We start from the raw sequence: 57671 nt of genomic DNA on the forward strand, positions 1-57671 counted from the left end.
CACCGGAAACTTGCTCCTTGTGAAGGCCCAACTGCGTACCAAAACTGTTGTGGAGTGCGCACGGTGCACGGCACCGTTGGAAGTCGACGTCAAATTTTCGATGGACGAGCAGTTCGCCGTGGAGGGCGTGCCTTCCGCTTACGCGTCGGACAGCTATGCCTATGTCGTCACCGACGAACCGGAACCGCTCTTCGACCATAACGCCCTCATCCTCGACGCGTTCCTTCGTCAGGGCCTGCTCTTGAGCCTCCCGATGCAGTCCCTCTGCTCCGGTGATTGGGAAGTCCCCTGTCCCGGCGGGGAGGGCGGCGCGGCGGCGAAAGTCGAGGACGGCCATCCTGCATTCCGGGTGCTCGGCGAACTGCGCCACGACGGGGAGACCGGCTCGTGACCATCGCCCTCGACGCGATGGGAGGCGATTTTGCGCCCGAAGCCATCGTCGAAGGGGCCGTCTGGGCGGCCCAGCTGATGCAGGAGGAGATCCTCTTGGTCGGCGTCCCCGACCGCATCCGCTCGTGCTTCCGGGGCACGCCGCCGCCGAACATCCGCATCCACCCCGCATCGGAGGTCGTCGAGATGCACGAAAAGCCCACCGAGGCTTTGCGCAAGAAACGAGATTCGTCGATTTCTGTGGCGGCAAACTTGGTCAAAACGGGTGAAGCCGTCGCCATGGTCTCGGCTGGCAACACGGGCGCGGCCACTGCGGCCGCCTTGCTCAGTTGGCGACAGATTAGTGGTGTCCATCGGCCCGCTATTGCGTCGGTTTTTCCCAGGAGAAATGGACAATTCCTCTTGCTCGATGCGGGGGCCTCGCCCGATGTCGACCCGGAACACTTGGTGGAGTTCGCCCTTATGGGGCTTGCCTATGCTGAGCGGGTCATGGGGAAGAAGGACCCGAAGGCGCACCTCCTGAACATCGGGGAGGAGCCCGGCAAAGGCAACGCATTCGCCAAGCAGGCCTATGACATGATGGCGCGCTACCCTTGGTTCGCGGGCAACCTAGAGCCGAAAGCGATGTTCCATGCGGAATGTGACGTCCTGGTCTGCGACGCCTTCGTCGGCAACATGGTGCTCAAGACTTCGGAGGGGGTCGCGGAGTACATCGTCGACGAGATAAGGGGTTCCGTCCCCACCGGGCCGGGCCGCTTCCTGTTCCTTCCCATGAAGGCGGCGATGGCGCCCCTTCGCCGCAAGCTCGACTACGCCGAATACGGCGGCTCGCCTCTGCTTGGGCTGAACGGGATTTGCGTCATCGGGCACGGCAGGAGCAACCCGAAAGCCATCAAGAACGCCCTGATGATCGCCGCGAGGGCGGCTGAGCACGACCTCGTTGGGAAAATCCGGGAGTCTCTCAGCCAACTCGCGGAAGGGGCCGCCGTATGACGCGAGCCGTCATCACCGGGATCGGACATGGCGTTCCCTCACGCGTTTTAGATAACTTCGAACTGGAAAAGATAGTCGAAACGAACGACGAGTGGATCGTCCAGCGAACTGGGATCAAGGAACGACGGGTCTGCGACGAGAACGAGACCGCCTCGACCTTGAGCATAGAGGCCTCTCGGGAAGCGCTCGAGGACGCGCGCTTGTCCCCGGAAGCGGTGGACACCGTCATCTGCGGCACAGTCACTGGCGACATGCCGTTCCCCGCGACCGCCTGCCTGGTCCAAGCCGGAATCGGGGCTCTGAACGCATCCGCGTTCGACGTGGGCGCGGCCTGCGCCGGGTTCATCACTTCTTTGGCGGTGGCGACCGCCCTCATCGAGTCCGGTGCCGCGAGAAACGTCGTGGTGATCGGGGTCGACGTCCTCACGAAGTACCTTGATTGGACTGACCGCTCCACCTGCGTCCTCTTCGGCGACGCGGCCGGAGCCGTCGTGGTGCAGGCGCAAGAAGGCACCGACCGGGGAGTGATGAAGACGGTCATGGCCGCCGATGGGAGAGGGGCGGCGCACATCGACTTTGAGGTCGGGGGATCGCGCTACCCCATCAACGCGCCCGAGTCCGAAGGCAAGCGGCGCAAGGTGCATATGAACGGCCAAGAGGTCTATCGGTTCGCGGTGAAGGCCATGAACGACGCCTGCTGCCGAACGCTCGACGAGGCGGGCTTAACGCCGGCCGACGTCGACCTTTTCGTCCCTCACCAGGCGAACCTCAGGATTATCCGCGCCGCCCAAGAGCGGCTCGGCCTGCCGGACGACCGGGTCTTCGTCAACGTCGACCGCTATGGGAACACGAGCGGAGGCTCCATTCCGTTGGCCCTCTATGAAGCCAAAAAGACCGGTCGCCTTAAGGTAGGCGACACGGTCATGACGGTCGGTTTCGGCGCCGGCCTCGTCTGGGGAGCGAACCTGATCCGCTGGTAGGCGGGGTCAACTCCCGCTCGTGACGGGGTCGGTCGGGAGGCCGTAAAGGTCGGACCGGATCGCGTGGCCCAAGTCTTCGTCGGGCATGCTCGCGTGCTTCTGCCTCGTGTTGATCACGTGCTGCTGTTCGCGGACGCGCCGGCGGACCAGGAGCGCTTCCTTCGCCACCTGGAGGTGGTGGAGCGCGACCTCGTTCTCCTTGCACGCCATGTCACGGCCCTGGTGGTCGAGCAAGCGCTCGATGAGCACGTCGATCACGTCTTCCAGGCGGCACCCGTTGATCCCGTGTTCGACCACCGAGCCGCGCTGAAAGACGATGTGGATGAAGGGTTGGCAGACGAAACCGTCCGAACCGTCCATACCACGCCATTTGTCCATGTCTACTGCCATTGCTGTTTGTCTGCCCCCTGCTTCATTTCGGCCAAGTCTAACTGGAAACGGTCATCCCGGGACGGGTTGGCCTCAATTTCGAGCTTGATCGATTCGACCTCGTCGAGCAGCAGGAGGGCTCGGGAGGCGGCACCGGCGAAAAGACGGGCACGGTGCGTGTCGCCGACTTGACCGGCGGCAAAGCAGAGCCCCGTGAGCGTATTGGTACACGTCCGCACACGGTCGCGCAGGCGACGAAGGTCGCGCACGGACCGTGAGTCTGTTCGAAGTGTCTGTCGAATTCTTGTGAGTTCCGCGCGGCAGGCGGTCTCGAACGTCATTTTCTGTCTCTATCTCTCCTCTTTTTTCAGAGGATCGTCCGCACGGCGGAGAGACCCTCTCTCGATGCGCCTACGGGGTGAGCTGACGGGCTAGGGCCAAGAGATACCCTCGACGTTTGGCGTCGTACGCCCCAAAAATTGGTTCCCCCGCTTCGGTCAGGACCGAACTCGGCTTCAATAATTATTGACGGTAGGCGCCCCCCTCTTTATTCGTTGTCCTAGGCCGATTCCGGCAGAAAATCCTGTCCGGCTGCAGGGCCCCGGTTGCCGGGGCCCTGGCGGGGCCGCTACTTGTCGCGGCGGCGTGGCGGTGGCGTAGGGTTGTTCGGCTCCACGATCGGCGTCGGTGTGGGCGAAACGTCGATCCGGTGCACGGGTTCGGGAACGTACGGCGCTGGTCTCTCGGGCTCCTTCGAGGCCATCTCCGCCAACTTCGCGGCGACGTCGATGCCGAAGACTTCCTTCACTTGGGCGTTCATGGCGAGGAGCTTTCCTGCGTCCATGCCGCCGTTGGCCGCCCTTGTGTCGATCACCGTCAGTTTCTCGATCTTGGTCTTGCCGATGGTCTCGGTCAGCTGGCGGATGATCGGCTCGATCTTCTGCAAGATGAAGATCTCTCGCGCCTGGTCGCCGGCGTCAGTCCAACTCTCGGCGAGCCTGGTGAGGGCGTCCGCGCGGGCGCGGCCGTCCTCGACGATCGGCGCCACTGCGGCTGCCGCCTGCTGCTCCAAGGCTTCGCACTCGGCCTTGGCCGGGGCGACGACGTCGGCTTCCAACTGGCGGCGGACCTGCTCGATCCTCGCCGCCTGCACCTTGATCTCCGCCTCCGCCTTGGCCAGCATTGCCGCGACGTCCGCGTTCTGCTCCGCAACCACCGCGTCCCGGCGGGTGACCGCGTCGGTCAGCCCCTTGTCTGCGTCCGCCTTGGCGACCGAGATCTGGGCTCGGATTTGGGCCTCGACCTCTTTAAGTTCGTTCTCGGCGCTCCGGATGGCGGAGTCGGCTCGGGCGGTGGCCTCCGCGACACGGGCCGAAGAGAGGAGTTCCGCGCTGCGGATACGGCCGATGGAGTCCAAGTACTTCACGTCGTCGGTGATGTTCTGGACCTTCAGCGTGTCCACGACCAGCCCGAGCGCGGTCATATCCTGCTCGACTTCTTGCACCAGCCTCTCTGCAAAGAGGTTGCGGTCCTCGTTCACCTGTTCGGGGGTCAGCGTCGCTAGCACGCCGCGCAAAGAGCCTTCCAGGGTCGCCTTGGCAATGCCCATGATTTCCTGCCGCCCTTTGCCGAGGAAGCGCTCGATGGCGTTGTTGAGCACTGGTTCGTGGCCCGCGACCTTCACGTTCGCCACGCCTTGGACGTTGAGCGGCACGCCGCCCTTGCCGTAGGCGCCGATCGCGTTGAGCTCGATGATCATGTTCGTCAGGTCGAGCCCGTCCACCTTCTCAAGGAACGGGTTGCGCAAGGTGCTGCCCCCCTTGACCACTCGGTAGCCGATCTTACGGTCGCCCGAGCGCCGGTTCCGGCCGCTGAAGATCAACACCTGGTTCGGGCCGCAGACGAAGAAGATCGAGCCCATGCTGACGAACAGCAGGAGGCCGAAGGCCGCGAAGGCCCCGAGAATGATGCCGACGATGATCGGGATGTTCACTTTCCACCTTCCTTCCCGCGGACCGTCGCGGGGATGTCGATTCCGGTCGTCTTTTCGATCGCCTCAAAGACCGATCCCAGCATCTCCGGGTATGCCGCGATGTAATTCGGCAGGGTGCGCCCGTCGCCGGAGTCGATCACGTTGAGGCTCTGGACCTCGATCCGCTTGACCCCGTCGACCGCCGCCTGGATCAGTTTCTCAAGGTCTTCAATCACGGCGATCTGCTTCGCGCTCGGGCCCGCCTTCGACCACGCCTCATGGAGAAGGTCGAGCGCTTCGCTCACCGCCCGGCCGCGCTCGCGAATGAGCGCCGCGCGCCCGCGCGCCTTGAACTCTTCGGCTTGGCGCGCCGCTTCCGACGGCAAGACCTGGTCAGCCTGCAGGCGCAAAGTTTCGAGCTGGGAACGGACTTCCTGGAGCTTTTGCTCCGCCTTGGCACGCGCTTCGCGCGCAGCCGCCGTCGTGCGCTCCTCTTCGGAATCCACCCGGGATTTGAGGTCGGCCTGGATCGTCCGCAGCTCGTTCTTCAAACGCGCCGCTTTCGCCTGGCATTCTGCCGCGACAACCTTGGCCCGGCCGATGGCCTCAGCCTCCGCTTGTTCGGCGTTCCGCTTGGAGTCCGACTCGGCGATGGTCGCCTCTCGCACGACGTTCGCGATAGCCTTGCGGCCCGTCGCGTCGAGGTAGGCGACTTCGTCGCCGACGTGCAAGATCTTCAGGGTGTCAAGGTGGAGTCCGAGCTTCGCGAGGTCCTCCTCCGTCTCCCGCGCCAGGGCTTCCGCGAAGACCAGGCGGTCTTCGTTCACCTGCTCCGGGGTCAAGGTCGCGACGACGCCGCGCAAATGCCCCTCCAATGTCTCTTTCGCGACCCGACGGATCTCGCCCGGGTCGCGTCCGACGAACCTCTCCACCGCGTTCGAGAAGACCCGCTCGTCGCTGCTGATCTTTACGTTCGCGATCGCATCGATGTTCATCGGGATGCCGCCGCGCGAGTAGGCGTTGCGGACCGAGATGGGAACCTCCATCAAGGTCAGGCTCAGCCGGTCGATCTTGGTGAGGGCGGGGATCGCCCAGCAATAGCCGCCGATGATGGGGCGGTAACCGCGCCGGCGGCCGTCCATGCGGCTGCCGCTCATGAAGCCCGAAACGATGAGGGCTTCGTTGGGGCCGCAGATGCGCCGGAATGTCCGCGTGACGATGAGCACGGCCAGGGCCAAGCCCAGGACGACGAGGCCCGAGACGACCGCCCAGCCCACTGGGGCGGCGGTCCTTATCAGTTCCGGAAGGTCCATCTCTTTATTCTCCCAGGTATTCCGACTTGCGGGCGACCCGGGCTTGACCCCGTTCGATACCGACGATCAAGACTTCCTCGCCTTGTTCGACGTCCGACCCCGAGTCGCTGACGGCAATCATATCGATCAAGTCACCACGAATACTTGTCCTGACCTTGCCCGGTTGCGCGCCTCGGACGGCGACTGTCACGCGCCCGACCGAACCTAGAAAGTCGCCTTCGGCGATGCTGCTGTTGTTGTCAGGAGCGCCGAGCAGCCGGATCAGGTACGCCGCCGCCCAACCGATGCAGAGCCCGGTCACGCCCGCGATGGCCATGGTGGCCGGCTCCGTGCTCGCCTTGAGCAAGTTCAGAGCCACTCCGAGCACACCGAAGGACCCGATAAAATAGGTCCAAAACCGGAGCGAAAAGAAGGGTAGCCAGAAACTGCCCGCGCTGACCGCGTCGTGCGAGGCTCCGTGGCCGTGGAGAGGCGCGTCTGTTTCGGCCGTGTGGTCGAAGGCGCCTTCGACGTCGTGGCCCCCCGCGTCCGCTCCTGAGTCGAGGTGGCCATGGCCCAGGGCGCCGCCCAGGGCCGAGACCAGCACGAAGCCGCCCCCCAAGATCGCGCAGAAGATGTAAAGCGCCAACATGATCTTGCCAGTCTAGCAAGTACGGAGTTCGGCGGGGCTACGTTGGCGGCGGGTTCGCCACCGCCAAAGTCACAAGGTCGAGGTCGGGCTTAGACCATCGAGACCGACATCTCTTGCTCGATCCTTCCGTCGCGGATCTCGCTCAGGTAGGTTCGGTCGACGTCGGGTTGGTCAAGCATTCGGCGGAGGTAATCGACCAATTCTTCGGCCTCCGCGCGGGTTAACTCCAAATCGACGTCCCGCAAGCGGCGGCGCGTCTCAAAACAGGTGATCTTCATTCCTTCTCCGTGCGCTGGCTCTAGAGGTACGTCGGCGAACCGCGCAAGGGTTTCTAGGCCCGGGCGGGGCCTAGTCCACTAGGGGGGCTAAAGATCGGGACGAAGAGCCTGTCCCTTCGGGAAGGCTGTTATCGCCAAGGGCCGCTGAGAGGCATAGGCCGGGGGAAAGGCGTCCAGGTCGACCCCCGCCTCGGCTTGTTCGCGCCAAAGGTGGCGAGCGAGCCTCCCGCTGCCCATCAGGATTCCACCCCAGCGCTTGAGCGCCACCCACCGATTCGGGAACTGAAGCATCGTGCCGAGAAGGCTCCGTGCTGCTGCCGTCTCCCCGAACAAGGCGTACAGGGCAAAGAGGTTGATCGCGTTCTTGCCCTCTCCCGCTTCCCAGGGCAAGATCGCGCGCTCCCCGCGCCAGTTTTCCGAATCCTGCAGGATCGCCTCGCGGACGCGAACCTCTTCGAGCGCCTGGCGAGGGCTCATTCGATAGGTGTTCCTCGAGTGCTGTCGCCAGGAGGTGGCCCGTTCGGCCACGCAACAAAAGGGGCCGCGCATCGCCGCTTCCAGCAAGGCGACCCAGTCGCCGCTGTAGCGCAGGTCCGTGTGGAACCGCAACCCCTCGCGCCGGAACACGACGCTGCTGGCCAGGATCCGGTTTTCCGCGAGCAGGCAGGGAAGGGCGTCCTGCACGGCCTTCTGCGGCCAATCGGCGTGCACGTCCTCCTCCTGGATCGCGCCGTGCTCGTCCACCATCCAACCGAGCGTGTAGCACGCAGAGGCACCAGGGTTTGCGTCCAGGGCCGCCACCTGGAGGGCAAGTTTATCGGGGAGCCAGAGGTCGTCCGAGTTCAGGATCGCGACGAGGTCGCCACGGGCCAAGCCCAGGGCGCGCTGCTCGGTGCCGTAGGTTCCGAGATTTGACTCGTTGGAGGTGGCGCGGATGCGCCGGTCGCTAAAGGCGTACTCGCATGCGATAAGGTCGCTGCCGTCGGTGCTGCCGTCGTCGACGATGACAACCTCCCAGTCCGTGAAGGTCTGGGCGCGGACGCTGTCCAGGCACGCGCGAAAGTATTCGGCGTGGTTGTAGCTGGGGATGAGGATGGAGACGCGCGGCCCGTCAGTCATCTGTCGAGCCGCGCCTCACCTTCTTAGGCCGGGACTGCGCCCTGCACTTGGGCCCACATCTCGTTCAGGGCCTTGGCGCTGTTGAGCAACGCTTCGCGCTCGCCGTCGCTCACCTTCGGTTCGTAGATCGAGACCGCGCCGAGCCGCCCGACCACCGTCGGCATGGAGTAGCAGACGTCCTTCACGCCGAGGGCCCCCTTCTGCATCGCGGAGATCGGGAGCACCCGCCCGCTGTCCAGCGCGATCGCTTCGACCACTTCCTTGATGGAGACGCCGACGGCGCGACCAGCGCCGCCCTTTTGGCGGATGACTTCGGCGCCGCTCGTCTTCGTCGCCGCAAAGATGTCGAACCCGCGTTGGTCGGTCCAGCCGGGGATCGAACCCATCGGCACGCCGCCGATCGTCGCGCTCGACCAGATCGGGACCATCGTGTCGCCGTGCTCGCCGAGGACGAGCGCCTTGACGTCAAGGGCGTTCACGCCGAGGTTGTCCGCCAGCAGCGACCGGAACCGGGCTGTGTCGAGCACGGTGCCAAGCCCGATCACCTGGTGCTCGGGCAGGATGCCCGCGCCGACCGCAGTCTGGGTAAGGATGTCGACCGGGTTGCTCACGACCAAGATCGTCGCATGGCTCGGGAGCTTTGCGCCTTTGAGGCTATCGAGGATCTGGCTGAAGAGCCCGAGGTTGCGGTTAATGAGGTCGAGCCGGCTCTCGTCTGGCTGACGCCGCAGACCGGCCGTGATGACCACGCAGTCGCTGCCCGCGACCATGTCGTAGTCCCCGGAGCGGAAGAACTGGCCGCCCACCAGGGACGCGCCGTGTCGCAGGTCGAGGGCCTCGCCCGCCGCCATGTCCGCGTTCGCGTCGACCAGAACGATCTCCCTAACGACCCCGCCAAGTTGCAAGGCGAACGCCGCGTCCGAACCGACCCGGCCTCCGCCACCGATGATGCTGACCTTCATTTGCCTGTGTCAACCGTACCCGGGGTGAGGCGGGCCATGCCGCCCGTCCTACTTGGGAAAGGGCGGTTCAATTAGCGACGCTGATGCGGCAAACGGGGCGACTCGACCGGTAAGCGGTCAGTTGAAGTCCCAGATGTACCGGTCGGGGTCGTAAACGATGCCTTCCCAGCCGTTCCGGACGTCGCACCCCTCGAAGGTCCGTGCGATCGGGAGGACGCGAACACTGCCATCGACCATTCCGATCGTCAGCTTGCCGTCGTGCCAGGGGTAGAGGTTGCCGTACCGGGTGAGGCGCTTGCTCGGCCTGTCCCAGGCGAAGTTGGGCACGTAAATCTGGTCCGGGCGATACCCGTCTAGCCCGAACGAGTCCCGGTTGTTCTTGTCGTAGCGGCAGGGCGGGACGACAAGGAAGTTTCCGCCGCCTTCCGGCACGCCCGTGCGATTGATCGAGAAGGCGCTGTCCCCTAGGAGGATCGTCATCGAGGGGTCGGAGAGCTCGGTGGACTGCCGCGGCTTTGCCGCCCAGACACCCGATTGCTCCTTCACCAAAGGAGAGAGGTAGATGAAATTGAAGCCTGTGTTGACCCTTTGCGAGGCCAGGTAATAGCGCTCGCCCACGTCGGAGAGGACGACGTCCGGGTCGTACTCCGTCCGCGCCAGGGCTTGCCGCGTGTAATCCGCCGGACAGATGAAGGTGTTGAAATCATGGACGTAGGGCAGGACGACCTGGACCCAGGTGCGATCCGTCACCCCTTCGGTCGGCAACGCGCCGGTGTACCGCGTCGTGGAAAAGCGGTCGTCATAGTCGACCATGTAGAGCGTCATCGCCGCGCTGGTCTGCTTGAACGAACTGATGCAGTCCGTCCTTTTGGCGTGGGCGAGCGCCGAGCTGAAGACAGGGAACAACAGGGCCGCCAGCGCAGTAATGATCGCCAGGACCAGGAGGAGTTCGGTTAAAGTGAACGCTTCGCTGCGTCGGTGCTTCACGGGACCCTCTCCCTATCAATACGATTATAGCATGGACTTACGACCCACGCCATGCTAATGCCGATAATTCTCCATGTTCGACAAATCCCTGTCGTAAATACCAGGGGCTGAGAGACGGTTCGCACTGCAAAAAGAGGGGGAGGTCGGCTTCGGCGGCGAGCCCCTTCATCGCCGTGACCAAGCTCTTGCCGAGCCCGCGCCGCCGCAGAGACTCTTCCACGCACAAGTTGTAGACCCCCAGGCACCCCGGCGTTCGGACAACCATCGCGCAGGCCTCAACCTGGCCGTTCTCGTCCAGCGAGTAAAGCTCGTGGGGCGAGTTCACGGTCGCGAGGGCCATGGCAGATCGGCGGCGTCCGCTTGAGTTCGAAAAGAACTGCCGCGTCGCGAACTCTGCAAGGACCTGGCGACGCTCGGGCGACCAAGCGGGCCGGACTTTGGGCACGGGGCCCGGGGCTTCTCCCTGCCAAACCAACTGGCGAAGCTCTTGCCGCAACTCGAAGCCGGATTTCAGCAATCTTTGAGCCATGTCCTTCGGGCGGTCGCCATCCGAGCAAAAAACCCAGAAGGCGTCCTGGCCCCGTGCGACCCTCGCCAGCCAATCGACCTCCTGGAGGAAGGGCGGCTTAAGGTCGAACCCGGCGGCAAAATCGCCGAACGCGAAGCCGGTTCCGCCGACCACGCAGTAGAACCCGTCCTCGCGCACCAGCCGCGTGCCCGGCAAGCCCATCGCAAGGCCCACGTAAGACTTGGCGGTGTTGTCGCGCATCGCTGCGCTCAGCTCGTCGCCTAGAATACGACGCTCCACATTGCCCCCGCTGTCACCCGTTTCGGCAAGATCGAAACCCCCAGCGCAAGGTTCTGGCCCAGCCGGTAGCCCACAAACCCTTGCACGCCCTGCGTCGTGAGGACGGCCGCGCCGAAGGCGTCGCCCCGGGCGTTCGACCGCCAGACGTCCAACCCCGCGCCGAGCTGCAAGCCGTGCTCGGTGTCGTACGTCACGCCTAGCCGCAGGGTCGGCGCGTAGAACCTCCCCGGCGCAGTGAAGTCCCTGCCTTGGAGCGTGCTCGCAAAGAAGTTCCGGACCAGCCTCACCAATTTTCCGCGCACGAGGGCGCCGCCATAGTGGCCGGTCTGAAGTTCCACTACCTGCGGCTTGCCGAGGGCACGGGCCAGCTTCTCGCCGTCCGAAGCGGGCACGACGCTGTCATACCGGGCTAGGACGACCAGGGCAGGGCGGGGATCGTCTTGGCGCAGGTATTCGAGCGGCTCGATGGCGCGGATTGCCTGGCGCAGCCTCTCCTCCGTGAAACCTTTTCGCCTGAACTCTTCCCGTTGCCGCACGACCACGGAACTCGACCACAGGATCGCGGCGAGGTCGGCCCCGCCCAGCATAAAGCTCGCGCTCTTGATCCTTGGTTCGACCGCGTAGCCAAGGCTCGCAACGATCGCCCCGAGGCTCGTTCCGGAGAGGCCGATCCGGTCGGCGTCGAACTCCGGCCTGGATCCGAGGAAGTCGACCGTGCGGCGCAGGTCCAGCACGCTCTGGGTCATGGTCTGCACCAGCGCGTCCGCGTCGGGACGGATCGCGAGCTCCCCACTGCGCGTGCCCGCAGGGGCGCGCTTCAGGTGGTAGGGAAGGGTCATGATGGCGGCCCCGATGCCCGTCAAGCAAAGCTCGCGGGCCTGGCTCGCTTCGAGCGTGAGGTCAGTTGCTCCCCAATAGTGCAGGATCACGACGACCGGCACCTTCCCCGTGCGGTCGGTCGGGAGGAAGAGCCGGAGGTGCACGGTGTCGTTGACGGGGACGCCCGTGGACAGCGCGCTCGGGAAGACCGCGTCGTATTCCCGAACAAACTCGTCTCCGCCCCGGTCGATCCAGGGCTCGAACTGAACCGGGCCCGGGGGCGTGAGGACGGCCTCGCGCTGGGCCTCGAATTGAGACTGCGCCAGAATCGAGACGGCCGCCAGTGCGGCGGCAACCGTCGCCATGCTCCTCGCCGCCCAACTCACAACCGTTCTCTTACTCCAAACCGACACCCTTCGTGCCGATTTCGAGAGTGCCCTGGGTGTGGTCGGCCTCACCTGCGAGACCGCGCGGTTCAACAACGACATCGCCGCATTCTATCGCCAGGGCGAGTTTGAAACCCCACTCTATACGGCCGCGCACAACGATCCTTGGGGACTTCCGTTCCTGGCGGACCGCACGAAGCGCCAATTCAACGTGGCCGCGGCGCGGCCGCTGCTGATGATCGAGAACGCCAGTCGGGTCATCGGCCAAGGTTCGCGCCGTTCGCTTTTGAACGACCCCGTCGCGACCGAGGCAGACGCCTCGAAAGAGGCCGACGCCCTGGAGCAGTCGCTCGCGAAGCTCCAGCAAATGGGCGTCGTGAAGGGCCCTGTCCCCAGCACGGCGGGAGTGCCCGGCCAGGTGCGGCAGGCGGCAGCCCTCGTGCTCTCGGTCGCCGCGCGCTGCCATGCGAATAGGCAGCCTATGCTGGGGGGGCTCGACTCGGCGACCCTGTTCAAGGCGGCGATGGCCGGGCTCAGCGAACCCACCGGCGTTGCAGAGGAGACGGCCGCGCTCAGGGCCGCGCGGTCGGTCGACATGCGCTATCTGTACGCCGCCGCCCAAGACCTCGCCAGCGCGGTCGAAGTGGCCGCGACCGGCGTGAATGCGGTCAACCCGACGACCAAGTACGATTTTCGCCTTGAGACGACCTGGGGACGCATCGTGCTCACGGGCGGATCGGACAGTTCGCACCAGGGCGGGGCGAACCTTTTGACGATCGATACGGGCGGGAACGACACCTATCTGAACTGCCCCGCCAACGCCAGCCCGGAGAACTGGCTGAGCGTCGTGATCGACAACGCGGGGGACGACAAGTATCTGTCGGACCCGGCCTTGGCGGAAACGCCGTTGGCCCAATGGCCGGCCCGCAAGCAACGGCGCGACGCGCCCGGGCCCGGTTGCGCGGCGGCCGGAATCGTGTTCCTTTTCGACGCGCGCGGGAACGACCGCTACGTCACCCACCGGCCGGGAATCGGCGCGGCCTCCTTCGGGGTCGCCTTCGTCCGCGACCAGGAAGGGGAAGACGTCTACTCGGCTTATAAGGACGGCATCGGCTTCGCCCGGTTCGGCATCGGCGTCGTCGACGACCTGGCCGGGAACGACCGATACGAAGGGTTCACCGAGGTGCAGGGAGTCGGCTTGACGCAGGGCTTCGGCGGGCTCTTCGACCGGGCCGGGAACGACGAGTACATCGCGAACGACACCGTGCTCGATTTCCCCTCGCCCCAGTCCGCGGAGCACAACGTCAGCATGGCCCAAGGAGCCGGTTATGGCTATCGGGGCGACTACGTCACCGGCCACAGCCTGAGCGGCGGAGTCGGGTGGCTGCAGGACCAGGCGGGCGACGACAGGTACTCGTGCGGCGTCTTCGGCCAGGGCGTGGGCTACTGGGAAGGGGTCGGCTTGCTCTTCGACGACGGCGGCAACGACGAATACAAGGGGCAGTGGTACGTGCAGGGCGCCTCCGCCCACTTCGGAATCGGCTACTTGGAGGATGCCGCCGGCAACGACCGCTATGTCGCACCGCTCAACATGGCGCAGGGGGCGGGCCACGACTTCGGCATCGGCTTCCTCTTTGACCACGAAGGCGACGACGTCCACGAGGCCCCGAACCTGAGCCTGGGCGCGGGCAACGCGAACGGGATCGGCATCTTCCTCGATATGGCCGGCGTCGATGTGTACAACTCTCGGGGCGTGACGCTAGGCGCATCGAGCGACTCGATCAAAGCCTCGCTCAGGGAGCGCGCGATCAGCATCGGCCTCTTCATCGACGCGGGCGGACAACGGGACACCTATCCCGAGGCGGTGCCGTGGGCGCGGGACTCGTCGCGTTCCGGCAACTGGAACGCCAAGGGCGGGCTCCCCCGGGAAAGCCAACTCGGGGTCTTCGTCGACAAATGACGGTCAGCGGCCAAAGTTGAACGAAAGCTCCAAGTCGAGCCCCCGGGAGGAATAGGCGCCGCTTTGCACGAGCGGGTCCCGGTTCTTCACGTCGATGTACCGGAACCCCACGTTCAGCGCAAGGCTCCGCCAAATCTGGTACTGGTAGACCAGGTTGGCGTCGAAGACCTGCTGGGACTGGAAGCCGGTCGAGATGCCGTTCCGGAAGTTGAAGACGAGGTTCTGGCGCGGGGCGAGCCGGTACACCGCGTCAAAGTCATACGACCAGCTGTCCTGGCGGAACTTGCTGTTCCCGCCCGTCAAAAGGGCCGTCGCCCCGCCCCTCAAGCTGAGGCGGCCATAGGGCGTGTAGCCAGCGTAGACGGTAAGGGTGGTGGCGGAGGCGGTCAGGGGGGATTCGATGAACCGAGTGTCGGTGAGGTCGACCCGGGCGTTCAGGTCCAGGCGTTCCGGCACCCGGAAAGTCGCGTCGAAGAACGCCCCCCGCGTCTCGCTGTTGGAGCTCACCGCGCCTTGGCTCCGATAGAGGTAAAGGCCCGCAGAGGTGTTGAATCGGTCGGTCGGCATATAGGTGCCGCGAAGGCTCAGGGCGCGCGCGTTGGTCGCTCCGATCAAGGCCGTGCTGCCGACTCCAGAACTGAACCCGTTGCCGTCATAGCCGGCGCCCTGGCCCGAGTCGAAGCCCAGCGTCGCGAGCGGACCGGCATCGCTGTCCGTCGCCTCCATGCGCAGCGAGAACTTCTCGCCCCGCCGGTAGCTCGCCCCTAATTGGACCTCGCGGCCGAGCCCGGACTGGTCCTCGGTCGAGACGCGACTGAGCCCCAGGCTCCCGTCCAACTGCCAGTCCGCACTGGAGCGGTAGCTCGTCCGGGCATTGATCGTTTGCAGGTCCACCGCCCTGCGTTTGACCTCGCCGTTGACGGTGGTCGAGCCTTTACCGAACTGGTTCTGAAGGTCGAAGCGGGTGGACCAACGCTTCGAGCTGAGCGTGGTGCCGAAGGAGGTGACGTCTAGCGAGGACTCCGGTCGAGAGCCGCCGCTCGCCGACCGCCGGTGCTCTAAAGTCCAGGGCGCCCCGCCCTGGCTCGGGGTGAACGTGACCGAGCCGGCTAGGCTGGTCGCCCGCACGGACTTCGGCGCGTTCTGCGAGAGCAGGAGGTCGCCGACGCTCGCATTGCGGTGGGCCAGGTCGTACCGCCACTTCGAAGAGGGTGTGTACGTCAGGCTGGTGTCCCAGGCGCGCTCGTTCCGGTTGAAGCCTGCGGACTCCACGCCCACGTAACCGCGCGGCACGTCCCGCACCGAGCTGACGACCTGCACCTTGCCGAAGTTGTAGTTGACGTCCACGCCCCGGGCGAGGCCGCTCAGGGGTGAGCCACCCGAGGTCGAGCGTCCGAGCGCCTGGGTGTAAGTCACCGCCCCATCGCCGCCGAGCGGCACCCGATAGTCGACGCCGACGACCTCCCGGTCGCCCACGACCGTGTCCACCCGCTTGGGCGTATAGAGCACGTCGATGTTGTCGGTGGACGGGATAAACCGGTTGAAGAAGAATATCGACGGGTTCCCCGCGTCGAACCGGTAATCCACGCCGATCCTCTGCAAGATCCCGTTCACGCGGATGACGACGCGGTTCACGTCGTCCGGCTGGAACTGCAGGACGTATGGGGTCGAGGGCGGGCCAAAGCCCTGGAACTTCTCCAGGCGCGTGGAGTCGCGGTTCGAGCCTCCCGTGACCTGCCGCATCGTGGTGAGCCCGACCCGCCCCATCTTTCCGAAGTCCTGCGAGACCGCGACCCCTTCGATGCGCCCCCGGCTTCCCGTGATGCCGAACGCCTCGTAAGTCGCGACGATCGTGCTGGTGGGGGGAATGATGCGGCCCTCGAGGGTCGTGCGGTTCACAAACGTCACCGCGCCCAGGTCGTAGTCGATCGTGTAGTCCTGGCCGAAGACCTGCTTAACACCATCGACCTCCACCTGCTCCGACCCCCGCACGATCTGGCTGCTCTGAAGGTAATAGGGGCCGGCCGAGTTCGCGCCCTGGAGGCTGATGGTCCGCGCCTGGCCGCGGGCTTCCGTGCGAAGCGCGCGGATCTCGGTGCCTTTTGTCCGGTACCCGACCTGCACGCCCGAGAGGGCGCGCTCGAAGCGGGCGAAGCGGTTGGTCGAGCCGAGCCGCCCGCGGATGTCGCCCGCGTTCAAGACCCAGGGCCCGCGTTGCACGTCCACGCTGAAGCGGTCCGCCTGTGGGTCTTGGAACCGGCTGTCCTGGAAATTCACCTCGAAGGAAGCGATGTCGCCGACCTTGTTGCCTTGGACGTGCACCTGGCCCAGGTCGGTGAACTTGCTCAGGCCCTGCCCGCCATATTCGGCCAGGTCGAACGCGCGCAGATCGCCCGTGAGGGTGCGCGTGTGATAGCCCAAGCGTCGCCAACCGGTGAGTTCGATTCGGCCCAGCACGTACTGGTCGAACCACTTTCCGAGGCCCGAGTCGATCTTCTTCTCGTCCTGGCACGCGGCGACCCCGGCGAGCAGAAGGAGGCTAAGGACGCAGAACGGCTTCAAGGGCCTCAATGTTCTTCTGGGCTTCTTTGGCCAAGTCTTCTCGACGACGCTTAAGACCCTCGGCAACGCGGTCGCGGTCTTGGATGAACGATTGGAACCCATCAAATAGGCGCTGGGCGGTGAGGCCCTGTAACTGAGGAGGGGCCGGCATGCCGATCGCGTTCGCAAAGGCGGAGACCTTTGGGTCGTAACTCAGGAGAAATACGGGGACGCCGACCGTGGTCGCAAGGATGCCGGCGTGGAGCCTCATGGCGACCACCGCGTGCATGCGCTGCAGCCGTTCCTGCACCGCTCGGGGGCTGCCTAGGTTCCGCATGTCCGGCACCTTTCCGCCCAAGGTCTTGGCGATCTCCAGGATCAGAGGCCCGTCCAAGGCCGAGTCCATCTCGATAAAGGTCGGGATATAGCCGTTACGGCTCAGAATCTGGGCGAATTCCCCAAAGAGTTTGATGACGGCCTTGTTCCGGTCCTTTCCCCACGGCCGCGCAGAGATGCCGACGCTCTTGGTACCGGCCACGCCGAACCCCGCGCTCGACCCTTCGCTCAGGCTCGGTTCCGGCAGAAGGAAAGCCATGTCCGCCGCGATCCGGACCTTCTCCACTCCCATCGAGCGCAAGGCGGCGCCGCTTGCCGGGTCTCGGACGACGACGAGGTCGGCCGCCTTGAACGCGGAAGTCGCCATCCTCTTGCCGAAGAAGCCGGTGAGGGGGCCGACTCCTTGCCCCAGCATAACCACCTTCTTGCCCGCTTTCTTCGCGTCGAGGGCGAGCTTGGAATAGTAAGCCACGCTTCGCGTGCTCGTGGCGTCCTGAAAGATGCTGCCGCCTGGGAAGACCAGCGCGTCGCACTCACGGATGGCCTGGCCGACGCTGTTGAGGTCCTTCCGGTACACCCCCTGCATCCCGTACTGGCGCATCAGCCCCTCGGCGTTGCCGCAGAGCGTCTTCGTCTCGTAGCCCTTGCCTTCGATGCCGCAATGGAACCCGAGGAGGATCGCGTCGTCCCCCAGGTTCCCACACCCGAAATAGCCGGCCAAAAGTAGCTTCAAGACAGTCCCACTGGCCCGCTCTCCTGACGCTTCACCGCTTGCCGGAGGACGGCCGAGAGGAGCAGTCCGAGAATACCGCCGATGACCCAGCCGGTCGCTATGCGAACGACCGCCAAGTCGAGCGGCGAATGGAAGTGGCAGAGCGTGTTGAGCACGCTCGTCTGCCCCACCATGCCGACGACGAGGAGCGCCCCCGCCCAGGGCTCCAACTTCGGCCGCGTCCTCGCCAGGCTCGCAAACGTCAGGCCGAGCAAGAACGCCGGATGGCCGATCAGGAACTCCTTGGTGCGGGGCCTGGCGGGCAGGAAGCGGTCGAGCAGCGCGCGGAACTGGAGCTCGGCTCCGCTAACTCCCGCCGGGTTTTCGTTGCCCGTGCGCGCCAGCATGAACGCCATCGCGGCCAGGCCGACAACTCCAAGCACGGCCGTTCCCCAGAGGATCGGGCGTTGCGCCCAATCGCGCGGGGAAGCCTGGTCCAGCGCGATCCGGACAGCCACCACCACGACCGGCAGGAAGACCGCGACCTTGATGCCGGTGAACTGCTCGACCTGCAGCATCGTGAGAAGGCCGACGTTGCAGCCGGCGACCGCGAGGCCTCCGACCAGGCTCGCATAGGTGGCGATGGCGAAGCCCGCCAACGGGGGCGCCCTTAGGGCGCGGACCAGCGCGTAACCGGCGAGCGGGAAGCCGACCGCGAGCGCCAGCGAAGCCACTTCGCGCAGGCTCGGGGAGACGGATCCCAGTGCCAGCGCAAGCACGACCCCGGCACTGAATAGGCCGAGGTTCTTGAGCGGCCACAAGATTTGTGCCGTCCACGCGAGCAGCGGGGCGGCGAGGGCGACGATCCCGACCGCGTACCAGGGGTTCCAGACGGGCTCTTCAAAGGGGCGCGGCACCCGCACTGCGCCACCTTCGTGCACGACCGCGTTCTTCAGCGAGTTCAGGAACCGGTCCGCATCCTTCAACGGCTCCTGGCTGCCGCCGACAGGCGGGCGGACGAGGAGCCAACGGATGTTGCGTTCGCGGAACGCCTTGGCGTACCGTTCGACCACCGCGCCCGGGGAAGAGCGGTCGGCCTCGGCCTGTTGCATCGAGTGGAGCCGCACGACGCTCCCGGGAATCTCCGCCTGGATCCGGGAGTCCCCGACGGTTTTTACAAACTCTGCAGCCAGATACTGTAACTTATCGTCCTGGACGACGACCCCGGTGTCCTCCAGCGAAGAGCGAAATCCGAGCACGACGTCCCCAGCCGGGAGGAACGCGATCGCGCCTGCTTGGGCCGAATCGTCAAGGATCGCGCGGATGTACGAGGGCCCTGCACCGAGAGTGTTCACGTGCCGCGCTACGACCGCGAGCCCGGCCTCCTTCGCCTTTCGCGCCAGGCTCGGGTCGATCCCGACCGAGGTGGTCGCCAGACTGGCCTTGTCGCCCGTGAAGTAGACCCCTCCCAGCGCAGACTTTCCGCTCGGCATGTCCGATCCCAGCCCTCCCTGCCACGCGATCCCCTTGACCACCCGGGCCAGCGCCAGGTCCGAACCCTGGATCAAAACGTCGCCGGAGGGCAGGGGGGAGAGGGTGAGCTCTCCTGCCGCGACGAGCCCGGCCACCGTGTCCTCGGTGATCGCGATGCCGGTGAGCCCGTGCGCGGCCAAGTCTCGCAGGGCGTCGTTCAAGGGCGTGTTCGAGACGGCCGCGAACTGTCGCACGGTCTCAGCGTCCATGAGCACGCCGACGGCGCGGTTCCCCGCCTCCACCCGGTAGCGCGGGATGAGCGCGGCGACGGCCAAGAGGGCGGTCGCGACAAGCGAGGCCACGGCCCACCAAGGGACCTTAATCGTCGTCAAAGTGCGGGTCCTCCTCAAACGTGCGCCCGCCGAGGATCTTTCGACTGCCGCCGAGCACGAGCACGGTGAGCATCCCGGCCATAAAGCCGCCCGCGTGCGCCCAGGTCGCCACGCCGTCCTGTGGGAACAGCACTTGGATCAAGAACCACCCGCCCAAGAGGAACCAGACCGCGACCGGGAACGCCCACCAGAAGAACGGCGGGATCACGACCTTCATGCGGCTGCCTGGGAAGAGGAGGAAGTAGGCGCCCAAGACGCCGCCGATTGCCCCTGAGGCGCCGAGCACCGGTATCGACGAGCTGGGGTCGACCAGGATTTGGGAAAGGAACGCGACCACGCCCCAGAAGAGGTAGTAAAGCGCGTAGCGGTGACCGCCCAAGGCCGCTTCCACGTTCGGCCCGAACGCGCTCAGGAAGATCACGTTCCCCAAAAGGTGCGCGAGGCTCCCATGGAGGAACATCGCGGTGAAAATCTTGCCGACCTCGACCGGGTCGCCTCCCCCGCTGATGGCGAGCCACACGTTCTCGGGGACCATCGCAAGGTCCGCGAAAGCCATGCTCGGCCCCATCAGCCGCCCCCCACGGTCCCAAAGATAGATGAGGGCGTTGAGCGCGACGATCGTCCACGTGACCACCGGGGTCTCTCGCGAATAAACACTGTCGCGGATCGGGATCATCGCCGAGCGGGGGAGTCTACCGGCATCCCGCCTTCGGCCAGGGCCAAGCCGCCAAAACGGTCCATCCGGGGCCTGGCGGCAGGCCGATAGGTTCTAAGAGTTACTGCAGGGTTTCTGGCACGTATTACACTCCTAGACATGGCGCGAACAACTTGGGCCTTGCTGGCGGCGCTCCTCGTCCTGGTCGGTTGCGGCGGGAGTTCGGTCGTGACGACTTCGACCATCGAGGGGACCGTCCTCGATATTGACAACCAGCCAGTGCGCGATGCCACCGTGACCTCTCGCTTCGGATCCACCCGGACCAGCGCGACCGGGGCGTACAGCCTGCCCCTGCAGGGCGAAGGCGAGGTCGAGATCGTGGCGGAAGCGACCCAGGACGGCGTGCGCTACCGGGGCCGGACCAAGGTGTTCAACACGGCCGATACCGCGACCCCCAGCGCCAACATCGTGGTCGGCAGGGTCAGCGAGCTCGCCACCCTTCGGGGGAACGTCCGCGACCGGAACGGGAACCGGGTCGAGAACGCCTCTGTCTACGCCTACAGTGGGGCCGGGTCGAGCCAACGGACCTTTACCGACCGCGACGGGCGTTACGAGCTCCGCGACCTTGTCGCCGGGCTCGACTACGAGGTTTCCGGCGGCGGCAAGGGTTTTCGTTCGGACCGCACCACCGTGCGCCTCCGGGCCGGCCAGGCTCGAGAGCTCGACCTCGTCGTCGATGAGCCTGGGCTCCCCTTCCTGGAGCCCCCGACCAACCTTTCCGTGACGACATGGGTCTCGCCCGTGGACGCCTCGCGTGCGCCCGGCGACAGCCCGTATGAAGCCATCAAGCGGGCTTTCGACCCCAAGCGACAGGCCCAGCGCGGCCAGGCGAAGGCCAAGTCCCGCGCTCCCGTCAACGGCTCGCACATCGAAGCGGACCTGCTGTGGGACGAGCGTCGGCTCGCAGACCTCACGGGGTACGGCATCTACCGGGGCGATTCGCAGAACGGCCCGGTGCGCGGGATCGACTTCCTGCCCGACCCCCTCGCGGCTTATTACGTGGACCTCGACCTGCGGCCGAACTCTGTCTACTCTTACGCGGTCACCGCGATCAGCGCCCTCTTCCCGGACTTTCCGAACAGCACCGAGAGCCGCCTAAGCGAGCGCGTGGTGGCGAGGACGCTCGGGCCGCTTGTCGCGAACGCCGCCCAGACCAATCCGGTCCAATTCACGTGGAGGGGCGGTTCCGGCGCGGAGGAGTACGTCGTCTTCCTCTTCGACCGCTTCCCCTCGGTCGGGGTCGACGCCTTCTGGACCAGCGCCCGCACGACGAACCTGCGGGCCAGTTACAATGGCCCGGCTCTTACACGGGGGAGGCAGTACTATTTCGTGGTCATCGGCCTGGCGGACGGCGATTCCAGCCGAACTTTAAGCCGCCTCGAGCCCCTCATACCATAAGGAAAGCGGGTGTCTAATCCATTGCTACCGATCAGAAATCATCGAGGGTCGCTCTTCGCGGCCCTTTTCTTCTTAGGGCCCTGCTTTGCCACGGCTTTCGAGCTCCGGGTCGAGGTCGGTTCTCGCAAGGCGCCCGGACAGTGGGAACAGGTCGCCGATGCAGCCGTGCGCGACTTTGCGCGCCAGACCGCGGCCCTCAGCGCGGGGAACCGCGCCGCACTGCGCCGGGCGGGCCAGATGCGCACGCCCTTCTTCCTGCCGACCCGGGTCGTGCTCACCGAGCAGGGGCGCGCCCTGCCGCCTTCGGGCGGCCGGTCCCGCGAGCCGGGCGACATCGTGCCGACCTTCGACACCAGCGGCCCGCGCGCGTTCCCGACCGATTACCGCCAATACCTGCAGGACGTCTTCACGGCCGCGCGCCCGGCGATGAACGCCACGTTCGGCAAGCCCCTGAAGGGCGGCGTCGTGAAGATCAAGAACTACGACGCGGACATCCAGGACCGCTATGCGGTGGCAGGCGGGTACTACGTGCCGAACGCGCCGGGCGGCCCCGAGGTCCGGCTCCCGGTCTATAACAACGCGGTCGCCGCGGCCGTGAACTACATCCACAGCCTGCTGCTAGCTTATTGGGCGGACAAGCAGATCCCCTACGACGCCTATAACGAAGGGCTAGTGCGTGGGGCGACCATCCAAGTCGCACGGACTCCCGGCAGCCTACCGGACAACCCCACCGTCGACCAGATCGACAGCGTCCTCCACTCGCTCTACGACGTCGGCCAGTTCTACGACCTCTATAACCAGAACGGCCTGGGGGCGCGGCGGTTCATCGCGCCGAACCTCTTGCCGACGCGGCTCCCGCCTGGCGGGAACACGGGCGGCGTCTTCCTGCTCCGCTACCAGATGGCGGGCACGGCTTGGGCCAAGGTCCTCGCCGAGTATCCAGGGTTCATCGCCGAGTTCACTCGGCGCTATTTCGCCGATCCGGACGCCTTTAACGACCCCGCCCGTCTCGAGGCGCTCGGCCAGGCGGTGCTGAACTTCCTCACGGGTACGACCAACGGCACGATCGAAGGCGCGCGGTTCGAGCGCTGGGCCCTGCGCCAATTCATCTTGGACGTCGAAGACCGAGCCGGCCTGAAACTGGTCACCCAGCCCGTGCCGCTGGTCGCCGATCCCGGCACCGACGACTTCGGCGTGTTCGACATCGTCCTCAACGCTTTCCGCGTCTCCACGAACGGGGACGAGACGCTGCTTTCGGGCCGGTCTTATCCGATTTACTGGCGGCCGGACTTCTCGCGCTTCTTCGTGACCGCGCAGGACGACGTCATGGAGGTGAGCGGCGCCTACGGTTCGGTCGTTCCGAACTTCCCACGGTCGAGCTTCTCGGGCCAGCCTTACCGCACGACCGTCGACCTGCCTTTCCTCGGCATGGTCGCCCGGTGCCAGCTGCCCGCCGGCGCCTATTCCACCGCCACCCGGAACGAGCCGAACACGTTCTATGGGACCCTGACCGGGCTCCCCAACCCGGGCAGCGGCAGCGAGTACGTCCTGGCCGTGCAATGGACCGGCGGGCAGCGCACCAGCATCGTCGCCCAAAACTTCGCCTTCGGTGTGAACATCGCCGACGCGGGCTACTTGCGCGCGGGCAAAGTCACGGTGCGCGTGCTCAAGAGGACGGGCGGGAACGCCGTCGAGGTCTTCTCGCGCCAAGTCAACAAGACGGTGGGCGAGCTCTGCCTGGAGCTCTCCCCACCCGAGTCCGAGGTCGCCTACGTCTTCACCCGTCAGGGGCGGCTCGCCATGGTGGGCTGGCCGTTGGAGCCCTACCGCCCCGGCCCCAGCGAGCTCTTGCGCTCGGCGCCGGGCCAGACCCTCGCCGCTCGCTGGAACCCCGAAGTCGCGCGCTACAGCCTCTATCCCGACCTCGGCGAGTTCCGCCAAGGGCTCGGCTACTGGACGCGGGCGGCGTCGAACCAGAACTGGACGGTGCTGGGCCGATCCGTGCCCGGCATGCCCGTCTCCGTCATGCTCCAGCCCGGCTGGAACCAGGTGAGCGCGCCCTTCGACGAAACAGTCACGAAGGCGAACGTCATCGTCACGACCGCGACCGACGCGCTCTCCACGTTCGCCGAGGCCGTGAACACGGGCATTATCGGCCCCAACCTCTTCGTCTGGGAGCCGGACACGGCCAACCCGGACGACGGCGCGATGGTCGAGACCCAGAGCTTTGCCCCCGGTCGGGCTGTGTTCGTGCGGTCGGACTTGCCCCAGGGCGCGGTGTTGGTGTTCTTCCCCAAGAGCGGCTCGGCCATGCCGCGGGGACGCGAGACCACTCGGAGCCGCAAGCCTAACTGGGAAGCCGAAGTCCGGCTCGAGCAGGGGTCGCGCACGTTCGGCTCGGTGCGGATCGGGCAGGAGTTCACGGCCACGGACCGCCCCGACGTCTCCCTGGACTCCGAGCTTCCCCCGTCCCGGATGCGGGCCCGGATCGGTATCGTGAACATGGGGCTGCAGTACCGCGATATCCGTCGCAATGGGGCGCGCACTTCGTACACCCTGCGCCTGGAAGACCTGCGGCCCGGTGTGGACTACCGGCTGCGGCTCCGTCCCATCGCGGGGGGCAGGCGGCTGCTCGTCGCAGACGGTAACGTGCGGCGGTTGCTCATGCCGGACCAGGTTTACACGTTCCGGGCGACCGAATCCCGCCGCCACATCAATTTGGTGGTAGAGGGCTCGTGAGAACCTACTTCCTTCTCGGAATGCTGTTGCTGGCCCTGGCCCTGGTCGGGTGCGGCGGCGGAGGCGGGAACGGCGGAGGCGGTGGGGGCCAGACCGTCACCCTTTTCGGGCGCGTGGTCTGGATCGAGACCGGGGCTCCGCCCAATCCGACCGCGACGGTCCGGGCGGGCACGGCCTCGACCGCGACCGACCCGATCGACGGCTACTTCGAAGTCAGCGCCCCGAGGGGCGTCTCCAGCGTCAGCGTGACGTATACGCCGCCAGGCGGCAGCGCAATCGTCCGGACGTTCAACTTCCCGCCCGCGACGGCGACCACGGACCTCGGCGACCTGTACGTCGGCCCGACGACCGTCACCGTCCGCGGAGTCGTCGTGAACGCCTCGACCAACGCGGCCGTCGCGGGGGCCACCGTCACGATCGGTGGCCAGCGAGGCACGAGCGATTCCAGCGGAGCGTTCTCGGTGCCCGGCGTCGCCTATTCGGCGAACGGCCTTGCCGTCTTCCTCGGCCTCGAGGGTCGGGTGACGGCCAACGGCTTCTTTGCGCGCTCCTTCAGCCCGCCCAGCGGCCCGAGCGGCAACATCGTGCAAGTCGGCTCCGTCGCCCTCACGCCGCAAGGATCGGGCACGCCCCCACCCCCGCCCCACAATGTCCAGGGCCGCGTGTTGCCGGCCAACGAAGGCGGGCAGGCGGTGGTGCGCGCTCTCGTGGGCAGTTCGGTCGTTCGCACCGCCCGCGCCGACGCGAACGGCAACTTCTCGCTGTGGCTCCCTGTCGGCAGTTACACGATTCGCGCCACAAAAGGGACGAAGACGGGTGAGACCACGCTACAGGTTGCTTCGACGAACGTCGTAAAGACTGTCGATGTCACGCTCCAGTAGGTCGCTCGCCTTGAACGGGATCGCCGTCGTGGCCGGGGTCGGCTTTGCGGTCGGCGGTTGGTGGGCCGTGCAGCGCATCATCGCGGTCGACCCGCTCGCCGAGTACAAACGCGAGCTCGACCTGGAGAGCCTGCCCGGTGTCGAGATGCGCGACTTCGTTTGGAAGGTCTATGACGACAAGGGCAGGATCCTCGCCCGGGCGCACGTGGACCGCGCCGAGGTCGGGCGCGACCGGAGCAAAGTGGAGCTCTTCGCGGTGACCGACGGCCGCTACTGGGCGACCGCGGACGAGCAGTTCGCCTTTGAGGCGACGACCGCCACCTATTTTAACGACGCCGGGAAGCTGACCGGCGAGCAAAAATCTAAGGTTCGCAATGCAAGCCTAGACTTATCGGCCAAGACCTTCACGTTCGAGCCCGAGAAGGGCACCCTGACCGTGCCGGGCGAAATCGTAGGAAAGCTCCACGGCGGGGAAGTCAAGGCCCGTGACCTGGAGTACCTCACCAAGGACCGATCCATGACGGTCTACGCGCTCACATGGTCCGGCATGCTCGCCCAAGACGGAGACCGCCGCCGCTGGACCTTCACCCCTCTCGACTCGAAGAAATCGAAGACCACGATCCGTGGGGCTGTCTCAGTCTTCGAAGGGCGCTACCGCGCGACCGACGGGGAAGTCATCGTCCTGGCGGACCGGACCGAGTACGACCGCGACAAGGACGTCCTTACCGCAAAGGGCAACATCGAGTACTTCGGGACGGACGCGAACATGCGTTGCAACGACGTCGTGGTCTTTCGAAAGGAGCGAAGGGCCGTGATGACAGGGGCCGTCGACATGCTCATCAAACCGAAGTCCACGCCCAAGCCGGTCGAAGAGACCATCCCGCCGCTCGAGCCCATCGTTCCCGCGGCGATAGCCCAGCAGAACCCCCCCGCGCCCCCCACAAGCGACGAGCGCAGGGAGATCGAAAAGCAGATCCGCACCGGCAAGAATGTGCGCGAGTACCCCATTGCCGTGACCGCCGACCGGGTCGAGTACTGGTACGAAAAGGGCAAGCGCCGCGCCGTCGTCACGGGTTCGCCCCAGGCTCGGCAGGAACTCGGCGCCAACGCCTGGCGCTTCGCTTGGGCGACCGTCGTGCGCTACGATGCCGAATCCGAGCGGCTCCGGCTGGAAGGCGGCAAGGGCCGCTCCGAAGTCCGCATGCTGAATTCGCTGGGCGACGACGTCTATGCCGAGTGGATCGAAGTCTCGACCAAGGAAGGCGTGGACGAGATGGACGCTTCCGGACTCCACGGCGAGATCGCCGTAGATGAAAGCGAACTGCCCGAGGGTCGCCAAACCTCGCCGCCTGCGGGAGGTGGGACAGGCGGGTCTGGCGGTGGTGGCGGCATCCGCGGCCCGATCGGACGCTAAATTCTGCGGGAGGCGGGACAGCTTGCCGCGGGCGGTGGGACGCCCCCTCCCCAAGCTTGGGGAGGGGGTAGGGGGAGGGGGCGCGACCGCCCAGCCGCCGCATCACGGCATGCCCTTCCCGGGGGCCCGGCTCGGCACAACCATCCTGTGGGCCGGGCTTTGATTCCAAAAAACGATCTGCAGGCCCCTCACACTGAGGGTGGCCGCCTTGCCCCGGGAATTGTAGGGCCGCAGCTAATGTGCAAAGATTGCGCGCGGACAGAGCCCCAATTTTCGGCGACCCTAGCTAGTCGTCCGTCTACATGAAATAATGACCGTAATGACCGCCCCCTTCGACCCCGCCACGCTGAACCCGGAGCAGCGGGAGGCGGTGATGTGGCCCGGCGGGCCGCTCATGGTCTTCGCGGGGGCGGGCTCGGGGAAGACGCGCGTCATCACGTGCCGCATCGCCCGGCTGATCGCCGAAGGCGTCGCCCCTTGGCGGATCCTCTCCGTGACCTTCACGAACAAAGCCGCTCGGGAGATGAAGGAGCGCATCGTCGAGATGGCGGGCGAGGAGTCCAGCGGCATTTGGATGGGCACGTTCCACTCCATCTGCGCCCGGATGCTCCGCATGGACGGGGAGGCGGTGGGGCTCAACCGGAACTTCGTGGTCTATGACGACAGCGACCAGATGAGCCTCGTCCGCGAAATCCTCAAAGTGCGCGGGATCGAGGACAAGTCGATCCAGCCAAGGGCCGTCCTGGCCGAGATCAGCAAGGCGAAGGAACGGCTTAACGGGCCGGAGGAGTACTCACGCCACGCCACCGGCTTCTTCGACCGGATCGTGGCGGACGTCTATTCGGATTATCAGAAAGCGCTCGCCCGGGCGAACGCGGTGGACTTCGACGACATCCTCGTGAAGTCCGTGAGGCTGCTGGAGCAGGCGCAGTCTGTGCGCGAGAAGTACCAAGAGCGCTTTCTCCACGTCCTCGTGGACGAGTATCAGGACGTCAACTTCGCCCAATACCGCTTTGCCGACCTCATTGCGGAGAAGCACCGCAACATCACCATCGTCGGGGACGACGACCAGTCGATCTATGCCTGGCGCGGGGCGGACGTCTCGCTGATGATGCGCTTCAGCGCAGACCACCCGGACGCCAAGGTCGTGATGCTGAGCCAGAACTACCGGTCGACGAAGAGGATCCTGGACGCGGCCCACGACGTCATCCGCCACAATCGCGGTCGCGCGGAGAAGAGGCTCTGGACCGAGAACGAGTCGGGCGCCCCCATCACGCTGAGCGAGACCGGCACCGAGCAGGACGAGGCCGTGCAAATCGCCGACCACATCATCCGCGAGGTGCGGATGGGCAAGCGAAGCTATGGCGACTTCGCCGTGCTCTACCGCACCAACGCCCAGTCGCGAGTCCTAGAAGAGGCCTTCCTGACGATGCGCGTCCCCCACGTGCTCGTCGGCGGCCAGCGGTTCTATGAACGCAAGGAGATCAAGGACCTGACCGCCTATCTCCGGGTGGTGCTGAACCCGCTCGACGACGTTTCGATCCGCCGGATCCTCAACGTCCCCGCGCGCGCGATCGGTGGCACCACACTTGCCCGGCTCGACCAATGGGTCGCCGAGACGGGCCGCCCGCTCTGGGACGCGCTGCGGGACATTTCGCTGCAACAGGAACTGAGCAAGAAGGCGCTCTCTGGGGTGCGGCTCTTCGTCGGCCTCATCGAGGACGGGGCGGAGCTCGCCCAGAGGGGCACGGTGACCCCGGTGCTCAAGCACCTTATGGACAAGTCCGGCTACCTGGACGACTTGCGCCGCGACGGTTCTGACGAGGGCGTGAGTCGCCTGGAGAACCTGCAAGAACTCGTGAACGTGACGAGCGAATATGACGCGACGACCGAGGAGCCCTCGCTCGGCGGCTTCCTCGAGCAGGTGGCCCTGGTGGCCGACGTCGACGCGCTGAACGAAGGCGGGGAGGCGGTGACCCTCATGACCCTCCACTCCTCCAAGGGGCTGGAGTTCCCCGTCGTCTTTTTGATCGGGCTCGAGGAGGGAGTCTTCCCGCATTCCCGATCGCTCGGCAACGAGACCGAGCTCCAAGAGGAGCGCCGCCTGGCCTACGTCGGGATGACCCGGGCGCGCCAGGAGCTGCACCTGACCCACGCCACCCGGCGCGCGCTCTTCGGCCAGCCGTCCTTCAACCGCCGGTCGCGCTTCCTCGACGACCTTCCGCCCGAGTCGCTGGAGACGCTTTTCGGTTCGCGGCCGGTGATGGCGCCTGCGCGGGTCGTGCGCCCGGACCGCACCGGGCAATACGCGGTGGTCGAATCGAAACCGCGGGAGACACCGGTCTGGCAGCCGCCGTTTACAGTGGGGCAACGGGTCCAGCACCGCAAGTTCGGAATCGGCGTGGTGGTCGCCTGCGGGCCGCTGAAGAACGACGCCGAAGTGACGGTGGCGTTCCCCGGCGCGGTCGGCGTGAAGAAGATGGTCCAGAGCCTTGCGAAGCTGGAGGCGGTTTGAGGCGGCTGTCGCTTGCCTTGCCTCTCCTTGCCTTGGCCGCTGGTTGTGCTCCGGGTGACGAACGGTTCTTTCCGCTGGAGTCGGGAAACCGGTGGAGCTACACCGTCTTCCGTGATTTCGACACGATCGTGACGGACGTTCGGGTGCAACGGCCCGTTCGGGTCGGAACGGCCCAGGGGTGGCTCCTATCGGGGGAAACGGGCGAGTCCCGCCTGGCCTGGAAGGGCTCCAGGCTCGTCGCCGGTGAGCTTGGCGGCACGGTCTTCGTGCCCCCGGTCCCGATCTTCGCCGAGTCTGAAAGGACGACTTGGGATGGGCAGGTCGAGGTCACCGGCGTCACGAAACCTGGGACGGCCGAGCTCATCATGGGCAAGGGCGACGTGCGGTTCTCCGGCCGCTCCGTGCCTGCGCGCACGGGGACTCTCCGGCTGAAGTCGGACGGGCACGAGATGGAGCTGACCAGTTGGTTTGTCGAAGGCATCGGGATCGCCCGCCAAGAACAGCGTCGTGACGGGCGGCTCGTGCGTCGGCTCGAGTACCTGGGCGGGCCCTAGAAAGCCATGCCTTCGTAGTCGCGCATGAGGCCCACGATCCGGCCTATGATGCGCGCGTCCTCGCGTTGGACCTCGATCGGGTCATAAGCGGGGTTGCTGGGCATGAGCCGCACCCCTTTGCCGTTCACGTGCAGCCGCTTGACCGTCGCCTCCTCACCCAGGAGGACCGCGACGAGGTCGCCGTGGTTCGCGGTCTGCTGGGGCCGGACAACGACCAGGTCCCGGGGGTTGATGCCTTCTCCGCTCATCGAGTCGCCCTTGACGCGCAGTAGGAAGGCGCCCTGGATGTTCCGCACCATTTCGCTCGGCACCGGGATCAAGCCCTCGACGTGCTCCTGCGCCAGGATCGGCGCGCCGGCGGCGATGCTTCCGAGCAGGGGCAGCATCGAAACCTTCGCACCGGTCTGGTACTGCGGGTGCGTGATCTTGATGGAGCGCGGCGTGTTCGACCGCTCGATGAAGCCCTTGCGCTCAAGCGCGTCGAGGTGCACGGTGACCCCGCGCAACGAACCGATGCCGAACTTCTGGCCGATTTCGCGGATCGATGGCGGATAGCCCTCGTCCTGGACATAGTCGAGGACGAATTGCAGGATCGCCTCCTGTCGCTTCGTCAGTCCTTTGGCCAAAGCGTCCTCCCAACACGTGTCCGTCTACCCATGAGTGCCCTAAGTTTAGCCTACTCATGTCTACTTGTCAAGCCCTTCGGGTCCTCAGATTCAAAAAGCCCGACGTGCCACACTAGTCGTTCTGCCCAGTTCAGGAGCCTAGCCGAGTGTCCATATCCAAGATCCGCTCCGCATTCGAGAAAAAAGGTTGCCAAGTCATCCTTGCCATTGTCGGAATCGCCTTGGCCGGCGCTTTGATCGTGCCTTCCAGTTGCCAGGGCTTCCTTGGCCAGGGCAACGGGCCCGGACATCCGGCGGACTCTCCGACCGTCGCCGAGGTCTCCGGCGAGAAAGTGACCGCGGCTGAAGTCTCGGCCACTTATGCGGTGCTCCAGCAAAGGGGGTCCACAAACCCGACGGCCGATTTCTACACGATGGCGGGCGCCCTAGATTTCTCGGTGAACCGCGCCATCGACCGGATCCTGGCGAAGCGCGTCAACGTCCAGCTCGATGCGACCACGCAAGACGCCGCTTTTGAGGAGGTCTGGAACCGGCAGCTGGAACAGCAGAAGTTCGCGCTCATCCAGGCGGGCAAGCTCAAGTTCGAAGACACGGACGAGAAGTTCAAGGAAGTCATCAAGAAGGAGTCGGGTCGCGACATTTCCGAACTGAAGAAGACTTGGTTGGACGCGCAAAAGAAGGAGCTGGACGATCCCGAGCGAGGGCCGCTTATCAAGGGCGACCTCTTGGGGATCGTAGTGGGCCAAGCCTACGAAAGGACAGCGACCGCGACCGAGGCGGAACTCAAGAAGTCCTTCGACCAGTTCGAACTGACGCGGATCGTCTTTTCGGGGCCGGGAGTCAAGCAAGAGGACGCGCTTGCCCAAGCGGACAAGGCTCTGGACGAGCTGAAGAAAGGCGCCAACTTTGGCGAGGTCAAGAAGAAGTACAACAAGGCGACCACTGCTCCCGCGACGCTGACTTACCCGCGGACATATGTCGAGTCCGTGGACGAGCTTAAGCCGATCACAGAGCTTAAGCCGGGGCAGTACACGGAAGTCATTGAGGAATCGCAGACCGTATCGATCTATGCGCTTGTCCAAGTCAAGGCGAACCTTCCTGCCGACTTTGAAAAGAACAAGATCCAACTACTCGACAGCTTTAAGCGGCGACATGCGATCGAAAAGCGCACCGCCGACGTCGAGGCCCTTGAGAAAGATATTGTGTGGAAGTCCGACGGTTATCGCCTCGTCTACGACCTCTACAAGGGCTTCCGAACCCCGCAGGGCCCGAGCGACGAAAAACTCAAAGAGTTTGTGAAGCAGACCGAAGGGCTGACCTCAGAAGACCCGTTCGGCCAGAAGCTCGTGACGCTCGCACGTTACGTGGCTTTGAGTTCCTATTATCCGAAGCTCAGCCCCAAGGAGCAAGAAGAGGCGCGTCCCGATAAGATCGCCACATTGACCTCGTTGCTGGAAGACACGGAGAGTCCCCAGATCCGGCTGGAGCTAAGTGAGCTCTACATCACCGAAGAGGACTACGACTCTGCCGCTGAGCAGCTTGTCCTGGCAGCCCAGGTCAACACCTCGACGGACCCCGAGGGCCAAGCCCTGCACGAGAGCCTGAAGAAGCAGCTCGCCGCCGCGCGCGGGATCGAGAAGTACCCTAAGGACATGCTCGACAAGGTCCAGGCTGAGATCACTCGGTGGGAAAAGGACAAGGCGGAAGAGCAGAACGCCGCTAAAGAGGCGGCTGCAGAGCAGAAGAAGCTCGACGAAGAGCTTAAGAAGCTTGAAGAGGGCGACGACAAGACGCCCCAGGAACCGACCCCGAAACCGGGAGGCTAAACCGTGGCCGGGCGGCTGGTCTTGGTCGCGAGCCCGATCGGGAACCTGGGTGACGTGTCAGCCCGCGCGCGAGAGGAGCTCGCCGGCGCCGAGGTCTGGCTTGTCGAGGACACCCGGGTGGCTGGCCGTCTCCAGTCGGCGCTTGGGATCTCCTGTCCGATGCGGCTTCTGAACGACCACACCTCTGAGAGGCGGCTGGAGGAGTACGCCGGACTCTTGGAAGGCGGCGCTCGCGCAGCCGTCGTGACGGACGCAGGTTGCCCCGTGATCAGCGACCCTGGTGCGGAGCTCGTCGACATGTGCCACGCCCGCGGGGTCGAAGTGGACGCCATCCCCGGTCCGAGCGCGGTGACGACCGCCTTGGCCCTCTCCGGCTTCTTCGCCCAACGGTTCGCGTTCCTCGGCTTCTTGCCGCGGAAGCCGGGCCCGCTCAAGGAGTCGCTGGCGCCCTTTGCAGAGTCCACCCTGACCCTTGTGCTCTTCGAATCCCCAAACCGGATCGACAAAGTGCTCTCGGTAATGCCGGAAGTCCTGGGACTTCGGCGCTACGCGCTTTGCCGCGAATTGACGAAACTTCACCAACAGATTTGGCGCGGCAAACTACCAGAATTGCCTCAAGAGGGCGAGGTTCTTCGGAAGGGGGAGTTCACCGTCGTTGTCGAGGGCCGAAGAAGGGGGCTCTAGAAATGCCCTTTTTTGCCTAGGTGTATACTGAGAAAAGGAGGAGTCTTCCTCGCATGGATGCGTTATGAGAAAAGTCGTTGTTTTGGTCACGACCCTGCTGTTCGTGCTCTTGTCCGTCGCGACGCAGGCCCAGACCCAATCTGGCACCTACCGCTTGCGGATCGAGGACGTCCTGCGCATCCAGGTCTTCGACGAGAACCAGATCCTCGCCGAAGTCTCGGTGACGCCGGACGGCAACATCACGGCCCCGTTCGTGGGCCCGCTGCGGGCTGAAGGGAAGACCACGGTCGAGCTCGAGCAAGACCTTCACGACCTTTACGAAGCCAAGTTGAGGTTGCGCAACCCGATCGTCTCGGTCGTGCTGTTGCGGGTCCGACCCGTCTTGGTCGCGATCAGCGGTGCCGTCGAGCGGCCGAACATGTACCAGGTTCGACCGGGCGACCGCGTCCTGCAAGTCTTGACCCAGGCCGGGGCGATCCCCAACACGGCCGACCTTCGACGCGCGCGGTATCGCAAAAAGAACTGGACCGAGTGGGTGCCGCTCGACCTCCGCTCGCTCCTCTTCGAGGGCAGTTCCGCCCAGAACTATGTGGTCGACGACGGTGACGAGATCTACGTCCCCCTCCAGGAGAACTCCTTCATCGGGATGTTCGGCGAGGTGCGGACCCCCGGGCCCGTCGCCTACATCGAGGGGATGACCGTGATGCGCGCCATCATCCTGGCCAATGGCGAGATCCCGAACCGCAGCAAGCTCAGCGGCACCATGATCCTGCGCCGCAAGCCGGGTACCACGAACGAGTTCATCCGCATCAACTGCAACCTCGTCGCCTTCGTCCGAAAGGGCGACGTGAACCAGGACGTCGTTCTCCAGCCGGGAGACATCGTCTATGTCCCGAACAACGGCAACCCGAACTTCGAGCTCCTAAGCGCTCTTTCGAACGCCGTCTTCATCCTCGAGCGCTTCGGCCTCGACCTCTTCGGAACGCGCCCGTAAGGCGCCCTTAGGCGGGAAGTGGCTTACCGGCCACTTCCCACTCCGAGTGGATCTCTGTCGCCCTGCGCAGGGTGGCCGCGACCGAGCAGTACTTCTCCTCGCTGAGTTCGATGGCACGCTGGACGGCGCCGGGATCGATGTCCTCGCCTTCGATGATGTGGCGGACGGTCATCTTTGTGAAGGGGCGGGGGTACTCGCCTTCTGCGGTCCTTTCGCCGTGGATCTCCAAGCGGTAGCCGGTGACGGACTGGCGCTTCTTCATTAGGATCGAGATCACGTCCATACCCGTGCAGGCCGCGACCGAGGCCAGGACGGTCTCCATCGGGGTCGGGCCGTGGCTGGCTACGCCCTCATCGGGATAGGTGTCGAAAAGAATGTGGTTGCCCGTAGGAACGTGGGCCTCGAACCGAAGATCGCCCTTCCAATCCAGCTTGATGTCCATCACCTTTCTAAAGGTGGTCTTTCTTTAAAAAGATTCACACGTCCTGGGAACTCCGTAGAAATCCCTATGGCTGGCTAATCGATTAGTGGCACGAGGCTTCTGGACTGGAGGCCCACATGCGTGCGCACACTCATACTTTCGCCTTGGCGTCATTGGCCTGCTTGGCCGGGACGGCCTATGCCGGACCGACCGGCCTGGTGACGATCCCGATCGCCGACATCCTGCGCCACCGCGAATTGGCGCTCGCTTATCAGGTCTCCGGGAACGAGAAGAACGTCGACCCGAAGACCTCCCATTCGAACGGCGCGGAGCTCGGCCTCTTCGACCGGCTCGAAATCGGCTACGACAACGACTTCGAGGGCACGTCGGTTGCGAACGCGAAGGTCTTGCTCTACGAGACCCCCAAGACGGGCGACTTGGCCGTGAGTTATGGTTGGATGAACTGGAGCGGCGAGAGCTACGACCAGTACCTGGCCGTCCGCAAAGATTTCGCCCAGTTTCGGCTTCACGCGGGGTGGTTCCAAGACGACCGGAACCGACTGATGCTCGGCATCGATACCCCGCTCAACAGCAACGTGACGCTGATGGCGGACTTCACAAGGGGCCCGGGCAGTGGCACCTGGGTGGGGGTCGCCGGAGGTGTCCCCGGCGTCGACGGCCTCAACTGGATGGTCGGCTTCGGCTTGCCGATCGAGAAGAGCGACGGTCTTCGGCACACAGCCATGGTCGGCTACAACGTCCGCTTCTAGTCGCGGACGTCGTCCAAGCCCACGTAGAGGACGCCGTTCTTGGGCATGCCCTTCAGCTGGATGCGGTCGCCGGGCTTGGGCAGCTTCGGCGCCTTCGCAAAGCGGGTGTGGTAGGCGCCCCGCACGACGATCTTGACGGGGCCGTTCGGCCCTTCGCCCCGCATCTCCGTCGTCACTCTAAAGCCGAGCCGGGCGGCGTTGACCCTGTGCTCAGTCACCTGCTCGATCCGGTATTCAGTCTGGGCGCAGGCGGGGTGCATCGCGATCAACAAGGAGATTGGCAGCACATCCCGGAATTACGGCAAGAGCCGTGCCATTGTGTCCGACTCCTTAAAGTGCCGATAAAAAAAACGGGCCCGCATCCAGGGAACCGTAAGGCTGAACATGTCACTCCGAAAGCGCATTCTTTTCTTGGCCGGTCTGGCCGTCTTTGCCACTCTGGCGGTCGCCGGCTTCGGTGCCAAGGGCCTTGCCGATATGCTCCAAGCGATCCGCGGGCTTGAAACCCAGTCCAAAGCTCTACGGGCGAACCTGGAAGGCGACATGATGCACGACGCCCTCAACACGGACGTCATGCAAGCGCTCTACCACGCCAGCCAAGGCGGGCTCGGGGAGAAGGCGGCGAGCGTTAAGAGCGTGACGGAGCACGCGGACTGGTTCTTGAAGAGCATCGAGGACGCCGACAAGCTCGATTTGCCCGCCGCGTCCGAGGCGGCCCTCGCCGAGGCGCAACCTGCGCTGCAAGCCTATATCAAAGAGGCAAAGCTGCTGGTTCCGCTCGCCTACGACGACTATAAGGCGGCCCAGGCCAGGCTGCCCGGCTTCCAGGCCAAGTTCGACGCCCTGGAGGAGAAGCTCGAATCCGTCAGCGATAAGATCAGTGCGGACTATGAGGAAGCAGCCGCGGCCGGGCCCCGAGTCGCCAGCTCGGCCCAAGCCGTGATGGCCATCGTCTGGATCGTCTGCTCCATCTTCAGTTTTGCCGTCACAATCGCGCTGGGTCGCAAACTCTCCAGCGATGTGGAGCGGATCTTGGCCGCCGCCCAAGATCTGCAGGCCTATGGCATCCGCAGCATCCGCGAGGCCATCCAGGGCCTCGCCCAAGGACGGCTCACCGTTCCCGTGCAGACCAGCCCTACCCGAGCCGCGATCGTCTCCCAGGGCGAGATGGGCATGCTCGGCCAGACCTTTGACCGTACTGCGGACGAGGTTGAGGAGACGGCTCGGGCGCTCCGGGCCAGCCAGGAGTCGCTCCGCAGCATCATCGAGCAGATCGCGACGGTCTCCGGCCGGCTCCAAGCCAGCAGCCAGACCCTCGCCGCCGCCGCGTCCGAGACCAGTGCGAGCGTCGAGAGCACTGCGAACGACTGCAACCGCCTGGCCCAGCAAACCGACGGCGCCCGCGTCGACATGGGCGCATTCCGGGGCGATATCGAAGCTGTCGGCGAGCTCGCCCGCAGCCAGACCGAGGCTCTCGCCTCGGTCACGAGCTCGATCTCCAAGACCTTGGCCGCCCTGGGCGAGATTGAGTCGTCCGCCTCGGAGACGGCCACGGCAGCCAATACCGGGGCCCGCGCAGTGGACGAGACGATCGACGCGATGGGCCGCATCTCGGGCCAGAACCAGAGGGCGGTGGAACTCGTCCGGATGCTGGATTCCATGGGCCAAGAGATCGGCGAGATCGTCAGCACGATCGGAGGTTTGGCCGAGCAGACAAACCTGCTCGCTCTGAACGCGGCCATCGAGGCGGCCCGTGCCGGGGAGCACGGGCGGGGCTTTGCCGTCGTCGCGGACGAAGTCCGCAAGCTTGCCGAACAGTCGGCAATCGCCACCAAGGACATCGGCGAGCTCATCGGGAAAGTCCGCGGCACCGTCGGACAGGCCGTCGCCGCGATCGACGCCACGAGTGAAGAGGTGAAGCAAGGAGCGGAGCGCTCCCGGTCCACGGGCAGTGCCCTCGGCTCGATCTTGGGAGCGTCACAGTCTGTGCTCGAGCAGGCCAAAGTCGCCACGACGAGCGCTGCCGCGAACCAGTCCGAGGCTGACTCCGTTCGGACCCTCGCCGAACGTGGCGCGAAATCCGCCCAGGCCATGGCGAACAAGGCGGACGGCATCGACGAGACGATCGGCAATGTCGCCCGGGTCATGGAGCAGACGGCCGCCTCGACCGAGCAGATCACCGCTTCCACCCAAGAGGTCGCCGCATCCTCCCAAGACCTCAACGACCTTGCTGAGAACCTGAGAAGCACGGTCGAGCAGTTCGACCTGGGAAGCGGGCCGGCCAACCTGCGTATCGCGGCCTAGAGCGGGGACCGGGTACACCAGTGAGCCCGGCGGGGGAGCGCATGGGTGCCGGTGTGCCCCGCGGTCTTCAAAACCGTTGTGGCGTCTTTGGGCGCCGGGTGGGTTCGACTCCCACACGCTCCCGCCATCCCTGTCGTTCACTCTCTTTAGGAGTGGACCATGCCCTACGACAGCATCAAAGACCTTCCTGACGGCGTCCAAGACAACCTGCCACGCCATGCGCAGGAGATTTACAAAGAAGCGTTCAACAGCGCTTGGGACGAATATGCCGACCCTGACAAACGCCGCGGGGACGATTCTCACGAGGCAGTGGCGCACAAGGTCGCCTGGTCGGCCGTGGAAAAGAAGTACGAGAAGCGCGACGGCAAATGGGTCGCGAAGGAGTAAGCGCTATTCCAGGTTGTAGGCCAAGGGGTGGCGCGGCTCGTAAAGCTGGATGTCGTCTGCGCCTGGAACCGCCATCATCGCGACAAGGCCGTACCCGTGGTCTTCCACTGGTCCCCTGAACTCCGCGCCCTTGGCGCTGAGTTCGTCGACCGTCATGCTGATGTCGTCGCACATCAGGACGATCGAGTGGTGCCTCGGGGAGGTGTAGACCTCTCCCTTCCACTCGCTCCTGGTCGGGTGCACCCCCATTTCGCTTGGGCCGCTCTTGAAGATGAGCCAGCCAGGCTCGGACCCCTTGTCCTCGACGTAGGGCCAGCCGAGCACGTCGCGCAGGAAGGCGCGCGTCGCGACGGGGTCGTCCGAGTAAATCATTGTGTGCAGACCGGTCACCACCAACGGCGACTATACCGACCCCTTGCTGCCGCAAGGCCCCCTTGTTGCGAGTATCGTAATTCCTTACTGTGGCCGACCACACCGACCAGGAGCGAGAGCCCGGCGACCCGCTAACCGAATACCGTCAAAAACGCAGCTTCGACGTGACGTCGGAGCCCGCGGGCACGGTGGCCCAGGGCCAGGGCAACCTCTACGTCGTGCAAGAGCACCATGCCCGGCGGCTGCACTGGGATTTGCGGCTTGAGTACAAGGGGGTGCTGCTGAGTTGGGCGGTGCCGAAAGGGCCGCCGGAGCGCCACGGCCTCCGCCGTCTCGCGGTGAAGGTGGAGGACCACCCGCTGGAGTACGCGACCTTCGTCGGAGAAATCCCGAAGGGCAACTATGGCGCGGGCCACGTCCACCGCTGGGACATGGGCACTTGGCGGCCGATCGGCGAGGACGAAGTCGAGACCCAGCTCCGCGCCGGCAAGCTCGAGTTCGTCATCGAAGGCGAACGGATGAAGGGCGACTTCGTCCTGGTGCTCACCGACAAGGAAAAGGACGAGTGGCTTTGGATGAAGATGAAAACGAAGTCTCATAAGGAGACGCCGAAGCCCAAGCCCGTCGAGCCCCCACCGCCGAGCCCCGTCCTGACCGGCCCGAAGCAGCGCATACCGGACGAGCTCGAACCGATGCTTTGCACCCGCGTCGACCAGGTGCCTAGCGCCGAGGGCTGGGTCCACGAGATCAAGTGGGACGGCTACCGCGTGCTCGCCTTTGTGAAGGAATGGGGCGTCGAATTCAAGACGCGCAACGGCCTCCCCATCTATTTTTCCAAGCTCGCGAACTTGATGGCCCGGGTGCTCCCGCCGGATTCGATCATCGACGGCGAGGTCGTGGTCTTCGACGAGAAGGGCGTGAGCCGCTTTCCCTTGCTCCAGCGGGCCCTCGCAGAAAAGAAGACGGACCCGGCCTGCTTCATCGCCTTCGACCTGCCGTTCGCCCAGGGCGTGGACATCCGCCAAAAGCCGCTTGTCGAACGCAAGGCCTTGCTCCAAGAGTGGCTTGCCGTCAACCAAGACCCGAAGCTTCGCTATTCCGCCCACCACGCCGGAGATGGGAGGCCCCTCTTCAGCCGGGCCTGCGAGATCGGCCTTGAAGGCATTATCAGCAAAAAGGGCGAGAGCGCCTATCGCTCGGTGCGGAGCCCCGAATGGGTGAAGGTCCGTTGCGAGAAGAAGATCGAGGTTTGGGTCGGCGGCTTCATGCTGATGGCGAACTCGACCGATATGGTGGGCAGCATCCTGGTCGGGACGCGTGGCGCCGACGGCCGCTTGCAGTACCTGGGGAAGGTGGGCTCCGGCTTCTCAGAGGCGCTGCGGCGCAAGCTGTTCAAGGAATTCCGGCGGCGCGAGCGGCCCCCTTTCGACCCCGAGCCCGGGTCGATGGAGTCCAAGGACGCGGTTTGGGTCGAGACCACCCACCTCGCCCAGGTCCAGTTTTTGGACTGGTCCGGCGAGGGGCTCCTGCGCCAGGCGAAGTTGGTCGGGATCGAACGATCCCAGACCCACCGGCTACAGCTGCCGTCAAACCCAATAGTGAAGATCTCAAACCCCGATCGGATTATTGATCCCTCCAGCGGCCACACGAAGGGCGAGGTCGCGGCCTATTACCAGGCGGTCGCAAAGCAGATGCTTCGCTTCGTGGGGAACCGCCCGATCTCGATGGTCCGCGCGCCGGAAGGGATCACCGAGGCCACGTTCTTCCAGAAGCACCGGATGGCCGGCCTACCGGACTCGGTCCATAGCGTGACCGTCAAGGAGTCCGATGAGAAGGAGGAGCCCTATGTCTATGTGGACTCCGCAGAAGGGCTCTTAGCGCTGGTGCAGATGGGCGTCTTGGAGTTCCACTCGTGGGGTTCGCAGGCCGACGACCTGGAGCGTCCGGACGTGCTCGTCTTCGACCTCGACCCGGGTGACGACGTCGAGTGGCGGCGCGTGGTCGAGGCCGCCCACCACGTTCGCGGTGCGTTGCAAGCCCTCGGGTTTGAACCGCTCACGAAAGTCACAGGCGGAAAGGGCATCCACCTTGTCGTCCCTGTCGATCCGAGCCTGGAGTGGCCCGAGGCGAAAGCGTTCTGCGAAAACTTCGCCAAGAACCTTTCCGCTCGCGATCCAAAGCGGTACCTGGCAAAACTTTCGAAAGCGGCCAGGCAGGGCCGGATCCTCATCGACTATCTGCGGAACGGCCGGGGTGCGACGGCGGTGGCCCCTTACAGCCTTCGCGCCCGGCCGAACCTGCCCGTGGCCCTCCCGGTGGATTGGGACGAGTTGGGCGTGCTTGGGCCTGGCGCGATCACGCCTAGCGAGGCGGTGCGAAGGGTGGAAGAGGCCGACGACCCATGGGCCGACTACGAAAAGTGCCGCCGGCCCTGGCCAGCAAACCTGCCTTAGTCACCGGACGCTTCCTTGCTCTTGACGCTTTCCGTGAGGAGCGAGGCGAGATCGATGACGTTTGCCGCTTCGGGCAGCGCGGTGGCTTCGTCCGCCGAGACTTTCGGGGTCAAGCCTCCGGACTTAACTTTTTCATCGACCCAGTTCATTAAGGCCTCGCGATATTGATCCTTATACTGGCCCGGGCTCCAGTCAACGACCATCGCCTCGACCAGTTGTTCCGCAAGCAGCATTTCGCGTTCGGAAATGTTGTAAGCCTCAGGTTCTTGGTCGGGGAGGTTGTAGTTCTTAAGGCTGCGCATTTCTGACGCGTAGCGCATAAGCATGACGACCAGGCCAGGGCCGCGCGGAAGGAGCGCGGCGAGGTATTCCCGAGTTCGGATGGCCACCTTTGCGATGCCGATCCGCCCCGTCCTTTCCATGACCTCGCGCAAGAGGACGTAACCTTTCTCCGTCTTCTTCTTTGGGACCAGGATATACGGCTTTTCGTAGAACATCTCATCCACTTGGTCACGGTTCACGAAGGCCTGGACTTCAATCTGCTTAAGCGACTCGACCTGCAAACCTTTTAGTTCCTCGTTGCTGATAACGATCAAGTTTTCGTCGCTATACTCATAGGCGCGGACGATTTGGTCCCAGGGCACTTCTTCCCCCGTGACTTGGTTGACGCGCTGGTACTTGACGCCTGCATTGTTGCGGCTGTCCAAGAGCTTAAAGTGGATCTCGTCTCGCTGCTCTAAGCTGTAAAGCGAGACCGGGACATTGACCAGGCCGAACGAGATGCTGCCCGTCCAAATCGGACGGCCCGTCGACTCTGAACCGTAGCCTTCTTCGTTCTCGTCGTTGGAAGTTTTCCTGGCCATAAGCTCCTAGCTTGAAAGATTCTCAGTTCACCCTGCGGTCCTCCGACCCACGTCCCTTCACTTGGATGCGGCGGCACCGGGCTGGGTTTCGGGATCCAGGGCTTCGATAAGTCGAGGTGCGTCCAGGGTCCGGGTCGGGTAGGGGATCACGATACCGTTCTCTCTGAAGGCCTGGTGGATGGACTTAAGAAGGTCCGATTTCGCCCGGTACTGCCGCTCTGCCGAAGGGACGGAGATGAAGACTTTGACATTTATACAACTGTCGTCAAACTCCTGCCACAGGGCGAACGGATCGTTCAGCTTTTCGCCCTGTGCGTGGCGCTCCTGGACCTCGCGAGCGATGCCGACGCAGAGGTCCTCCACCTCCTGCAGGCTTGATCCATAGCCCACTCCGACGACAAGATTCACGACGATCGGAGGTAAAGGTCGGTTAAGGTTCAAGAGCTTTTCCTTTGACATTTGCGCGTTGGGGACGACGAGGAGGGAGTTGTCCAGCCGACGGATGAGGGTCGAGCGCCAGCCGATGCTCCTCACGTAACCTTCTGTGCCGTCCGTGAAGCGGACGAGGTCGCCTACCCTGACGGCACCGTCCAGCGAGAAGAGGATCCCGGCAAAGACGTTCGCCAAGCTCTCCTGAAGCGCGAGGCCGATGATGACGCCTCCGATCGCGCCGCCTGCGAGGAGAGGCGCCGTATCGATCCCCAAAATACGCAGACCAAAGAGGGCGCCGAAGACGGCCACTCCGCCGACCCCTAGCTTTTTCAAGAGGTTTCGGCGGTGCAGATGGCTGGTGTCGCCAGTGCCTGCCTCGCTGCGCAACATGGCTTCGATGAAGCGGATAGCGGCGACCACCGCCACGACAAGCCAGGTGACGGAGAGGAGGCGGGTGATCCAGACGACGTAGACCGGGTTTTCTTGTAAGAAGGAGAGGCGGCTTGCGCCCAGCGAGAGCGCCTTGATGACGACCGCCCAGAAGAGCAAGGAGGCGAGCGGCTTGCGGGAGGCCCGCGCCCAATTTCGCTCCTTCACGCCCGGCCGCGTCAGGAGCCATGACACAAGCCTCCAAAGGATTAGGCCGAGCACGAGGCCCGCTCCTAGCACAACCCCAGCCTCGATATACTCGTACGCGCCAGGCTTTTCAGGCGCAGTAAGCTCGATTTCTTCCATGAGGGCCGGCCCAACTTAGGTAAACGACCTTCCGGGAGCACGACTGGTCCGGACGACTCTGCGGGCTAGAATCTGGGCGATGCGCGCTCGAGTCGCGGTGTTGGTCGGGGGCAAGGGCCGGGGCAGCAATATGGCGAATCTGGTGCGGGCCGGGCGCGAAGGCCTGATGCCTGCAGAAGTCGTCCTCGTGCTCTCTCCTGCCGAGGGGACGCCGGCGGTCGACGCGGCGTTCGAACTCGGGGTTCCCGTCCGGATCCTTCCTAAAGAAGATGTCTCCACTTTTATTCTAGAAAACCTGTACAAATTCGAGGTCGAGTGGCTTTGTTTAGCCGGATACCTCCAGTTATTGCCGCCCGAGGTCGTGCACGCGCTTTCTGGGCGCCTTCTCAACATTCACCCTGCTCTTCTGCCTAAGTTTGGAGGCAAAGGCATGTACGGAGTGCACGTCCACAAGGCCGTGTTAGCGGCTGGTGAGACTGAGTCCGGTTGCACAGTCCATCTCGTGACGGAAGTCTACGACGAGGGCGAAGTGGTGCTGCAAAAGCGCTGCCCCGTCTTGGCGGCCGACACGCCTGAGACGCTGGCGGCACGGGTACTTGCGCTAGAGCACGAGGCTTATCCCGAGGCGCTCGCCCTTTTGGTCGAGCGGGCCGCGCGTGTGCCATGAGCGTGGGGACCGACCAACTGCGCCATCCCTGGACGGCGCGGCTCGCCCGCCCGTTCCTGCAGGTCGTGGCCTTTCTCCTGTTCCTCTGCTTTGGGGCTCCGATCTGGGTGCGCGGTTGGTGGCGCGTGCCCCGGCGGGGCGGGCTCCTGGTCGTCACCAACCACCTTTCGAACACCGACCCCGTGATCGTGCAGTACGCCTGCCCGCGGCTGCTGAACTTCATGGCCCGGCGGCAGCTTTTTGACATGGGGATCGGCGGTTTTATGCGATGGTGGCGCGCCTTTCCCGTGACCCAGGGCTCGGCCGACAAGGGCGCGATCAAGACGGCTCTGGAGCTTCTACGGGCGGGGCACGCGGTCGGGCTCTTCCCCGAGGGGCGACTGAGCCCGGATGGCCGCCTGCTGGACGTTCTGCCGGGGGTGGCGCTCATCGTCCGGAAGGCCCGGGTGCCGGTGGTCTGCGTCGGGCTGAGGGGAACGAACGGCGTGATGCCGAATCCCAAGGAGACGCCGCAATGGTCGGGGCGGCCGATCGTGGCCCGCTGGGGGCGCGTCCAGCGGTTTGCCGATGATGCCGGAGCCGACGAAATCGTCGCTTGGATCGATTCCGAGCTCCGGCGTCTCTCGGGCCAGGGCTAGGGCTAGTGGCCGCCGCCGTGTCCCGCACCCTCGGGTGCGGTAGCGCCTTGGGCAGGCAGGTGTTCGGCCGGCTGGGGGACGACTTCGGCCCGGTCACGCGGCAACCCGCTCTCGGGCACAGCCTCCCAGCCCGGAACCGGCTCCCAGGGGCGGGAGGTGTAGTCCCCGAACATGAAGAAGAGGAGGAAGAACCAAATGAACCCGCCGAAGGCGTAGATTCTCACGAGGTTGGTCGTGTACTTCACCCCCATGAACACCATGACCACGTAGGACGCCTTCGTCACCGCAATGGCGAGGGCGATGAAGTTCATGAGGAACCAATAGTGCTGGAACGGGGCGAACGCAGGCACGTCCAATGGCAGCCTCGCGGCCAGGATCGTGAGGGCCATAAGGACCGTCAGCATCCCGAAGGTCTTCATCAAGACCGGGATCGGCGTGATGTGGTGCTCGTGGGGAGTGTGCAGTGCCATGGCTTTATTTCGGGATGAGATAGAAGAGCGGGTAGAGGAAGATCCACACCAGGTCGACGAAGTGCCAGTAGAGCCCGACCATCTCGATTGGCACGTAGTCGGAGAGAACTCCTTGCTTGAACAGCCGCCCCGCCTTGTGCTCGCGCCGGAGCAGCCCCATGAGGACGGCGAAGATGACGATCCCGATGAGGACGTGGAGGCCGTGTAGGCCCGTCATTGCAAAGTACAGCGAGAAGAAGACTCTCGCGTGCTCTGGGTCGCCGCCGTGCGGGATCGGGTTCCAGTGGAAGGTGTCGTTCGGGAAAAGGTGGTGCTCGAACTTCACGCTCCACTCGAAGACGAGCTTTATCACGAGGAACGCGGCTGCGCAAAGCTGGGTGATCCAGAGCATGGACATCACCGGTTTGTACTTTTTCAGCTGGGCGTAGTGGACGGCGAGCGCCACGCAGAGCGAACTGATGAGCAGGATGAAGGTGTTCAAGCCTCCGATCATGTAGTTCAGCTCTTCGTGATAGATGAAGAAGTCGCTCTGATACTTCCACCGATAGATGGTGTAGATCAAGAAGAGCGCCCCGAAGAACATGACTTCGGTGACGAGGAACGCCCACATCCCCAGCACATAGGTTTCCTGTTGCTGGTCGATATGCTCGAACTGCTCGTAAACAGCCGGATCGTCTGGGTTAGCGGTGTGGGGATGGGCAGCCATCAGTGGTGAACCTTGTCCTTATCGTGGTCAAGCTCGATCAGCGGCAGCCCCTTCTCGGCCCGGACCCTGTTGGTGTCCTCGATCGGGTCGTAGTTGTAGGGGACTTCCGTGACCATAGGCGTCCTTTCGAAATTGAGGGTGATGGGCGGTGTGGCGGCCTCCTCCCATTCCAAACCCTTGGCGCCCCACGGGTTGTGCGGCATGAGGGGTTGTTCCCCTTTACGCTTGTTGACGAGCGAGGCGGTGAGGTAGATGGCCGGCATGAGGAACCCGATTCCCAAGACGGTCGAGCCGAGGCTCGAAGCGACGTGATAGAACTGCCACTCCGGCGCGAAGTAGTAGAGGTGGTAGCGCCGCGGCATCCCGAGGTACCCCACAATGAACTGCGGGAAGAACGTGAAGTTGAACCCGATGAAGATCACCATCGCGGAGAGGCGTCCCCAGAATTCGGAGTACATCACGCCGAACATTTTCGGCCACCAGAAGTGGATGCCGCCGAGGAAGGCGAGGATCGACCCGCCGACCATGACGTAGTGGAAGTGCGCCACGACGAAGTACGTCGCAGTGAGGTGGACGTCGGTGTCCAAGCTGGAGAGGTAGAGGCCGGTGAGGCCGCCGATCACGAAGAGGCCGAGGAAGGCCAAGGCGTAGATCATCGGCGTGCGGAACAGCACGGACCCCTTCCACATGGTCAAAGTCCAGTTGAACACCTTGACCGCGGACGGCACCGCGACCAAGAACGAAAGCAAGGAGAAGACGATGCCTTGCAGCACCGACTGGCTCGAGACGTACATGTGGTGGCCCCAGACCAGGAAGCCGATCGCGGCGATGGCCATGGAAGACATCGCGACGAACTGGTAGCCGAAGATCTGGCGGCGGCTGAAGCACGTCACCAGCTCGCTGATGACGCCCATCGCGGGCAGCACCATGATGTAGACGGCGGGGTGCGAATAGAACCAGAAGAGGTGCTGGAACAGCACAGGGTCGCCGCCGAGTTCCGGGCTGAAGATGCCGATGCCGAACGTTCGCTCCAAGACGACCAGGAGCAACGTGATCGCGACGACGGGGGTGCCCAGGATGATCGTGACGCTGGTCGCATAGTGCGCCCAAATGAAGAGCGGCAGCTTGAACCAGGTCATCCCCGGCGCGCGCATCTTGTGGATCGTCGCGATGAAGTTGACGGCCGTCATGATCGAGCTAAAGCCCGAGAGGAAGAGACCGACCAGCATCAAGGAGACGGGCGTGTTCGAATAGAGCGAGCTCAGCGGGACGTAGAAGGTCCAGCCCGTATCGACGCCCCCCATCACCAGGGAGGAGAGCACGAGCACGGCGGAGATGATGTAGACGTACCAGCTCGCCAGGTTCAAACGCGGGAAGGCGAGGTCCCTCGCGCCGATCTGGAGGGGCACGAGGAAGTTCCCGAGCACGGCCGGGACGGCCGGGATCAGGAAGAAGAAGATCATCAAGACGCCGTGGGCGGTGAAGGTCTTGTTGTAAGCCTCGTTCGTGAGGATCTGTCCCCATGGCGAGGTCAGCTCGAACCGGATGAACGCGGCCGCGATGCTGCCCATGAAGAACATGATCGTGACCGAGATCAAGTAAAGCACGGCGATGCGCTTGTGGTCCGTGGTCAGCAACCAGGACTTCAGCGTATGGTCCGTGTTCAGGTAGTTCCTGGGCTCGGCAGGCGGTTCCTGCGTAAAGACCCTTTCTGCGACGGCGCTCATTCTCTGGTGGCTCCTTGTTCTTGTTGCATCGCGGGGGCGGAGGCCCTTCTGTTAGCGACATCGGTCGAGTTCTGCGGAGAGCTCGTCGGCCGGGACGTCTCGAACCCAGGTTCGATCGCAGCGGCCTTCTCGCCGCCCGGCTCCGCGGTCAGCGTCTTCATATACTCGACCAGCGCCAGCACCCGCTCTTCGGTGATCTGGCCCTTATATGCCGGCATACTGGCCTCGTAGCCCCTCGTCAAGAGCAGCCACGGGGTCAGGATCGATTCCCGCAGATAGTCGTTGTCGGCCACCTTGCTAGACCCGTCGCTGAACGTGCGCCTTGTGCCGAAGATGCCGTAGAGCGAGGGGCCGCGCAGGGTGTCCTTTTGACCGTGGCAGTTCCCGCAGCCGAGGTCTTTCCACGTCTGGGCGCCTGCCGCCGCCATCGTGAGCGGCTTGTCCTGGTAACGGTTGGCGTTGTTCTCCATCCACTTGGCGAAGTCGCCCTTGGACATGACGTGGACCAATCCGACCATTTCAGAGTGCTGGGTGCCGCAGTACATGTTGCAGAGCATCTTGTACTTGCCGATCCGCGTGGCGGTGAAGTTCAGGTCGGTGTATCGGCCCGGCACCACGTGGTATTGGGCGCGGAACTCGGGGAGGTACATCGCGTGGATGACGTCCTGGGAGATCATCGTGAGCTTGATCGGGGTGTCGACGGGGACGTGGAGCTCGTTGTTTTCCCGGACGCCGTTCATGTGCTGCAAGTGCCACATCCACTGCTTGCCGACGACGAAGATCTCCATCGCCTTCTCCGGCGTCTTGCGGTAGTTCACGAACCCGAGCGAAGCCCAGACGAAGATGGCGAGGCCGAGCACGAGGGGCACGCCGATCAAGAGGCTCTCAATCTTGAGGCTGTGGTAGACGGGGTTTCGGCGGTCCGCCGGGCTCCCCTGGCGGTAGGTGGTGGCCAGCCGCAGGATCAAGAGGAAAACCAAGATCGTGAAGATCACCGACAGGCCCGTGATAGTGAAGAAGAGCAAGTCGTGCCAGAACGCCCGCTCGGACGCCTGCACCGGCATCACGGGAAGAGTCTTAAAGAGGTTCATGAGTCGGTTCTTTCCTCCGGCCGGCGCTTCGCCTGGCGGTTCCAAACGGCCATCGCGACGACCATCCCGAGGATCGTCACCACGCCGAGGGTCTTTAGCGTGTTCAAGATGTTCAAGCTTCGCTGACCGGTCAACGGGTCTACCTGGATGCAGGAGAGGAAGAATGGCTGTTCCTCACGCGTCCCGACCTGGCCCTTGCCCGCGTCCTTGATCGAATTCAGAAGAAGGCGCTGGGGGTATTGCACGTCCAGGAAATAGCGGCTGATCTTGCCCTGCGGAGTGAGCACGACGAGCGCGGCCGGGTGGGTGATGTTGCCGTTGGAGGCGTCATACGTGAACCGGAAGCCGATCGCGTCCGTGACCTTGCGGATCTGGGTCATGTCTCCCGTCAGGAAGTGCCACCCGCGTTCCGTCATGAGCCGCTCCTCGCGTTTCGTCCGGTTGCCTTGATAGAGCGCGACCAGGGTGTCTTTCTTTTGCGAGGCAAGCTCCGGCGTCTCGCTGGGGTCGATACCGACCGTGACGACCAAGAAGTCTTTGCCCACGAAGTCCTTGTTGAACCCCTTCAGGCTCTCGACCAGGTTCATGAGCTCGGCCTCGCAGATGCCGGGGCACTTGTAGAACACGGGCAGCAGCAGGACGGGCTTGTCGACAAAGTAGTCGCCCAGCTTTACCTTCATGCCGAGTTCGTCGCGGAACTCGGCGTCGAGCGGGACGAAACTTTCCAGCTTCTGGTCGACCCGGACGTCCGCGGTCTTGCTCTGGGCGGCCACGCGCGACTGGCCGGGGACCGGCGGATCTTTATAGCCGTAGAACTGGGGCGAGGCGAGGCCGGCCAGTCCCACCAAGGCCATCACAGCCAGGGCGCGGCGGCTCACCGTTGCTCCTCCGCCAGGACGGTCGGGGGGATCTCACCCTCGGGGACACGCGCGTTAGCACGGGACGGCAGGCCCTCGGCCAGAACTTGCGCCATGGCTCGGTCGATGGGGATGTGGACGTGGCCGGTCTTCCGGTCGGTCCAGCCATAGGTGCTTTCCTTCTTGCGCTCTTCTTGGATCACGTCCACCATGTCCTTGTGGGCGGTGACGTTCGTCTGGATCAGGGGAATGCCTTCCGCAGGCTTGCGGGTGCGTTCCAACTGCGTCGAGGCGGGCCGCCGGGTCATCTCGGGCGCCACCCAGACGAAGAAGAAGTAGGCGACGATGATCGTCACGACCACCGTCCCGAAGAACGGGACCAAGCCCAGGGCGACCGGCCGGGCCGGGACGTCCTGGATCTCGTAGCCCAGTTCCTCCAAGAGGTCTTTATCGCGGCTTTCGTTATGCTCAGACATTCTCAGTCGCCTCCACAATTCGGGCTTCGCGGGACGTCAGCAAGGGCGCGCGTTGCAACGAGAGCCCATAGGCCAGGAACCACAGTCCACCGAGGGCAAAGAGGGCCCCTAGGTCGAGGGCGTGCACGCCCAGTTGCGGTCGGAAGGTCGGCACCGTGATCCAGAACCAATCGACGAGCCTCATCGCAAAGATGTAGGCGGCGATCGTGCCGAGCGTCTTCGGGCTCTTCTTCACGCCCGGCATGAGGAGCAGCACAAAGGGCACGAAGAACTGGAAGAAGAGAAGGATGTTGCTGACGATCAGCCAGCCGCCGTCCGTCCGCGCGATGAAGTACTCGGTCGTGACCGGGAGGTTCCCCGACCAGATGATGAGGTACTGGCTGAACGAGAAGTACGCCCAGAGCAGTGTCATCGTGAGCAAGAGGTTGCCCCAGTCGCGGCTCAGCCATTCCGCCATCACGTCCCGATAGGGCTTGCCCTCGGAGTTGAAGCAGGCGACCGCCACGGCGAGGGACATCGCCATCAGCGCGCCGCCGATGATGTTCCAGAACCCGTACATGGTCGAGTACCAGTGCAGCTCCCGGCTCATGCCCCAGTCGGTCCAGGCGAGCGTGACGAGCAGGAAGTACACCACGAGCCCGACCGCGCTAAAGCGGCTCCGGGCCTGCCAGTTCGACCGGCCGGTCCGTTCTTCTTCCCGCAAGGTCGCCTGGTTGCGCATCGAGAAGAAGAAGAAGACCAGGAAGTAGACGATCCCGCGGGCCACCCAGAAGCTGAAGTTCATCGCCCCGGCGCGGTGGGTGAGGATCGGGTCGCCCGCCACGACCGAGGGGTTTGCCCAGGGGTAGATCGCGGCCGACTGCGCCGCGACCCCGAGCCAGCCGATGAATGTGACGCCAAGCGCGAAGGGCCCGCTCCCTGCCTCGAAGAGGCGGACGAGGGGGAAGCCCCAGTGGCCGCGGGTCGCGTGGTGCAGGAGCGAGAGGCCGAGACAGCCCAAGGTCAGGGCCGTCCAGCAGTGCCAGGCGAAATAGTAGGAGTTCGCGATCTCCACCCCGGACCGGCCGCCCATGGTGCTGCCGAGCAGGGCGAGCACGATGCCGATCACCAGCAGGACCGCTCCGGCGCTCACGAATGTCCGGTCGAACCGTGATGCCTTCATTGCGTGCCTCCCATCGGCGCCGCGCTGCCCTGTCCGCCGGGGACTGCCGACCCTTCGCCGACGTTCCCGGGGGTGGGCCCGCTCGGGACGGGCGGCCTCGGCGCCAAGGGCGAAGGCTGCGCGACCTGCGGCTCGGGCGCCGCGTCCTGCGAAGATTCGTAAGGCATTTGCATAAGCTTGTTGCGCTCTTCCGCGGGGACGGAGGCGACCGCGGCGTACTGGCTCCGTTGCAGCACGCGGATATAGCTGGCGATCGCCCACCGGTCATAGGGGCGGATGCGCTCTTTGAAGGGGTACATCGTGCCGAAGCCGTTGGTGATCACGTCGAAGAAGTGGCCGACCGGCATGTTGCGAAGCCTTTGCGAGTGGTAGTTGCCCACCGGCCGGGCGAGCGTGAACCCGCGTTTGGCGATCATGCCCTCGCCGTCGCCGATCGCGCCGTGGCAGTGCCGGCAGAAGATGTCGAACCGCTCCTTGCCGCGCTTGACCAGCTCTTCGGTGACCGGCATCGGGAACTCGCGCACGAGCCGCCCCTCTCGGTCGTAGCCCGTATAGAACTCACGGTCGGTCTTCGGCCGTTCAAAGGCGACGGTTCCGGCCACGGGCGGCCGGGAGGAGACGCTGTCCGTGAAGAACGCGCTCTTCGACTGCGCCTTGTTCTTCGGCTGTTGCCACATGTCCTGGTGGCAGCCGACCGCAAGGGCGAGCGTGGCGAGCGTCAAAGGCAGGTACCGCTTCATCAATATCCCTCCGAGGTCCAGACCTCTTCGACGGTCTCGGCCCCTTGATCCCTCAGGAAGGCCATCGCTCTGTCCAGGTCGTAGTTCGGATCCGAGGCTTCCAGGCAGAGCACAAAACGGTCTTGGGAGGCCCGCACCATCGCTTCCGCGTTGAAGACCGGGCGGTGCGGCTTGGGCATGTCGTTCATCGCGAACATCCCGAAAGTCGCGGCCGCCGCGGCGAAGAGGATCGTGCACTCATAGAGCACGGGGAAGAACATGGGGATGCTGACCAGCGGCTTGCCGCCGACGTTGTGCGGGTAGGAGACGGCCGAGGTGAGCGCCTCGAGCGCGAACCCGACGATGGCGCCCGTGGCGCCAGCCCCCAGGACCAAGCCGGTCAGCATCCAGTCCTTCGGGCGCCCGACCACGTCGGCAAGCCCCTCCACCGGGATCGGCGAATAGCCGTCCATGTGGCGGTAGCCCGCGTCCTTTGCTCGCTGGGCGGCTTCGAGCAGCGCTTCCGGCGTGGTGAACGATCCGACGACGCCGTACGGCCTTGCGTGGTTGTCCCTGCCGTGGCTCACCGTTTGTCCTCCCCGGCCGTCGTGTGGACGCCGTTGCTGTGCTCCGCCGCGTGTCCGGCGTGGCCGTTCCGGTGGTGCTCCTCGTGCTCCTTGTGGTGGAGCAGTTCTTTGATCTCGAAGATGTTGATCATCGGTAAGAAGCGGATGAAGAGGAACATCAGGAAGATGAAGAGCCCGATCGTGCCCGCGAACATGCCGTAGTCCACGATGGTCGGCGAGTAGTAGCCGAACGCGCTCGGGAGGTAGTCGCGGGTGAGCGAGACCGGGATGATGACGAACCGCTCGAACCACATGCCGATGCTGATGCTGAGCGAGATCCAGAACAGCGCCTTGAGGTTCTGGCGGACCTTGGCGGACCACAGCGGCAGCGGGGCCAGCACGTTGAAGAGGATCAGCGCGTAGAAGCTCCACGAGTAGGGCGCGTTCGCCAAGTTCCCGCGGTTATAGAGCAGCGCCAGTTCCGCCGGCTCCCCCGCGTACCACGCGTAGAAGACCTCCGCACAGTATCCGTAGGCGACGATCATGCCCGTCGCGAGCATGACCTTGGCCATCCAGTCGAAGTGCTTCATGGTGATGAAGCTCTCCAGCCCGTACCATTTGCGGATCGGAATCGCCAGCAGGATGACCATCGCGAAGCCCGCGAAGACGGCGCCCGCGACGAAGTAAGGCGGGAAGACGGTGACGTTCCAGCCCGGCACGATCGACATCGCAAAGTCGAAGGACACGATCGTGTGGACCGAAAGGACGAGCGGGGTCGAGAGCCCGGCCAGGATGATCGAGGCGTGCTGGTACCGGTGCCACGCCTTGGCAGAACCGCTCCAGCCCATCGCGAGCATGCCGTAGACGATCTGCGCCCCGCGGCTCCGGGCCCGGTCGCGGAGGGTCGCGAAGTCCGGCACCAGGCCGACGAACCAGAAGAGGAGCGAGACCGTGAAGTAGGTGCTGACCGCGAAGACGTCCCAGACCAGCGGCGAGCGGAACTGGGGCCACATCGCGAGCACGTTCGGGTAGGGGAAGAGCCAGTAGGCGACCCAGGGACGGCCAGTGTGCAGCAGCGGATAGATGCCCGCGCACATGACCGCGAAGATCGTCATCGCCTCGGCGAAGCGGTTGATCGAGTTGCGCCATTGCTGGCGCAGGAGGAGCAGGATCGCGGAGATCAGCGTGCCCGCGTGGCCGATGCCGATCCACCAGACGAAGTTGATGATGTCCATGCCCCAGCCGGCCGGCTGGTTGTTGCCCCAGACGCCGATCCCCGTGAGGACGAGGATCGTGATCGTCAGAAGCAGCACGTTCACGAACACGAAGCCTGTGCCGAGCATGATCGCCCAGGGGCTCTTCGCGACGGGCGGCAGCGCGTCGTCCAAGATCTTCGGCAGCTTGACCTGGGCCTGTTCGTGGCGCTTCTGGTCGAGCACGATCTCGACGAGCGAGTCGTCGACGGTCTTGTTCGACCACTCGCCAGGCAAGAGTTGGCTTGTTCTGGTGTCTTCTGCTGCCATGGGTTAGGCTTCCAGCTCCGGATGGGGGTTGTTGACGCGGCCCAGGTGGGTGACGCGCGGACGGGTGTTCAAGTAGCCGAGCAACGAATAGTTGCGCGGGTTCTGCCGGTGCTTGCTCACCAGGGCGTCGCGGTCGCCCTTGTTGCCGAAGACGATCGCCCCGGTCGGGCACGCCTGCTGGCAGGCGGTGCGGACCTCGCCGTCCTGGATCTTGCGCCCGTGCTTCTTGGCGTCGATGCGCGCCTCGTTGATCCGGTGCACGCACATCGTGCACTTCTCCATCACGCCGCGTCCCCGCACGGTGACGTTCGGGTTCTGGGCGAGCTGCAGCACCGGCACCTTCTCAGGCTTCTCTTGGTAGAAGAGGAAGTTGAAGCGGCGCACCTTGTACGGGCAGTTGTTGCTGCAGTACCGGGTGCCGACGCACCGGTTATAAACCATTTGGTTGATGCCTTCGTGGCTGTGCGTCGTCGCGGCCACGGGGCACACCGGCTCGCACGGGGCCAGTTCGCACTGGACGCACGTCACGGGTTGCAGCGCGATTGCCGGATCGTCCGGGTTAAACTCGCCGTGCCTGTTCGGCATGTAGTACCGGTCGATGCGGATCCAGTGCATCTCGCGGCCCTTTTGGACCTGCTCCTTGCCGACGACCGGGATGTTGTTCTCGGCCTGGCACGCGGTGACGCAGGCGTTGCATCCCGTGCAAAGGTTCAGGTCGATCGTCATCGCCCACTGGTAGTTGGTGGACTCGTCGTAGAACTCCTGCGGCGGGATGAAGATGCTCTCGTGCTTCTCCGTGCCCCCGTGCTCCTTGCCGTGCGCCTCCTCTTTGCCGTGCCCGTCCTCGCCGTGGGATTCCCCATGGCCTCCCGCGTGGGAGCCGAAGGTCGGCGAACTCATGACGTCCGGCTTCTGCAAGAGCATGGCCAAGCTGGTCTTCCGGATCACGTCGCGGTTGCTGTCGACGTCCGTGACCTCGAGCATGTTGTGGAACTGCGCGTTCGCCAAGGCGTAGGTGCCGTCCGCGTGCTCGACTTGTGCGCCGATCACGAGGTTCGGCGCTGCCGTGGTACGGAGCACCATGGCATCGAAGCCGCCGCCGTGCCGCTCGTCTGCCGCGGTCCCGATCTGACCGGCCTTTGTACGGCCGTAACCCATGCGCACGACGACGGTCTCGTCGGCCATGCCCATGTTCACGTAGACCGCGCCCTCAAGCGTCTGGCCGTTCGCGCTGATGCGCGCCCGCCTTCGCGGGCCGTAGTAGGGAAGCGTGCCAAGGTAGCGGTCCACCTGGGTGACCCCCAGCCGCTGGGCCAGTGCCGGCCCCATTTCGATCGCGTTGTCCCAGGTGAGGTCCGTCAGCGGCTTGGGCAGTTCTTGCAGCCAGCCGACGTTTGAATAGCGGCCGTCGTAGACGGTCGGGTCCGGCAGGACGAGCAAGTCGATCCCCCCGCCCGCGCCAGGCTCGCCGAGGCCCGCCAGGAGGTTCGGCACGAGCGAGACCGCCACGGGCGCGCCCCCTCGCTGTTCCATGGCGCCGATCGCCAGGAGTTCGGCCCAAGCGTCCTCGCGTGTGTCCGCCGCCGCTCCGCTCCGCTCGGTCCAAGTCTGGCGCACCATCGCCAGGCCGTCTTGGACGCGCCCGAGCAGGGCTGCGAGCAGCTCCACGGGAGACCGCGAGTCGTAAAGCGGCATGATGAGCGGTTGGCCCACCGAATAGGTGTGGTCGAAGGCGACGCCGTCGCCCCACGCCTCGAGGAAGTGGCTGCAGGGAAGCTGCCACCGGCACGCCGCCGAAGTCTCGTTGTCGTAGAGCGAGAGGTGCGCGGTCAGCTTGGCCTTGCCCAGCAGCTCCTTAAAGTTCAGGTCTGCCGGGGCGTCGTAGACAGGGTTGCCTTCCAGGACGAGGAGGAACTTGATCTGGCCCGAGCTCAGCTTCGTCGCAAGGTCGCGGATGTCCGCCATGTTGCTGGTCGGCTTCGCCATGACGGGCGTCTTCGGTTCCAGGGTCGTCCCGATATTGCCGAGGTGCGAGTTGATCGCGTTGACCACGGCGTGGACGGCGGCGGAGCAGTGCGTCCCTGCCGTGACGATGCTCGCCCCCCGGTTTGCCAGGAGGTCGGCGGCCATCGCGTTAAGGGCCTTTTCATCGAGCCCTTCCACGGGCGAGGCGCCCGCCCCGGGCACGCCGACCTTCGCGGCTAGGGCCTTGACGGCGGCCAGTGTCCGGCTGGGCCGCACGCGGTAGCGGTGGTCGGCCATCGCGCCGAAAAGGGTGGGGACCGCCTCCAGTGCGTAGAGCCGGCTCATCTCGCGCGTCGTCCCGTCGACGAACCGGTTCGCGGCCAGGTCGCGCTGGTAGCGCACCGGCGCCGGGCCGTCGAGGATGATGTCCGCGTCGATGCCGACGACGACCTTTGCGAGGTCGAAGCGCGGCACAAGCTCCACGTTCGTGCCGAAGGCGAGCATCGCGCCCTCCCGCACGTTGTCCCGGTTCACCGGTTCGTACTGGTGCCAGGTCGCGTTGGGATATTGGGCGAGGAAGTCTTGGATGAGCCCGGCCAGAGTCGGCGAGCTGACGTTCGGGGTGAGGATGGCGATGCCGTTCGCGCCGCTTTCGCCCACGTTGGCGAGCGTGTTGCGCGCCTCGATCAAGAACGCCTCCCACGTGCCGAAGTCGCCCAACAGCGTCGGCGACTGCAGCCGGTCGGGGTCGTAGAGGACGGCGATCTCGGCGATCGTCCGCGAGTCGATCGCCCCCAGGCTGGCCGGGTGCTTCGGGTTGCCTTCCAGCTTCACGGGGCGGCCGTCGTAGCTGCGGGCGAGCACGCCCATGGCATAACCGCCACGCGTCGCGGTGGTCGCGAAGTACTGGTCGAGACCGGTGGCGTACTCCCTGTGCCCGAGCACCTGCGGCACGATCTTGCGCTGCGGCTCGATGCGGCATCCGGTGGCCAGGCCCGCCATGGCGACGACGCCCGCGGCCATCTTCAGGACGGAGCGGCGGTCGACCTGGAGGAGCGTCTCCCGGTAGGGGAACTCGTCCTCGGCTGTGCGCCGGGCCGGGTCTGGGTCGACCGTCTGTTCAAAACCCTTGACCAGTTTGGGCTCCTTGCCGAAGTCGGGGTTAGTGGTGGCAGACATAGCAATCCCTTAGTTGAGTCATGTTGATGCCGCGGTCCTTCATCAGCCGCACTCCTTCGTGCACCTTGTCCGCCGGGACGACCTGGGGAAGCCCTTTGGCGAGGTTGCGTTCGATGTCGGTCAGCTGGTCGCCGGCGGCGAGCTTGCGATAGAGCTGGAAGACCTGCTCCCGGGGCGACGCGCCCTCGGCGAGGGTGGCGTCCGCATAGAGGTACTTCTGCGGTTCCTGGTGGCACTCCAAGCACCAGGCCATGCGGAACGCCTGGCCCTTCCAGGTGATCGGCATGTCGTTCACGGCCCCGTGGCAGTTGTTGCAGCTCACGCCCCGGTTGATGTGGATGGAGTGGTTGAAGTAGACGAAGTCCGGGACCGCGTTCACCTTGTTCCACTGGATCGCGGTGCCCGTCTCGTAGCTCTTGCGCACCGCTTCCAAGTTCGGGCTGTTCGTCCAGATCTGGCTGTGGCACGTCATGCACACGTCGGTCGACGGGACTCCCGCGTTCGGCGAGTCTTCGACGCTGAGGTGGCAAAAGCGGCAGTCGATGCCGAGCTCGTAGGCGTGGTGCTTGTGGCTGAAGGGGGCGGGCTGGTCCAAGGGGACGGTCACGCCCGTGTTCGCGGGGGAGTTCGTGATCCCCGACCCCGTGAACATCAGCAAAAAGGGAAGCGCCGCCCCTCCGAAGAGGCTCGCCGTCGCGATCGTATTGGTCGCCGGTCCGAATATCTGTGCCATAGGTTAGTCCCCCCGCCTCAGGCGGGCCACCTCGCCGCTTGGTCGACGGCGACGACGATAAAGAAGAGGGCGAGGTACGCCATGCTGAATTTGAACAAGGCCCGCGCGTGGGGCCGGTCGGTGTGCAGGAAGAGCCGAAGGCTTTGGGCGAGCAACCCCAGGTTGAGCAAGACAGAACCGGCCAGGTAGGTCAGCCCTGCCTGGCCCTGGACGAACGGCACGACGCACACCAGCGAGGTTAGCACGGCATAGATGCCGATTTGTTCGGCCGTGACCCGCTCGCCCTTCACAACGGGCAGCATTGGGACCCCAGCCCGGGCGTAATCGTCCTTCAGGAGCAGGGCCAGCGCCCAAAAGTGCACCGGCGTCCACGTGAAGATCACCGCGAAGAGCGTCCAAGCGAGCGGAGAGAGCGCGCCCGAGACTGCCGCGTAGCCGACCAGCGGGGGGAACGCGCCGGCCGCGCCCCCGATCACGATGTTGTGCCAAGTCCGGCGCTTGAGCCAAAGCGTGTAGACGAAGACGTAGCAAAGGAGGCCGCACAAGGCGAGGGCCGCGGAGAGCAGGTTCGCCCCCGACCAGAGCACCGCGAACGCCACCGTCATCGTGACCCAGGCGAAGGCCTGTGCCTGGCGCTTGCCGATGCGGTGGGTGACGGTCGGCCGCTTCGCCGTCCGCTCCATGGCGA

53 protein-coding genes and 1 tRNA gene (2 of these 54 cut by a window edge) are annotated in these 57671 nt (G+C 64.8%); 20 read left to right on the forward strand and 34 right to left on the reverse strand.

From position 1 onward, the window contains the following. The 3 genes in view from KF733_02570 to KF733_02580 are tightly spaced (each overlapping or abutting the next) and all read left to right on the forward strand, a layout consistent with a single transcriptional unit that may run on beyond the window. On the forward strand, positions 1–391 hold the 3' portion of the coding sequence (locus tag KF733_02570) for a DUF177 domain-containing protein (protein ID QYK56368.1). It extends 143 nt beyond the left edge of the window; the window shows 391 of its 534 coding nt (coding positions 144–534); its start codon lies off the left edge, out of view; it ends in the stop codon at positions 389–391. Then, positions 388–1383, forward strand: coding sequence for a phosphate acyltransferase PlsX (gene plsX, locus KF733_02575; GenBank protein ID QYK56369.1), 996 nt, complete (start codon positions 388–390; stop codon positions 1381–1383). Before KF733_02570 ends, plsX begins: the two co-directional genes overlap by 4 nt. After that, positions 1380–2363 (forward strand): ketoacyl-ACP synthase III, encoded by a 984-nt coding sequence (locus KF733_02580; protein ID QYK56370.1) that lies wholly within the window; start codon positions 1380–1382, stop codon positions 2361–2363. Before plsX ends, KF733_02580 begins: the two co-directional genes overlap by 4 nt. 6 nt (positions 2364–2369) lie before the next feature. On the opposite strand, the gene KF733_02585 is transcribed toward KF733_02580, so the two are convergent. The 11 genes from KF733_02585 to KF733_02635 all read right to left on the reverse strand — a co-directional run bounded on the left by KF733_02585 (position 2370) and on the right by KF733_02635 (position 11986). Continuing rightward, positions 2370–2753 (reverse strand): hypothetical protein, encoded by a 384-nt coding sequence (locus KF733_02585; GenBank protein ID QYK56371.1) that lies wholly within the window; start codon positions 2751–2753, stop codon positions 2370–2372. Beyond that, on the reverse strand, positions 2744–3001 hold the full coding sequence (locus tag KF733_02590) for a hypothetical protein (GenBank protein QYK56372.1): 258 nt from the start codon (positions 2999–3001) through the stop codon (positions 2744–2746). Before KF733_02590 ends, KF733_02585 begins: the two co-directional genes overlap by 10 nt. Positions 3002–3360: 359 nt before the next feature. Next, complete coding sequence (locus KF733_02595; GenBank protein ID QYK56373.1) at positions 3361–4725, reverse strand: hypothetical protein; 1365 nt, start codon at positions 4723–4725, stop codon at positions 3361–3363. Further along, positions 4722–6017, reverse strand: a complete 1296-nt coding sequence (locus KF733_02600) for a hypothetical protein (GenBank protein QYK56374.1) — start codon at positions 6015–6017, stop codon at positions 4722–4724. Before KF733_02600 ends, KF733_02595 begins: the two co-directional genes overlap by 4 nt. Before the next feature lie 4 nt (positions 6018–6021). Further along, positions 6022–6648: an NfeD family protein gene (locus tag KF733_02605; protein QYK56375.1), complete on the reverse strand. Its 627-nt coding sequence runs from the start codon at positions 6646–6648 to the stop codon at positions 6022–6024. A gap of 89 nt (positions 6649–6737) precedes the next feature. After that, positions 6738–6926 carry a hypothetical protein gene (locus KF733_02610; protein ID QYK56376.1) on the reverse strand — a complete coding sequence of 63 codons (189 nt, stop codon included), beginning with the start codon at positions 6924–6926 and terminating at the stop codon, positions 6738–6740. An 87-nt stretch (positions 6927–7013) separates the two neighbouring features. Further along, positions 7014–8045, reverse strand: a complete 1032-nt coding sequence (locus KF733_02615; GenBank protein ID QYK56377.1) for a glycosyltransferase family 2 protein — start codon at positions 8043–8045, stop codon at positions 7014–7016. Positions 8046–8068: 23 nt separating this feature from the next. Continuing rightward, positions 8069–9007, reverse strand: coding sequence for a lactate/malate dehydrogenase family protein (locus tag KF733_02620; protein QYK56378.1), 939 nt, complete (start codon positions 9005–9007; stop codon positions 8069–8071). Between the two features lie 117 nt (positions 9008–9124). Further along, positions 9125–9994 (reverse strand): prepilin-type N-terminal cleavage/methylation domain-containing protein, encoded by an 870-nt coding sequence (locus KF733_02625; protein ID QYK56379.1) that lies wholly within the window; start codon positions 9992–9994, stop codon positions 9125–9127. A gap of 37 nt (positions 9995–10031) precedes the next feature. Next, positions 10032–10802, reverse strand: coding sequence for a GNAT family N-acetyltransferase (locus KF733_02630; protein ID QYK56380.1), 771 nt, complete (start codon positions 10800–10802; stop codon positions 10032–10034). Beyond that, positions 10784–11986 (reverse strand): hypothetical protein, encoded by a 1203-nt coding sequence (locus KF733_02635; GenBank protein QYK56381.1) that lies wholly within the window; start codon positions 11984–11986, stop codon positions 10784–10786. The genes KF733_02630 and KF733_02635 overlap by 19 nt, the downstream gene beginning before the upstream one ends. Positions 11987–12065: 79 nt before the next feature. On the opposite strand from KF733_02635, the gene KF733_02640 reads away from it, so the two are divergent. Continuing rightward, a complete protein-coding gene (locus tag KF733_02640) occupies positions 12066–13967 on the forward strand; it encodes a hypothetical protein (protein ID QYK56382.1) in 1902 nt (633 codons plus the stop codon). A gap of 3 nt (positions 13968–13970) precedes the next feature. On the opposite strand, the gene KF733_02645 is transcribed toward KF733_02640, so the two are convergent. From KF733_02645 to KF733_02660, 4 genes are read right to left on the reverse strand one after another with little or no spacing between them, the layout of a single operon-like run. Further along, positions 13971–16529, reverse strand: coding sequence for a hypothetical protein (locus KF733_02645; GenBank protein ID QYK56383.1), 2559 nt, complete (start codon positions 16527–16529; stop codon positions 13971–13973). Continuing rightward, positions 16507–17577 carry a polysaccharide pyruvyl transferase CsaB gene (gene csaB, locus KF733_02650; protein QYK56384.1) on the reverse strand — a complete coding sequence of 357 codons (1071 nt, stop codon included), beginning with the start codon at positions 17575–17577 and terminating at the stop codon, positions 16507–16509. The genes KF733_02645 and csaB overlap by 23 nt, the downstream gene beginning before the upstream one ends. After that, complete coding sequence (locus KF733_02655) at positions 17574–19421, reverse strand: hypothetical protein (GenBank protein ID QYK56385.1); 1848 nt, start codon at positions 19419–19421, stop codon at positions 17574–17576. Before KF733_02655 ends, csaB begins: the two co-directional genes overlap by 4 nt. After that, positions 19408–20097: a rhomboid family intramembrane serine protease gene (locus tag KF733_02660; GenBank protein QYK56386.1), complete on the reverse strand. Its 690-nt coding sequence runs from the start codon at positions 20095–20097 to the stop codon at positions 19408–19410. The genes KF733_02655 and KF733_02660 overlap by 14 nt, the downstream gene beginning before the upstream one ends. A 138-nt stretch (positions 20098–20235) precedes the next feature. Between KF733_02660 and KF733_02665 the strand changes: the two genes are divergently transcribed. From KF733_02665 to KF733_02690, 6 genes are all read left to right on the forward strand, one after another. After that, positions 20236–21534, forward strand: coding sequence for a carboxypeptidase regulatory-like domain-containing protein (locus tag KF733_02665; GenBank protein QYK56387.1), 1299 nt, complete (start codon positions 20236–20238; stop codon positions 21532–21534). Positions 21535–21543: 9 nt separating this feature from the next. Beyond that, positions 21544–24273, forward strand: a complete 2730-nt coding sequence (locus KF733_02670) for a hypothetical protein (GenBank protein QYK56388.1) — start codon at positions 21544–21546, stop codon at positions 24271–24273. Continuing rightward, a complete protein-coding gene (locus KF733_02675) occupies positions 24270–25154 on the forward strand; it encodes a hypothetical protein (protein ID QYK56389.1) in 885 nt (294 codons plus the stop codon). The genes KF733_02670 and KF733_02675 overlap by 4 nt, the downstream gene beginning before the upstream one ends. Next, complete coding sequence (locus KF733_02680) at positions 25138–26568, forward strand: hypothetical protein (protein ID QYK56390.1); 1431 nt, start codon at positions 25138–25140, stop codon at positions 26566–26568. Before KF733_02675 ends, KF733_02680 begins: the two co-directional genes overlap by 17 nt. Positions 26569–26887: 319 nt before the next feature. Beyond that, complete coding sequence (locus KF733_02685) at positions 26888–29083, forward strand: UvrD-helicase domain-containing protein (GenBank protein QYK56391.1); 2196 nt, start codon at positions 26888–26890, stop codon at positions 29081–29083. Then, positions 29080–29637 (forward strand): hypothetical protein, encoded by a 558-nt coding sequence (locus KF733_02690; GenBank protein ID QYK56392.1) that lies wholly within the window; start codon positions 29080–29082, stop codon positions 29635–29637. The genes KF733_02685 and KF733_02690 overlap by 4 nt, the downstream gene beginning before the upstream one ends. Here KF733_02690 and lexA read toward each other — a convergent pair. Further along, positions 29634–30263: a transcriptional repressor LexA gene (gene lexA / locus KF733_02695; protein QYK56393.1), complete on the reverse strand. Its 630-nt coding sequence runs from the start codon at positions 30261–30263 to the stop codon at positions 29634–29636. The genes KF733_02690 and lexA overlap by 4 nt on opposite strands. Before the next feature lie 146 nt (positions 30264–30409). On the opposite strand from lexA, the gene KF733_02700 reads away from it, so the two are divergent. The 3 genes from KF733_02700 to KF733_02710 all read left to right on the forward strand — a co-directional run bounded on the left by KF733_02700 (position 30410) and on the right by KF733_02710 (position 33767). Next, entirely contained in the window at positions 30410–32089 is a 1680-nt protein-coding gene (locus tag KF733_02700) for a hypothetical protein (GenBank protein QYK56394.1), read from the forward strand. A 3-nt stretch (positions 32090–32092) separates the two neighbouring features. After that, positions 32093–32773 (forward strand): 16S rRNA (cytidine(1402)-2'-O)-methyltransferase, encoded by a 681-nt coding sequence (gene rsmI, locus KF733_02705; protein ID QYK56395.1) that lies wholly within the window; start codon positions 32093–32095, stop codon positions 32771–32773. Positions 32774–32837: 64 nt separating this feature from the next. Further along, the gene (locus KF733_02710) at positions 32838–33767 is read left to right on the forward strand and encodes a polysaccharide biosynthesis/export family protein (GenBank protein ID QYK56396.1); all 930 of its coding nucleotides are present in this window, start codon (positions 32838–32840) and stop codon (positions 33765–33767) included. A gap of 7 nt (positions 33768–33774) precedes the next feature. On the opposite strand, the gene KF733_02715 is transcribed toward KF733_02710, so the two are convergent. After that, positions 33775–34209 carry an OsmC family protein gene (locus tag KF733_02715; GenBank protein QYK56397.1) on the reverse strand — a complete coding sequence of 145 codons (435 nt, stop codon included), beginning with the start codon at positions 34207–34209 and terminating at the stop codon, positions 33775–33777. 143 nt (positions 34210–34352) lie between these two features. Here KF733_02715 and KF733_02720 point away from each other — a divergent pair, with 143 nt between their 5' ends. Then, on the forward strand, positions 34353–34958 hold the full coding sequence (locus tag KF733_02720) for a hypothetical protein (protein ID QYK56398.1): 606 nt from the start codon (positions 34353–34355) through the stop codon (positions 34956–34958). Here KF733_02720 and KF733_02725 read toward each other — a convergent pair. Continuing rightward, the gene (locus KF733_02725; GenBank protein ID QYK56399.1) at positions 34955–35245 is read right to left on the reverse strand and encodes a hypothetical protein; all 291 of its coding nucleotides are present in this window, start codon (positions 35243–35245) and stop codon (positions 34955–34957) included. The two genes, KF733_02720 and KF733_02725, sit on opposite strands and share 4 nt — an antisense overlap. 97 nt (positions 35246–35342) lie before the next feature. Between KF733_02725 and KF733_02730 the strand changes: the two genes are divergently transcribed. From KF733_02730 to KF733_02740, 3 genes are all read left to right on the forward strand, one after another. Beyond that, a complete protein-coding gene (locus KF733_02730) occupies positions 35343–37262 on the forward strand; it encodes a hypothetical protein (protein ID QYK56400.1) in 1920 nt (639 codons plus the stop codon). A gap of 33 nt (positions 37263–37295) precedes the next feature. Beyond that, positions 37296–37389: transfer RNA gene (locus KF733_02735), tRNA-Sec, on the forward strand. 32 nt (positions 37390–37421) lie between these two features. Then, complete coding sequence (locus KF733_02740) at positions 37422–37649, forward strand: ChaB family protein (protein QYK56401.1); 228 nt, start codon at positions 37422–37424, stop codon at positions 37647–37649. A gap of 3 nt (positions 37650–37652) precedes the next feature. Here KF733_02740 and KF733_02745 read toward each other — a convergent pair whose 3' ends face one another. Beyond that, complete coding sequence (locus KF733_02745; GenBank protein QYK56402.1) at positions 37653–38042, reverse strand: VOC family protein; 390 nt, start codon at positions 38040–38042, stop codon at positions 37653–37655. Positions 38043–38110: 68 nt separating this feature from the next. Here KF733_02745 and ligD point away from each other — a divergent pair, with 68 nt between their 5' ends. Continuing rightward, a complete protein-coding gene (gene ligD, locus KF733_02750; GenBank protein ID QYK56403.1) occupies positions 38111–40474 on the forward strand; it encodes a DNA ligase D in 2364 nt (787 codons plus the stop codon). Here ligD and KF733_02755 read toward each other — a convergent pair. Then, the gene (locus KF733_02755; GenBank protein QYK56404.1) at positions 40471–41337 is read right to left on the reverse strand and encodes a Ku protein; all 867 of its coding nucleotides are present in this window, start codon (positions 41335–41337) and stop codon (positions 40471–40473) included. The two genes, ligD and KF733_02755, sit on opposite strands and share 4 nt — an antisense overlap. A gap of 57 nt (positions 41338–41394) precedes the next feature. After that, the gene (locus KF733_02760) at positions 41395–42504 is read right to left on the reverse strand and encodes a mechanosensitive ion channel family protein (protein QYK56405.1); all 1110 of its coding nucleotides are present in this window, start codon (positions 42502–42504) and stop codon (positions 41395–41397) included. A gap of 79 nt (positions 42505–42583) precedes the next feature. Between KF733_02760 and KF733_02765 the strand changes: the two genes are divergently transcribed. Beyond that, entirely contained in the window at positions 42584–43171 is a 588-nt protein-coding gene (locus KF733_02765; protein QYK56406.1) for a phosphoribosylglycinamide formyltransferase, read from the forward strand. After that, positions 43168–43809, forward strand: a complete 642-nt coding sequence (locus tag KF733_02770; protein ID QYK56407.1) for a 1-acyl-sn-glycerol-3-phosphate acyltransferase — start codon at positions 43168–43170, stop codon at positions 43807–43809. The genes KF733_02765 and KF733_02770 overlap by 4 nt, the downstream gene beginning before the upstream one ends. Positions 43810–43811: 2 nt before the next feature. Here KF733_02770 and KF733_02775 read toward each other — a convergent pair whose 3' ends face one another. From KF733_02775 to KF733_02835, 13 genes are all read right to left on the reverse strand, one after another. After that, on the reverse strand, positions 43812–44279 hold the full coding sequence (locus KF733_02775; GenBank protein QYK56408.1) for a hypothetical protein: 468 nt from the start codon (positions 44277–44279) through the stop codon (positions 43812–43814). 4 nt (positions 44280–44283) lie between these two features. Then, complete coding sequence (locus tag KF733_02780) at positions 44284–44985, reverse strand: cytochrome c oxidase subunit 3 (protein ID QYK56409.1); 702 nt, start codon at positions 44983–44985, stop codon at positions 44284–44286. Further along, the gene (locus tag KF733_02785; protein QYK56410.1) at positions 44985–46712 is read right to left on the reverse strand and encodes a cbb3-type cytochrome c oxidase subunit I; all 1728 of its coding nucleotides are present in this window, start codon (positions 46710–46712) and stop codon (positions 44985–44987) included. The genes KF733_02780 and KF733_02785 overlap by 1 nt, the downstream gene beginning before the upstream one ends. After that, the gene (locus KF733_02790) at positions 46709–47803 is read right to left on the reverse strand and encodes a c-type cytochrome (protein QYK56411.1); all 1095 of its coding nucleotides are present in this window, start codon (positions 47801–47803) and stop codon (positions 46709–46711) included. The genes KF733_02785 and KF733_02790 overlap by 4 nt, the downstream gene beginning before the upstream one ends. Further along, the gene (locus KF733_02795) at positions 47800–48681 is read right to left on the reverse strand and encodes an SCO family protein (GenBank protein ID QYK56412.1); all 882 of its coding nucleotides are present in this window, start codon (positions 48679–48681) and stop codon (positions 47800–47802) included. The genes KF733_02790 and KF733_02795 overlap by 4 nt, the downstream gene beginning before the upstream one ends. Further along, positions 48678–49136 (reverse strand): hypothetical protein, encoded by a 459-nt coding sequence (locus KF733_02800; protein ID QYK56413.1) that lies wholly within the window; start codon positions 49134–49136, stop codon positions 48678–48680. Before KF733_02800 ends, KF733_02795 begins: the two co-directional genes overlap by 4 nt. Continuing rightward, a complete protein-coding gene (locus KF733_02805; GenBank protein QYK56414.1) occupies positions 49129–50298 on the reverse strand; it encodes a hypothetical protein in 1170 nt (389 codons plus the stop codon). The genes KF733_02800 and KF733_02805 overlap by 8 nt, the downstream gene beginning before the upstream one ends. After that, positions 50295–51038: a cytochrome c gene (locus tag KF733_02810; GenBank protein QYK56415.1), complete on the reverse strand. Its 744-nt coding sequence runs from the start codon at positions 51036–51038 to the stop codon at positions 50295–50297. Before KF733_02810 ends, KF733_02805 begins: the two co-directional genes overlap by 4 nt. Then, entirely contained in the window at positions 51038–51604 is a 567-nt protein-coding gene (locus tag KF733_02815) for a DUF3341 domain-containing protein (GenBank protein ID QYK56416.1), read from the reverse strand. Before KF733_02815 ends, KF733_02810 begins: the two co-directional genes overlap by 1 nt. Beyond that, positions 51601–53106, reverse strand: coding sequence for a polysulfide reductase NrfD (nrfD, locus tag KF733_02820; GenBank protein ID QYK56417.1), 1506 nt, complete (start codon positions 53104–53106; stop codon positions 51601–51603). The genes KF733_02815 and nrfD overlap by 4 nt, the downstream gene beginning before the upstream one ends. Before the next feature lie 3 nt (positions 53107–53109). Next, positions 53110–56094 (reverse strand): 4Fe-4S dicluster domain-containing protein, encoded by a 2985-nt coding sequence (locus KF733_02825; protein ID QYK57153.1) that lies wholly within the window; start codon positions 56092–56094, stop codon positions 53110–53112. 139 nt (positions 56095–56233) lie between these two features. Further along, on the reverse strand, positions 56234–56983 hold the full coding sequence (locus tag KF733_02830; GenBank protein ID QYK56418.1) for a cytochrome c3 family protein: 750 nt from the start codon (positions 56981–56983) through the stop codon (positions 56234–56236). A 17-nt stretch (positions 56984–57000) separates the two neighbouring features. Next, positions 57001–57671: the final stretch of a heme o synthase gene (locus KF733_02835; protein QYK56419.1), read on the reverse strand. 1258 nt of this gene lie beyond the right edge of the window; the window shows 671 of its 1929 coding nt (coding positions 1259–1929); the start codon falls outside the window, past its right edge; it ends in the stop codon at positions 57001–57003.

It is taken from the genome of Fimbriimonadaceae bacterium (assembly GCA_019454125.1).
GTDB lineage: Bacteria > Armatimonadota > Fimbriimonadia > Fimbriimonadales > Fimbriimonadaceae > JALHNM01.

What these genes read in the sequence shown, in the direction of transcription:
- KF733_02580 (QYK56370.1), top strand. Translation starts at nt 1,380, where the DNA reads ATGACGCGAGCCGTCATCACCGGGATCGGACATGGCGTTCCCTCACGC.
- KF733_02585 (QYK56371.1), bottom strand. Translation starts at nt 2,753, where the DNA reads ATGGCAGTAGACATGGACAAATGGCGTGGTATGGACGGTTCGGACGGT.
- KF733_02600 (QYK56374.1), bottom strand. Translation starts at nt 6,017, where the DNA reads ATGGACCTTCCGGAACTGATAAGGACCGCCGCCCCAGTGGGCTGGGCG.
- KF733_02605 (QYK56375.1), bottom strand. Translation starts at nt 6,648, where the DNA reads ATGTTGGCGCTTTACATCTTCTGCGCGATCTTGGGGGGCGGCTTCGTG.
- KF733_02610 (QYK56376.1), bottom strand. Translation starts at nt 6,926, where the DNA reads ATGAAGATCACCTGTTTTGAGACGCGCCGCCGCTTGCGGGACGTCGAT.
- KF733_02615 (QYK56377.1), bottom strand. Translation starts at nt 8,045, where the DNA reads ATGACTGACGGGCCGCGCGTCTCCATCCTCATCCCCAGCTACAACCAC.
- KF733_02620 (QYK56378.1), bottom strand. Translation starts at nt 9,007, where the DNA reads ATGAAGGTCAGCATCATCGGTGGCGGAGGCCGGGTCGGTTCGGACGCG.
- KF733_02635 (QYK56381.1), bottom strand. Translation starts at nt 11,986, where the DNA reads ATGGCGACGGTTGCCGCCGCACTGGCGGCCGTCTCGATTCTGGCGCAG.
- KF733_02660 (QYK56386.1), bottom strand. Translation starts at nt 20,097, where the DNA reads ATGATCCCGATCCGCGACAGTGTTTATTCGCGAGAGACCCCGGTGGTC.
- KF733_02665 (QYK56387.1), top strand. Translation starts at nt 20,236, where the DNA reads ATGGCGCGAACAACTTGGGCCTTGCTGGCGGCGCTCCTCGTCCTGGTC.
- KF733_02680 (QYK56390.1), top strand. Translation starts at nt 25,138, where the DNA reads ATGTCACGCTCCAGTAGGTCGCTCGCCTTGAACGGGATCGCCGTCGTG.
- KF733_02685 (QYK56391.1), top strand. Translation starts at nt 26,888, where the DNA reads ATGACCGCCCCCTTCGACCCCGCCACGCTGAACCCGGAGCAGCGGGAG.
- KF733_02710 (QYK56396.1), top strand. Translation starts at nt 32,838, where the DNA reads ATGAGAAAAGTCGTTGTTTTGGTCACGACCCTGCTGTTCGTGCTCTTG.
- KF733_02715 (QYK56397.1), bottom strand. Translation starts at nt 34,209, where the DNA reads ATGGACATCAAGCTGGATTGGAAGGGCGATCTTCGGTTCGAGGCCCAC.
- KF733_02730 (QYK56400.1), top strand. Translation starts at nt 35,343, where the DNA reads ATGTCACTCCGAAAGCGCATTCTTTTCTTGGCCGGTCTGGCCGTCTTT.
- KF733_02740 (QYK56401.1), top strand. Translation starts at nt 37,422, where the DNA reads ATGCCCTACGACAGCATCAAAGACCTTCCTGACGGCGTCCAAGACAAC.
- KF733_02755 (QYK56404.1), bottom strand. Translation starts at nt 41,337, where the DNA reads ATGGCCAGGAAAACTTCCAACGACGAGAACGAAGAAGGCTACGGTTCA.
- KF733_02760 (QYK56405.1), bottom strand. Translation starts at nt 42,504, where the DNA reads ATGGAAGAAATCGAGCTTACTGCGCCTGAAAAGCCTGGCGCGTACGAG.
- KF733_02765 (QYK56406.1), top strand. Translation starts at nt 42,584, where the DNA reads ATGCGCGCTCGAGTCGCGGTGTTGGTCGGGGGCAAGGGCCGGGGCAGC.
- KF733_02770 (QYK56407.1), top strand. Translation starts at nt 43,168, where the DNA reads ATGAGCGTGGGGACCGACCAACTGCGCCATCCCTGGACGGCGCGGCTC.
- KF733_02775 (QYK56408.1), bottom strand. Translation starts at nt 44,279, where the DNA reads ATGGCACTGCACACTCCCCACGAGCACCACATCACGCCGATCCCGGTC.
- KF733_02780 (QYK56409.1), bottom strand. Translation starts at nt 44,985, where the DNA reads ATGGCTGCCCATCCCCACACCGCTAACCCAGACGATCCGGCTGTTTAC.
- KF733_02785 (QYK56410.1), bottom strand. Translation starts at nt 46,712, where the DNA reads ATGAGCGCCGTCGCAGAAAGGGTCTTTACGCAGGAACCGCCTGCCGAG.
- KF733_02790 (QYK56411.1), bottom strand. Translation starts at nt 47,803, where the DNA reads ATGAACCTCTTTAAGACTCTTCCCGTGATGCCGGTGCAGGCGTCCGAG.
- KF733_02800 (QYK56413.1), bottom strand. Translation starts at nt 49,136, where the DNA reads ATGTCTGAGCATAACGAAAGCCGCGATAAAGACCTCTTGGAGGAACTG.
- KF733_02805 (QYK56414.1), bottom strand. Translation starts at nt 50,298, where the DNA reads ATGAAGGCATCACGGTTCGACCGGACATTCGTGAGCGCCGGAGCGGTC.
- KF733_02810 (QYK56415.1), bottom strand. Translation starts at nt 51,038, where the DNA reads ATGAAGCGGTACCTGCCTTTGACGCTCGCCACGCTCGCCCTTGCGGTC.
- nrfD (QYK56417.1), bottom strand. Translation starts at nt 53,106, where the DNA reads ATGGCAGCAGAAGACACCAGAACAAGCCAACTCTTGCCTGGCGAGTGG.
- KF733_02825 (QYK57153.1), bottom strand. Translation starts at nt 56,094, where the DNA reads ATGGCCGCGGGCGTCGTCGCCATGGCGGGCCTGGCCACCGGATGCCGC.
- KF733_02830 (QYK56418.1), bottom strand. Translation starts at nt 56,983, where the DNA reads ATGGCACAGATATTCGGACCGGCGACCAATACGATCGCGACGGCGAGC.